The organism is Streptococcus parasanguinis (genome assembly GCF_001069785.1).
Classification (GTDB): Bacteria; Bacillota; Bacilli; order Lactobacillales; family Streptococcaceae; genus Streptococcus; species Streptococcus parasanguinis_T.
In genome coordinates this window covers 1-57,671 of sequence record NZ_JVSR01000028.1, presented here as the reverse complement: position 1 = coordinate 57,671, position 57,671 = coordinate 1, and the positions used below count along the sequence as shown (strand labels likewise).

Genomic DNA, 57,671 nt, shown 5'->3' with positions numbered 1-57,671 from the left:
GGGTAGAAGTCAATGTGAAGTGTGCAAATGGCACTTGGTAGCTACGGCTTGAACGAACGAGCCAGCTTTGGTCAGTCAACCATGCATTTGGAATCGTTTCTTGTTGGTTGTTTTTAAGGACTTGTTGGAACAAACCAAAGTGGTAGTTCAAACCAACCCCATCCCCTGTCAAACCAAGGCTTGAGATAGAGTCGATAAAGCAGGCTGCCAAACGTCCCAAACCACCGTTACCAAGTGATGGTTCCAATTCCACTTCTTCGACTTCGATCAAGTCTTTACCAGCATCTGACAATTCTTTTTTAACATCGTCGTAAAGACCCAAGTTGATCAAGTTGTTAGACAAGAGTTTACCGATCAAGAACTCAGCTGAGATGTAGTAAACTTTTTTCTTACCAGTATTTAATTTCTTTTGAGCGCTTGCTTGCTTCGTGTAATTTAGCAAGGCAATGTACAATTCTTCATTTGAACATTCAGCAATTGTTTTTTGATGATGATCAATCACATATTTTTGTAATGATTCCATGTTGGGAGTCTCCTTTGTTTCAACAATTTTAATAGGGGGGAAAGATTATTTTTTTGCTTTCTTAACTTCTTTTTTCAAGTCTTTGTTTTCACGACGATAGATCGTAGTGAAATCAAGCAATTCTTGCTCGACAGCTGGAGTCAATTGATCCGCTGTCATTCGCCATGACCAGTTACCACCGAGAGTAGATGGGAAGTTCATCCGAGCTGAGCCATCTAACTCAAGCAAGTCTTGCATCGTAGCAATCGCCATGAAGCTGACGGAAGCAAAGACGGTGCGAAGCATAGCATGCGGTACAGATTCGTACTCTTTCCGGTTGGTATAACGAGCAAGATACTCACGAGTTGGATCGTCGATTTCATTGCGGTACCATCCAAGAACTGTGTTGTTATCATGTGTTCCAGTGTACATCACAGAGTTGTTTGGCGCCAAGTGAGGGCTATCGATACTTTCATCGTCAGGATTGAAGGCGAATTGAAGAATCTTCATTCCTGGGAAGCCAGTACGTTCGCGAAGCTCAATAACTTCATCCGTCATAAAGCCAAGGTCCTCAGCGATGATGTTCAAATCACCGAGCTCTTCCTTCACGGCTGCAAAGAGTTTGTAGCCAGGACCTTTGACCCATTTACCTGGTGCTGCAGTTTCAGAACCAGCAGGGATTTCCCAGTATGATTCGAAACCACGGAAGTGGTCGATCCGAACGATGTCATAGATCTTGAAGCTTTCACGCAAGCGTTCAATCCACCATTGGTAGCCATCTTTGTCCATTGCTTCCCAGTCATAGATTGGGTTCCCCCAAAGTTGACCAGTTGCTGAGAACTCATCTGGCGGGCATCCTGCAATGCAAGTTGCTTTTCCGTTTTCATCTGTTTTGAAGAGATGAGGATTAGCCCACATGTCACTTGAATCTTCCGCTACATAGATTGGCATATCTCCCACAATTTCAATGTGGTGGTCGTTGGCATAAGCTTTCAAGGCCAACCATTGTTGGAAGAAGAAGAATTGAGTTACACGATGGTAAGTCAATTTATCAGCCAATTCTTCACGGTATTTAGCCAAAGCTTTTGGCTCACGCGCACGAATAGCTGCATCTGGCCACTCTGTCCAAGCTTTCAAATCAAAGTGTTCTTTAATAGCCATGTATTCTGCGAAGAGCTCCAACCAAGAAGCATCGGCTTCACAAAATTCTTGGAATTCTTTTTGATCACTTGATTTTAAGAAATTCGCAACTGCTTTTTCAAGCAAGGGACGACGTTGTTCAAAAACCTTTGCATAATCCACTTGAGTAGGATCTTGACCAAAGTCCACTCCTTTAAGGTCTGCTTCTGTTAACAAACCTTGCTCGATCAAAAGATCGAAATCAATAAAATGAGTGTTCCCAGCAAAAGCTGAGAAAGATTGGTATGGAGAATCTCCATAACTAGTTGTACCAAGCGGCAAGATTTGCCAGTAACGTTGCTTGGTCCGAACGAGGAAATCAACAAAATCATATGCTGATTGTCCGAATGATCCGATTCCGTATTGTCCAGGAAGGGAAGAAATGTGCATCAAAACACCACTTTGACGTTTTTTCATGGGTTACCACCTCTTTTTATTTCTTTGAAGCCTGCGATTCGGTGCACGGTATGGGTATCGTTGCAGAGTCGTATCCAGCTCTCAAGCGGCTCTACTCTTTGTTAAAATCGAACAGGCGCAACTCAGTTTACGCAATTTTTGCGAAAACGTTTGCGTACCATGTCATTATAAACTTTTTCCATATTTTCTGCAAGGGGTTTCTTAAAAAACTTTATATCTTTTTTAAAAAAGCCCCTTATCACTAGTTTAGTATTTATTATTAGCAATGTCAATGAATTAGCGGTTTTTATAGAAGAAAGTTTAGAATTAAAATATTTTTAAAAAATTTTCTCAAAATCACTTGCAAACGTTTTCGCCTTGTGATATACTTAAGTCGTTTTAGGAAAACGTTTGTCTAAAACGGTTTCTAATTATTATCTTTTTTTATTCTTTAGGAGGAATAAATCATGAAACGTACAATTTTACGTAGTGCTGCTGTACTTGGTACAGTTGGTTTTGCCGGCTTCTTACTTGCTGCTTGTAGCAATAACTCATCAGGTTCTTCTGAGGCAAGTAAAGAAATCAACGTCTATGTAGACAAAGGCTACAAATCTTATGTTGAAGAAGCTGCAAAAGCTTTTGAAAAAGAAAATGGCGTAAAAATTAACATCAAGACTGGTGATGCTCTTGGTGGATTGGATAACCTTTCTCTTGATAACCAATCTAAAAAAGCTCCAGACGTAATGATGGCTCCATACGACCGTGTAGGTGGTCTTGGTAGCGATGGTCAATTGGCTGAAGTGACATTAAACAAAGATAGCCATACAGATAAAACAACTGAAGCTCTTGTAACAAACGGTGGTAAAGTTTACGGTGCACCTGCTGTCATCGAAACATTGGTTCTCTACTATAACAAAGATCTTTTAAGCGAAGCTCCAAAAACATTTGGTGATCTTGAAAATCTTGCAAAAGATAGCAAGTACGACTTCGCTAGCGAACCTGGTAAAACAACTGCCTTCTTAGCTGACTGGACAAACTTCTACTACACTTACGGTTTACTTTCAGGTAACGGCGGTTATGTGTTTGGTAAAGACGGTACAGATCCTAAAGATATTGGATTGAACAACCAAGGTTCTGTCGATGGTATCGAATATGCAAAAACTTGGTATGCTAAATGGCCAAAAGGTTTGCAAGATACAAAAGCTGCTGCTAACTTCATCCAAACACAATTCCAAGAAGGTAAAACAGCTGCTATCATCGATGGTCCTTGGAAAGCTGCTTCATTGAAAGAAGCTAAAGTAAACTACGGTGTCGCAACGATTCCAACTCTTCCAAACGGAAAACAATATGCTGCCTTTGGTGGTGGTAAAGCTTGGGTTATCCCTGCAGGTGCGAAAAACCTTGATGGCGCTCAAAAATTCATTGACTTCTTGACAAGTACTGACCAACAAAAAGCTTTGTTTGACAAGACCAATGAAGTTCCTGCCAACACAGAAGCTCGTAAATATGCGGTTAGCAAAAACGATGAATTGACAACTGCCGTTGTTGATCAATTCAAGAACGCTCAACCAATGCCAAATATCTCAGAAATGAGTGCGGTTTGGGATCCAGCTGCTACTATGCTTTTCGATGCTGTAAGTGGTAAAAAATCTGCAAAAGCATCTGCTGACGATGCAGTGAAATTGATTAAAGAAACCATCGAACAAAAATTCGGTAGCAAATAAGACAGTTTTTAGGTGTGAGTAAGAGGTTGGAGACAAAGTCCCAACCTCTTATGTTCAATTTTCAAACACAACTTACTGTCTGACTTGTCTTCTTGCTCTCTAGCAAGGACATTATAAGGAGATTTGAATGACTACAGAACAAAACCCTAAAAAGGCTATGTGGCTCTCTTTGATCCCGGGTCTTGGGCAAATTTATAACAAACAAAAAACCAAAGGCTATATTTTTCTTGCCGTAACTGTTCTCTTTCTCGCCTATTTCCTAGGAATCGGAGTTGGAGAATTAGCGAAATTGGTTACACTTGGAACCGTCCGTGGACAAGATAATTCTCTCTTTATCTTGATTCGTGGCGCCTTCCACTTGATCATTACCATTGTTTACTTCCTATTTTATGCCTTAAATATTAAGGATGCTGGAACCGTTGCAAAACGTATCAACAATGGCATCGCTGTTCCAAAAACTGGAAAAGAAATGGTTCAAGCCATCTATGAAAATGGCTTCCCATATTTATTGATCATTCCTTCATACATTGCTATGACATTTGCGATTATCTTCCCAGTTTTAGTAACTTTGATGATCGCCTTTACCAACTACGACTTCAAACATACCGCTCCAACAACCTTGCTCGATTGGATCGGGTTCCAAAACTTCACTAATATGTGGACCTTGAGTACCTTCCGCTCAGCCTTTACATCTGTTCTTGGCTGGACCTTGATTTGGGCACTCGCAGCTTCTACTCTTCAAATCGTACTCGGTATCTTGACCGCTATTGTTGCAAACCAACCATTCGTAAAAGGAAAACGAATCTTTGGGGTTATCTTCTTGCTCCCATGGGCTGTTCCAGCCTTCATCACTATCTTAACTTTCTCAAATATGTTTAACGATAGTGTCGGTGCTATCAATGCACAAGTTATCCCATTGTTTGCGAAGATTTTCCCATTCTTAGATGGCATTTTGATTCCTTGGAAGACAGATCCTACTTGGACAAAAATTGCTTTGATTATGATGCAAGGTTGGCTCGGCTTCCCTTACATTTACGTCTTGACTTTAGGGATTCTTCAATCGATTCCAAACGATCTTTACGAAGCTGCTTATATTGATGGTGCCAACGGTTGGCAAAAATTCCGCAGCATCACTTTCCCAATGATTATGGCTGTTGCAGCTCCAACTTTGATCAGTCAATATACTTTCAACTTTAATAACTTCTCCATCATTTACTTGTTTAACGATGGAGGACCTGGTTCTGTCGGAGGAAACGCTGGATCTACAGATATCTTGATCTCATGGATCTACAAGTTGACAACCAATTCTTCTCCTCAATATTCAATGGCCGCAGCGGTAACCTTGATTATCTCTGTGATTGTGATCTCAATCTCTATGGTTGCCTTCAAGAAACTACATGCATTTGATATGGAGGATGTATAAAATGAAAAATTCAGTTCAATTTAAACGCCGCCTCAATCATTTCTTGACTTACCTGTACATGGTGGTTCTTTCAATCGTTATCATTTATCCATTGTTGATTACGGTTCTATCAGCCTTCAAATCAGGGAATGTCAGTGCCTTTACACTTGATTTTAGTGGCAATCTTAGTTTTGATAACTTCTCAAAACTTTTCTCTGAAACTCATTATGGCACTTGGTATATGAACACCTTGGTTATCGCCATTATCACCATGATTGTACAAACAAGTATCGTTACCTTTGCAGGTTACGCATACAGCCGTTACAATTTCTTGGCGCGTAAACAAAGTTTGGTCTTCTTCTTGATTATTCAAATGGTCCCAACCATGGCAGCCCTCACAGCCTTCTTCGTTATGGCTTTGATGCTGAATGCCTTGAACCAACCTTGGTTCTTGATCTTCCTTTATGTTGGTGGTGGTATTCCAATGAATGCCTGGTTGATGAAGGGATACTTCGATACTGTTCCAATTTCCCTCGATGAATCTGCGAAATTGGATGGAGCTGGACACTTCCGTCGCTTCTGGCAAATCGTCCTCCCTCTTGTTCGTCCAATGATTGCCGTTCAAGCGCTTTGGGCTTTCATGGGGCCTTTCGGAGACTATATCTTGTCTAAATTCTTGCTTCGTGACGAAGTGAACTATACGGTAGCCGTTGGTCTTCAAACCTTTATCAGTGACCAAAAAAATCAAAAAATCGCCTTCTTTGCAGCCGGTGCTATTTTGATCGCGGTTCCAATCTGTATCTTATTCTTCTTCCTACAAAAGAACTTTGTTTCAGGCTTGACAGCTGGTGGGGATAAAGGATAAAATAGAATCTTATTTCAAGCACATTTTATTTTTAAGTTAAGGGTAGTATGGTGGATGCTTTACTACCCTTCGTTAAGAATAAAATCAATCAAAGAGATTTCTCTTTGCATTTCTGATACTCTTATGTTTAGAAAGGTCATCTTATGCCCTATCCTTTTAATTATTTCGCAAGTATCTTCAATTTCCGCTCTTCTTTTGCAAACCGCAAAAAACTGAGCTGGTTCCAAATGATTTTTACTTCTTTCTTTCTAATCTCTATCACACTATTACCTGTGGCTCTGCAAAATGCTCAACTCAAAACCTATCCTTTGACAACCTTTGTCAGCGATGTGTTTGATCCTTTATCAACAGACGTTATGAAAGATATCCAAGAACACGTCGTGATCAAAGACCAAGAGCTCACCTATACAGGGACTAACCCTGTACACAAGACTTCAAAAGGACAGGTTATCTTAGGCCAAGAGGCAAAGGCTAGTGAAGGCAAGGAGTTAACACTCCATTTTGATCGCAAACAATTGATTATCTCAAAAGAGAATAAAGAACTCGCTACAGTCTCATACCAGGCTATTAATCAAGAGAGCCTTCGGGATAAAAAAAGCTTCACTCAAGCTATCTCTAGCGATTGGTTTCGCGACAATCGACTCCCTGTCAGTCTCTTTCTCGTGATTTTCTCTGGCTTCTTATCGACAGTCAATTATTTGATTCTCATCGTAGGGGCATCTTTCTTCCTCTACTTGACACGAAAATCTCGACTCTTTTCACTACAAACTTTCAAGGAATGTTTCAATTGTATTCTGAATTGCTTGGGACTCCCTATTTTACTGAGTGTCTTCATCAGTTTACTATTCCATCAAGTATTTACTACGACGATCATGATCCAAAATGTCTTATTTGTACTCTATCTTGCTATGGTATTTTATAAGACCCACTTCCGTGATCCAGACTATCACCGCTAGGAGGTTTTCTCATGCGTGTTACCATCAAAGATGTGGCGAAACTCGCTGGCGTCGCGCCTTCAACTGTCACGCGCGTCATCCAAAACAAATCCACGATTAGTGATGAAACAAAAAAACGTGTCCGTGAGGCCATGGTCGAATTGGACTACCATCCCAATCTTAATGCTCGCAGCCTTGTCAGCCAATCTAGTCAAGTCATTGCTTTGGTCCTACCAATCGACAGTGACGTCTTCTACCAGAATCCTTTCTTCCCAACTGTTTTAAGAGGGATCACCCAGATCGCATCAGACAATGATTATGCTATCCAAATCTGTACGGGGCAAAATGAAGAACGGCGGCTCGACAACCTCAAACAACTGATCTACGGTAACCGTGTAGATGGTTTGATTTTCCTTTATTCCAACCCGAATGATCCCCTCGTTGAATTTGCGATCAAAGACAAGTTCCCCTTCCTCATTCTCGGAAAGGCAGCTTCACCTTTTGTATCGCTAGTGGATAATGATAATATCAAGGCTGCATTTGATGCGACGGATTATTTCATTCAACAAAACTACCGAAAAATTGCTTTTATCGGGGGAAACAAAGAACTGTTCGTATCTCAAGACCGCTACGAAGGTTATAAAGAAGCCCTCCAAAAAGCAGGGATTCCTCTCGATGAAAAACTGGTTCATTTTTCATTTGGTTTTATGTTAGAAGACAATTCTTATCAAATGATGGAAAGCCTTCCCCTAGCAGAGTTAGATGCCATCATGACAACCGATATTCTCGTTGCTGAAGGGGTGCGCCAATACTTACTAGAACACCAGCTGACAATCCCGATTATTTCCTTTGATTCGATCAAGCCACGACTCGATATTGAAGCCTATATTGACATCAATGCGGTGGAACTAGGACGTGAGTCTGTTCGGACAATTCTTCAAATTATCAAGGATCACAAAGAAGGAAAAACTGTTTGCTACCGTCAATTGATTGACCATACCATTACGAAACTTTAGGAGTCTTTATGTCTACATTTACTGCTTATTTAGATGACCAAGACCTGATTCGTATCCAAAAAGGAGAGGAGCATATCCTTCCTTTTTATTTGGAAACAAACCAAGGTCGTCTTTCCTTAATCCCTGTCAAAACGTCAAGTGGAGCGACTGATACAGGAGACTATTTCTTAAGCCCTATTCCGCTTGAACTTGGTGAAGAATACACCATCTACGATGCCGCTGGAAATTCTTCTATTCTCCACTATCGTCAAATTGTTCGCAAACCCATTTTTGATCAAACCTTCACCTATAGTGGAGAGGATCTAGGAAGTTTCTACACACCAAGTCAGACACAATTTAAATTCTGGGCACCGATTTCGCAAGATGTGACCCTCCATATCGAAGATCAGGTCTATCCGATGAATCGTACAGAAAACGGTGTCTGGGAACTCGTGCTCAAAGGGGATTGGGAAGGAGCTACCTACCACTATAAGTTTCGTGTCAATGGCCTAGAACGTCGGATTCACGATCCCTATGCTCTATCCTCTTTAGCGAACTCTGGAGATAGCTTGGTCATCGACCGGAAGAAGATCACACGTCCTATCACGCGTGCCACTCGTCAATTAGACCCAACAGAGGCAATCATTTACGAGATGAGCGTTCGTGATTTCTCTGTCCAAAAAGAGGCTGGCTTTAAGCATCCTGGTAAGTTTAAAGGTTTAACAGAATCGCCCCAACTAAATGGCCAGATCCTTGGATTTGATTACCTTCAAAAACTGGGCATTACCCATGTACAGTTACTTCCTGTCTATGATTTCGGTAGTGTCGATGAAGAGGATCAATGGAAAGCCTACAACTGGGGCTATGATCCTGTTCAATACAATGTTCCAGAAGGCAGCTATGCGAGTGATCCTAACGATCCTTATGCACGAATCCTAGAGCTCCAAGACACCATTGACACCTATCACCGCGCCAATCTGAGTGTTATCATGGATGTAGTCTACAATCACGTCTACCAAGCAGACGAATACGCTTTTGAACAGATCGTTCCTGGTTATTTCTACCGTTATAATGCAGAGGGCGAGCGGACCAATGGAACCTTCTGTGGAAATGACGTAGCAAGTGAACGCTCCATGGTGAGACACTATATCAAGCAATCCCTCAAACAATGGGTTTCCCTCTACGGCTTTGATGGTTTCCGCTTTGACTTGATGGGAATCCTAGACATTCAAACCATGACAGAGATTGCAGAAGAACTCCGTGAAATCTATCCTAACATCTATCTCTATGGGGAAGGGTGGAAGATGGATACAGGCCTCTCTGAAGATCAGCTCGCTCACCAATATAACGCGAAACGATTACCAGCCTTTGGCTTTTTCAGTGATAACTTCCGGGATACGATCAAGAGAACACTTGTAGCTGGTCACCGTCGTGAGAGTCAACATTCCGCGAATGATTTTGCTAACATTCTAACGGCGAATGTCGGGAAGCTAGGGCCTGCTCATTTCACCCAACCTCAACAAGCCATTCAGTACGTCGAATGCCACGACAATGCAACTGTTTTTGATTATTTCCAATTTGAAAAGGAAGAGATTCGTCTAGAAGATCGAAAAGCTCTCTCACGATTAGCTCTTCATTTAGTGTTACTAGCTCAAGGAGTGCCGTTTATCCATGCTGGTCAAGAATTTTATCGCACAAAAGGGCTCGAAGACAACACCTATAACTTGCCAGATAGTCTCAACCAATTGGACTGGACATCCCTTCCAAAATGCCAAGAAGAAATTGCTTTTCTTGAAGAATTGATTGCTTATCGGAAATCACAGCCACTCCTTCGTTTGAAAAAAGGGCAAGAGATTCGCGACTACTGTGATGTCAAATGGTTGTCTGATCATCATTTGATCTACACGATTGAGAAAGATCGTGAAAAAATAACGATTCTTGTCAATATCGGTGATCAAGAACAGACCTATCAACATCCGAGCGATAGTCACCTGTTATTTGTCTATCCTCATACCAACCTAAAAACCCCTATTCCTAAAGGAAAGGAACTTTCTATTCCTGCCCATAGTTGGCTCCTTCTCCATGAAACTGAATCAGCAAAATAAAGGTCACCACAATGTGGTGACCTTTATTTTTATTCTTCTGTTTCCACAAAGCGTCCGATGATATGAACGTTTTCTGAAATGGTGATAAAAGCCTGAGGATCAGCTTTTTTCATAATATATTTGAATTCATTAAACTCTGCACGCGTAATAACTGTCAGCAGAACTGCTTTTTCCTGATGGTTATAGGTTCCTTCTGCATTGTGGATAATGGTTGCTCCACGATGCAATTTTTTATGGATCTTTTCAATAATGGCATCTGGCTGGCTCGTTACGATCATTGCCTGCATCCGTTTTTGCTTGGTAAAGACAGCATCCGTTACTCGACTCGATACGAAGATGGTAATCATAGAGTAAAGAGCATACTTCCAACCAAAGGTCAGACCAGCGATCAACATAATGGTCCCATTGACCAAAAAGGAGATGCTGCCGACATTCTTTCCTGTCCGTTTTCGAATCGTCAAACTGACAATATCCGTTCCTCCACTGGAAATGTTGTTCCGAAGAGCAAAACCAATCCCTGTTCCCATGACAACCCCACCAAATAGGGCATTCATGATCGGATCGTTGGTCAACGTAATCACTGGCACGAACTGAATAAAGAGGGAACTCATCGAAACCGTAATAAAGGTAAAGATGGTAAATTTATGGCCAATTTGATACCAAGCCACAATCATCAAAGGGATATTGATGGCATAAAAAGTCAAGGAAACGGGAATCGTAAAGCCAATAAAGCGTTGGCTCAGAACAGATAAAATCTGAGCTAGACCTGTTGCACCGCTGGAGTATACATGTCCTGGTTGAAAGAAGAAGTTGACGGCAATCGCTGATAGAAAACCATACAGCAAGGAAGCTGACACTTTTTCATCGTATTTCTCACGGGAGATGCTCTTCAGCACGCGCAATAATTTAATGTTATAAGCTAGTCGCCGCACATGATAGCGAAATAGCTTATAAAAGCGAGTTTTTTTCATTTTCAATCCATCGATTAGAAGAAAAGGAGAATCTTAAAGCAACTAATTCCTAGACTTTCCTTTTTCTCTCTTGTCCTATTCTTGCTCTGCCACTTCTACTTGAAGGTTTAACTCATCCAATTGTTTCTCAGAAACGACAGAAGGAGCTTGTGTCATTGGATCTGTCGCCTTGTTATTCTTAGGAAAGGCAATGACTTCCCGAATATTGTCTTCACCTGCAAGAAGCATTACGAAGCGGTCCAAGCCAATCGCCAATCCTCCATGTGGTGGGAAACCGTAATCCATTGCTTCCAACAAGAACCCAAATTGTTCATTAGCAGCTTCTTTTGTAAATCCAAGCGCCTTGAACATCCGTTCTTGTAAATCTTTATGATTAATCCGTAGGCTTCCTCCACCTAATTCATAGCCATTTAAGACGATATCATAGGCAATCGCTCGAACTTTTGAAAGATCGCCTTCCAATTCATGCTCTGTTTCAGCTTGTGGGAGTGTAAATGGATGGTGAGCAGACATATAACGGCCTTCTTCTTCAGACCACTCAAACATTGGCCAATCCACTACCCAAAGGAAGTTGTATTGATTGTTGTCAATCAAGTCAAGCTCTTTCGCAAGACGAACACGCAAAGCACCAAGCGTTGCATTGGCTACTTCAAGAGTATCTGCTACAAAGAGAACTAGATCCTTGTCTTCTAACTGTAAAGCAGCTGTCAAGTCACTTGTCAAGTCTGTCAAGAACTTCGCAACAGGACCGTTCAAAGCACCTTCAGCATATTTTACCCAAGCAAGACCTTTTGCACCGTATTGCTTCGCAACTTCTGTCAATTTATCGATGTCTTTACGAGAGTAATGATCTGCTGCCCCTTTTACGACAATCGCCTTAACTGCCGGAGCTTCTGAGAAGACTTTGAAGTCTACACCCTTGACAAGCTCTGTCAAGTCTTGGAGCAACATTTCAAAACGTGTATCTGGTTTATCTGAACCATACAAGGCCATAGCGTCATCATAATTCATCCGTGGGAATGGGAGTGTTACTTCAATTCCCTTGGTTTCTTTCATGACACGTGAAATCAAGCCTTCTGTGATATCCTGGATTTCTTGATCACTCAAGAAAGAAGTTTCCAAGTCGACTTGTGTAAACTCAGGTTGACGGTCTCCCCGTAAATCCTCATCACGGAAACACTTCACGATTTGATAATAGCGATCAAATCCAGCATTCATCAACAATTGTTTTGTAATTTGAGGACTTTGAGGAAGGGCATAGAAATGACCCTTATTGACACGGGAAGGAACCAAATAGTCACGTGCTCCTTCTGGAGTTGACTTAGAAAGAAACGGTGTTTCCACATCAATAAATTCTAATTCATCTAAGTAATTGCGAATCGAATGGGTTACTTTTGCACGGAGTTTGAGGTTTTCCAACATCTCAGGACGACGAAGGTCTAAGTAGCGGTAACGAAGACGAGTATCATCATTGGCTTCAATACCGTCCTTGATTTCAAATGGTGTTGTTTTGGCAGTATTGAGAACCGTAATAGCTTCTACCTTGAGTTCTACTGCTCCTGTAGGCAAGTTTGGATTAGCTTGTTCACGAGCTTCCACAAGACCTGTCACTTCTACAACATATTCACTACGGATGCTTTCAGCTGTAGCCATTACTTCTGCACTAACTGTTTCTGGATTGATCACCAATTGCATGATCCCTTCGCGGTCGCGTAGATCGATAAAGATCAAACCACCCAAGTCACGACGACGGCTAACCCATCCTTTCAAGGTAATACGAGTTCCAATGTGTTCTTCACGAACACGTCCAGCATACATTGAACGTTTCATTTCTAATTAATCTCCAAACTAATATTCTTCCTTCTATTTTACCATAAAGACCAGCAGAAAGTGGCCTTTAGCTCAACTTTTTCAGTCACCAACTTCTTTAATTATCGTGGCTCTCTTCTTTCTTTTTGGGATCATCGTAGAGAGTGGGTGCTAGCACCTTCATTAAAGTCGCCGTCCCAAATCGCAAGACAGCTGCTGCTAGTCCAAAAATAGGGGATAGGTAGCGGAAAAAGAAATCTCCCCTAAGTACATAGGTCATGCCACCCACAATAAAAAAGATCACAATTCCCTGAACGATTGCGTAAAACCAAATTTTTTTCACACTATTCTCCTTTTCACAAACCAGCTGACTTATCCACTGTTTTTTATCACTTATCCACAAAAATGTGGATAACTTTCACCTTTTGCCCCCTCAAAAGAGGAAGCGTCGTCAGCATCAGGACTTGCTTTCATCCATTTACAAGCAAGTTTCCCACAGCCTGTGGATAACTCTCTTGCTTATTTGTGACTTTCTCGTCACTTTCCTCACAAATCAAGGAGCCAGGATTTGATCCTGCCCCCTTTGATCAAGCATTATTTAAATTCGTCTGGTGTCCCTTTATATTGGGCCCAGTCTTTGCTGAAGAAGCGATCATTTAGATGGTAAGTTGGTGCTTTTTCAGCCTTTGTGACAAAGGGATTGACCGCTTTATCAAAGGCTAGCCAACCATTCCATCCCATATGAATCGTATCTTCCATAAAGTAGGGCTGATCACCATCTTTAGAAAAGTCTGCAATATTGGTGAATCCTTGACTTTCCAATTGGTAACGAATCTTTTGAACAGCCTGTTCATACTTTTCTTGGCTCAAGCCTGTGTATTTCATCCATTTGGCATTAACTGGAGGAATGACAAAGATAACATTGGTCCGAGATTTAGCAAACTGGTCTAGAACCAACTGCAAGTCATTGTACTCAGGAGATTGAACATAGGATTCGTTTTTTTGGAAACCTTTTAGTTTCTTCAACTTCATTTTTAAACGAGTATTGTAAAAATGATTGCTGATTCCAAGGTCGTTGTTATTGGTTTTGACTTTTGCTTCAGCCGTTGCAATTTCTTCCAATTTCTCATATGAGAATTGATCTGGTAAATCTTGTAGACGTTTTTTGACCTTCTTATCGTAATTCCCGTTTGTACGCGTTGCAAGATTACTAAACAAAGCATCTTCGCGCTGGACAAGGTGGGAAACAAACTGGTTCAAAGACTGATCAAATCTGGAAATTTTCTTTCCTTGAGAAATTTTTGTTACAACACTTTGAAAGGCGACATTTGGATACTGTTGTAACAGACGCTTTGCAGCATACTGGGATGCAGCATCCTGTTGGTGATTGGCAATAAAGCTATTCAACTGATCGCTATTAAAGAATTGTTGAAAGGCAGAGGAATCGTATCCCTTTTTGGTAAACCATTGCGGAGAAACCACATAAACAGCTGTATTGTCCTTGAGTTCTGGCAAAATCTGTTGCATTCCAAAATACTGGTTCAAAGAAGCCGCACCACGTTCTCCTAAAAAGTAGGGTCTGTAATTGCGGTCATATTTTTCAGCCAAAACTGCTGGATGCACCACATCAAAACGCAACCATTCACTTGAGCCGAAATAAGGAACAAAGCGATGCTGTGGATCCGAAAGTGCTTCTTGCTTCTTTGTACGACTCTTGAAGCCTTCTGCATTCAGACTAACCGCAGCTTTTTTCTCTTCAGTATAGTTGTGCTTATGATTGATTGGATAAAAGAATAATAAAGCTGCTACCATGAGGAGCGCGCAAAATACGGGCCCTAAAATCAGCCATAAACGCTTAAGCATTCTGAAGCTCCGTTACACCTTCTACGATCTTGTTGGCAGTGTTCCAATCATCGCGTCCAAATTCTGATACAGGAACACGGATGCCAAAGCGACTTTCCAATTCCACAATCAATTCGACTGTTCCCATACTATCAAGAACACCCGCATCAAAGAGATCCTCATCCATCATGTCTGAGACATCTTCCATAAACAATTCGTCAATAATTTCAATTACTTGTGATTTTACATCCATTTTTTATTCTCCTTTTATTTCACTTTTGGGAACCATTGCTGATCCAAGAATCCTGAGAAGATCAGGAAGGACAGCATCACTGTATTAAAGGTGATAAAGATCCCCAAAGCCTTGGTCCAACGATTGTCCGGTATCGGATCCAATCCTTTTGCTTTTCTTTCTTTATTGATGGTCTTTTTCTTGCGAATCCAAGCATCATTGATAACCATTCCAAGCCCATGGAAGAGCCCATAAGCGATATAGTACCAGGTCACTCCATGCCAGAAGCCCATGACCAACATATTAATAATGTAGGCAACATTTGAGGTGGTAATCCGGCTCTTGAACACTTTATTGCGCATCAGCACCATTACGAGACGCATAAAGACAAAATCACGGAACCAGAAAGATAAACTCATATGCCAGCGATTCCAGAATTCCTTTAAATCACGTGATTTAAAAGGACGGTCAAAGTTGATGGGACTTTTAATCCCCATCAAATTGGAAGCTGCTAAAGCAAACATGGAATACCCTGCAAAGTCAAAGAAAAGGTCAAAGCCATAAACATACATGACTCCCAGCGTTCCGATGTTGAAGAATCCACCTTGAGACAAAGCATAGGTCTGCACATGACCTAACAATAAGTGGCCAAAAATATGAGCTAGGATAAATTTATAAAGGAAGCCATACATAATGTACTTAACAGCTTGCTCCAACATATCCAATAATTCTTCGCGCTCAGGAATGGCTTTATAATCCTCATTAAAACGCTTGAAACGATCAATCGGCCCACTTGAGAAGGTCGGCATAAAGAGCATAAAACGTAAGAATTCCCAAAGTGTGAATTCTTTCAAGACACCATCTCGCATTTCGATGATCATTCCGACAGCCCGGAAGGTCAAATAAGAAATCCCTAAAAATCCAAACAAGGATTGGTGTCCATTCTTGATCGCTGGCTCTACCTTAACAAAGATCAAGGGCAAGACAGACAAGAAGGAATGAAGATAGAAAATCCACTTATTGTCCGCTTTCTGACGATAAAATTTGTAGGAATACACAATCAAGATTTGCCAGACTACGTAAAAGAGTAAGGCATAAATTTGCTTGAGATTCGAACCTGTCAGCATCAAAATGATAAAGATCAGACTCACAAGTCCTTCATATACCGGAAACCGCTTTTTGAAAAAGAGACCCACAAAGATCGGCAAAAAAGCTAGAATGAGGTAGATAAAATAGATCGGTGTTCCATAGTGTTCTAAATGAGGGAGCTGTTTCAAAAACTCGATCATCGGTTGTTAACCTCGCTAATCAACCCTTTGATGTCGATTTTCCCGTTTGGTGTTAATGGCAGGCTGTCACGGTAAAGGAATTTTGAAGGCATCATATAAGACATCATGATGTTTTCTAAATCTTCCTTAATGGCTTTCGTGATATCAATTTCGCGCTCAAATTGTTCTTTGACGCCCTCTTTTAAGATGACATAGGCCAAGAGATTTTGCACCTTGTGATCTTTATTATAACGCGGTACTGCGACTGCTGAGTCAATATACTTCGATTTATTCAAGTTTTGAGAGACATCCTCTAGCTCGATACGATAACCGTTAAACTTGATTTGGAAGTCCATTCGACCACCATAGAGAAGGAGTCCTTCATCCGTCATGGTTCCGACATCTCCCGTATGGTAGGCTGGCAGACCTTCAAATTCGAAGAAGGCTTCTGCTGTTTTCTCTGGATTATTCATATAACCTTTTGAAACGGCTGGTCCAGACACGATGATTTCCCCTTGCTCACCATTTGGCAATTTGTTGCCTGCCTCATCAATGATGAAGGTTGGAGAATCTTCTTTGGTATAACCAATTGGCAGACGTTTCAAAGTAGCTAACATCTCATCTGTTACGGCTACAGCCGAAAGAGCTACAGTTGCTTCTGTTGGGCCGTAGGCATTGATGATGCGTGCATTTGGGAAACGCTCGCGCAATTTCTGAGCAGTCTTGACTGTCAACTCTTCCCCATCAAAGTAGAAATGGGTGATCCCTGGCATTTTTTCAGCATTGAAATCTTCAGACAACATGGCCATATCTGCAAAAGATGGTGTTGAAGTCCAGATAGCAATCGGAAGAGAAAAGATGGTCGCAAAGAGTTGTTTGAAGTCTTGAGTAATGGCTGATGGAAGAGCAAAAAGCGTTCCTCCAAGAGCCAAGGTCGGTGCCCAGTACATGACAGACAAGTCAAAGGAATAGGGCGGTTGCGCCAACATTTGCGGACGCTCTGGCGTTGCAAATTCCTTGTCCGTAATCATCCAGTTGGTAAAGCTGAGCAAGTTATCGTGCGAAATTTGCACCCCTTTTGGTTTCCCAGTTGTCCCTGAGGTAAAGATGATGTAGTAGTTATCATCCCCTTTGACCGGATGTTTCAAGTCATAGGCATGCTGAGCCGCATAAGCTTCACGCACTTGCTCCAAGGACATGATTGGAGCAGCTGGGTTTTCCAATGGAAATTCATTGATGGCAATAATCAAGCTTGGCTCTGCTACTTCAACAATGGCAGACACGCGCTCCAAGGCAGAGTGGCTATCAATTGGGATATAGGCATGGCCAGATTTTGTCAAGGCCACAAAGGTTGCTAACATTTCATATTCTTGTCCACCAAAGACAACAACAGGTGACTTTTCAGGAAGTCCCATTTGATCAATGTGGGCAGCCAAGCTATCTGAATCAGCCTTCAATTGGCCATAGGTATGCTCCTCACCAAGGACATTGTAGACCGGATAGTCTGGTTGTAGTTGCGCATAACGTTCAATTGTCTCGATCATATCGTGAATAGGTTGGTTTGACACGGGTAGGAGTCTCCTTTTCTAAAATTCGTTGTAGATAAAGCCACCCTGACCTTGACCAAGGTAACTAAAGAAATAAAGTAGGGCTAGGAAAATGGCGAAATACAAGACCGTCTGCCCGATAAATTTATAAAGTGTTTTATGTTTCATAAGTTTCACTCTTCATTTTGATTGTTACTCACTATTTTACCATTTTTTATACCAAGTAAGCAATTTTAAACATAGTGAGAATGTCGTAGAAAACGTTATCATTTCAGACATTTATCCCTTCTAACCAAAGGATTTTTTTCTTTAATCAGTTTTTCTGATTGAAATCCTGTTTTATTTAACATTCCCCTGACGAATCAACTCCAGACACTTGTCCAGATCCACATCTCTCTCGAAATGGCTAGGTGTCCAAGGAATCTCTATATCGGGTAGAACACCCTGATCCGTCATCCCTTTCCCTTTATCCACGCTTAAACAGCGAGAGGTGGGAAACATTAAACAAAAATTGCCATAATCAACCGTACAACAATTAGAGTAGTCTAGAATCCCGAGAGTTGGTCGACCCACCACCGTTACCTTCTTAAACTGTTTCATCATCTGAACAAAGTTATCCCCAGATGAAGCGCAGTAGATATCCGACAATATAAAGATCCGTTCAGGATAGTGGCCACCTTTAACCTCTGGGAAGAATTCCTCGCTTTCTTGCTGATACAGTACATAACCTTTGCCTCGATGGCGGAGCAAATCCTTTTTCATATCTTCAAGCAGCTTAACTGTTTCAGGACTAATTTCTTCCTGTTGCATCCAGTCCTCAAAATCTTTCAAGCGCAGATCAACATTGCGTTCCGTATAGAGAATTTCCATACCATCATCGTCCCCGTCAAGCGAATCATAGCCCTGATCCTTTTCTAAACCTAGATGTAATAGAGGGATATATAAAGAATCTGTCCCTCCGCCGTTCTGTCGAACATCAATGAGAAGAAACTTGACTTCCGTCATCATCGGTAAACACTCTTGATATACCCGACTAATGGCTCCTTCATCCATAAAGTTATCCAGACGAAGATAAAGAATCTCATCGTCTAATCTTTTCCAAAAAATCTGATCTTGGATCGGTTCTCGACTAGGGACTACTTCAATGGTCTTTTCTATCCCTTCTCGAAGCAGGGTGACACTCGTTGACTGAGAGACCAAATCCGCCCATTCTCGGTAGTGTCTTTCAGGGGTCTTACTGATAAAATAGTCTTTATGAAGAGAAGCTATCTGATCCAAGTCACTTCCATCCAAACCTAGGATCTGATCTCCTACTTGAAGACCCGTATCTTCATTAGCTTCCTCAACATACAGTTTCTGTCCGTTTATTCTCAAAAGAAACCCTTTTGGACTGGCCTTTTTATCTCGAAAGGAAACATGCCCGATCACCCCAAAACTAGCTAGGTAAGTCTTAACTTGATAGAGAAAGGCATCATCTGTCATATCATCTGTAATGTTTTCTCGAAAAGGCTCTAGATCGCATCCTTTTCGATCCTTGATGGTAGATGAATCATGGGTCATAATAGAGACGACATCTTCAAAAATAGCAGTCTTTTTCATAAAGGATTCCTTCCATTTTTTAGAAACAGTATACCACTTTTTCTTAAAAAGTTCTTAAAACCCTAAAAAACTATCCTAAAGTAGGATAGCAGTTATAAATTCTTTCTTTTCTTCGCTTTCTTTGTCAGAGCGACATCACAATTTTCAATCTTGCTAATCAATAGATTGGCAAGGCCAAAATCATCAATGTTTGATTTCATATTTACCTCATAGTTCAAGGTCAGTTGTTCTCCAGCTTGGGCCGTTGTGACAGAAATAAAGTCAATCTCTGAACACCTTTGGTCCAACAACTGGCTGATTTGTTCTGCAACAGAATCTTGTTTTGAGACGGTAATGGTCAAATGACGGCGCCGTTGATGGTCTGCCTTGCTCTGTTTGTTCTCTAATACCAGCCATACCCCTAGTAAAGAAAGGGTTGATAATATGGCCAATAAAAGATAGCCTGAACCTGCCGCTAGTCCTATAATCATAGCTAAGAAAATGGCAATCAACTCTCTCGAACCACTCGTAGCCGAACGAAAACGGATCAAACTAAAGGTCCCTGCCACTGCAATCGAGGTTCCCAAACTTCCATTGACCAAAAAGATCACTAAGGTCATCATACAAGGAAGCAAGGTCAAACTAATGACAAACTCTCGAGTGTAAAGTGTCCGGTATTTATAGGTCCAAGATAGGGCCAGCCCTAGAAAGAGGCTGACCAAAAGGGCCAGCAGCAAGCGCAAGGGATCCACCGTTGCTGTAGCATTATTAAAAATAGAATCAAATAGATTAGACATAGGCAGCACCTACCGTTTCTTGAACTGGTCTTGGGGCATAATCCAAGCCTTGTGATTTATGATAAGCACAGCTATATTTTGAAAATTTCTGTTTGACCAGTCCGTACTTATCTAAAATATCCTTTAGCCATTTAGGTTCTTGCCCAGGAGCCTTAATTTCCATGATCACGAAGTCATCCTCTAGTAGAGGTTCTCCTTTCTTCCCATCAAAAAGGCTAACAGCCTGATCTCGAAAGACTAAGTTTTGATCGATTGTCACGCGAATCTTCTGATAAGGATAACCCTGAATGGATTTCTTTTCTTTGAGAGACAAGCGATCATAGTAAATGAACATCCGTGGTTCCAATCGATGACCATAACGTTTGCGTAATCTCTGAATCTCTTGCACTAAGTCTGGATCTTGTATCTGATGATCTACTTTCCCATCTGTCATCAAGTTGATAATGGCTTGTGAAGTGGCAACTAGACGGAATTTATGGCCAATTCCTTCTTCATCTTTTGACTTCACCTCTAGAAACACTGGACTGTCTGCTTGAGGTTTTTCTATATAAGTCCGCATCCGAATTTTTTCACGGCGGTGTTGTTTGGCAAGAGCATCTTGAATGACATCAAAATTTTCCGTATCAAAATAAATGTTTGAAATGGTTGAGGTTGGGTAATCATCTTCTACGACGTATTCTTTTAAGTCTTTAATCAAGTCCTTCACGTCATCTTTTGCGACGATATATTTTGTTTCGATTCGTTTGAAACTTGTCTCAATTGTTTTTTTCATGTTTCTTCTCCTTTAAGGGGGGGATCTATTATTTCTAACCTTCAGTCAGTATGAATACGACTTACGTGCTTTCTAGTTTAATGGGACTTTCTTAACTGGTCATTAAGCCAAACTTAAAGAAAACTAAAGTTAAGGTTCCTTTCAGAAAAACTTTAGGAAACTTTCAGCTAGCAACTTTAGACTAGGAGCATATCAATTGAACGAGAGGAAAAGCTCATGAAATCAAACAAATGGAAATTTTTATTAACGGGGGCCGCAACCCTCACCTTACTGACAGCTTGCACCCAGGCGTCATCACAATCAGCTACAAAAAGCAATACTGCACAAACAACCGCTACTTCTACTTCAAAAAATAAAACAAACAATTCCAACTATTTTACAGATAAGGACAAGGACAGCTCTTATGATGAAAGCAAAGCCTCTACTGTAAAACTGTCTGGTTCGTCTGCAAGTGTATCAGGTGACGGCGTTACTGTATCTGGATCCACCGTGACCATCTCAAAGGCTGGAACCTATGTCATCTCTGGTGAATCCGATGGAGTTCAAATCAAGGTCGAAGCAGGTGACTCAGATGATGTTCACATCGTCTTGAAAGGCGTTACCATGACCAACACCAACGCGCCAATTTCTGCTACGAAAGCAGGTCATGTCTACCTCACTCTAGCAGACGGCACGACCAATACCTTGTCTGATTCAAGTTCAAACAATGATGAAGATGCCGATGCGGTCATCTTCTCTAAAGGCGACCTCACCATCAATGGTTCAGGTACACTCAACATTGACGCCAAGAAGAACAACGGTATCAAGGCCAATGACACTCTCCATATCACAGGTGGAACCTATAAGATCACGGCTGTAGGAGATGCCTTCAACGTCAATGACGAACTCAATATCACTGGTACGACCATGACCATCGATGCAGATGAAGATGCAGTCAAGGTGGATAATGATGAAGATACTTCGGTCGGAACCATGTATCTTTCAGATAACAAAATGACCATCACCGCAGGAGACGACGGAATCCATGCTTCTGGAGATCTGATCATCGATAGCGGAACCTATGAGGTAACAGAGTCTGTCGAAGGTCTCGAAGGAAAATCGATCACCATCAACGGTGGTGATATCACCATCTACGCAACTGATGATGGTGTCAATGCAGCCAATGCTAATGCTAACCAAGATGAAATTTTCTTCACCATGAATGGTGGAACCCTCAACGTTGAAGTTGGCCAAGGCGATACCGATCCAATTGATTCGAATGGAAATATCACTGTTACCGGAGGAACCATTAAATTAACGGGACAATCTGGATTCGACTTTGATGGTACTGCTACCTACACTGGCGGAGACATCTATATCAACGGTGAAAAACAAACGGAAATTGTCAACTCCATGCCTGGAGGCGGTGGGGCTCCAGGCGGTGGCGGACCTCAAGGCGGTGGACCTGGAGGCGGGCATCAATAATAACAAACAAAGGCAGGATTTCTTCCTGACCTTTTTTTGTTGCCTTTTTTATGATAGAATAGAAATTCAATCAGCTTATCGAAAGGAACATGATGAAAAAACAGACACTACCTCTTTTGTTCACACTCTTGCTGTCTCTTCTTTTTCTATCAGCCTGTGTGCCGGACCTTAAGATCAACTTTAAAAAAGTACCCACTGCTACCAGCTCAAAAAAGAAAACCTTTAAAAAAAGTAGCTCGAGTCGTTCTAGCCTCCCGAGTCGCTCAACCAGTTCAAATAGCTCAAGCAACTCCTCTAGCTCTCCCTCAACTACTACGGAAACCTCTTCTGACATCGTCACGACCGAAGGACTCCCTAAAAATGCTCAAGAAGCTCCAAAAGATAAGATTTATGCGACAGGGAACCTAAAAGTAGCCTACTCTAGAAATGACGATAAAATTTTTGCACAGACGCCGGATTATGAAGGATATACCACCGCTCTTGTCCAAACAATTCTTGGGAATCCAGAGAAACAAATAACAGACCCTGCTTATATTGCCGAATCTTTTGAAAATACCGAATTAGAAAATATTAAAGGGCTCTACCACGAGGGAAAAATCACAGGGGAACAAGCTCACGCCTTTTTGATGGGAGCTGTTGATCTCAAACAAGCTTCTAAATTCGGAGTAAACTACACCATTTACACCTATAAAAACAACACTATCCAACTGGTCTTTGAAAACGACCAACTTCTCTATATTACTCCAAATCCTGATATCGTCTTCTTTAAATAATTTACATTCTCGCTTAGACAAGCGAGAATTTTTGTTTCACATGAAACAAAAAACTCCCAACACATTCTGTTGGGAGTTCCCGAAGATTAGTCCTCTTCATATTGTTTTGGATTATAGAACCACATTCCTAGCCCTGCAAAAAGAGCAATAGTCATCAGAAGGAAGGCCACTTGATTTCCAATTTCTCCTGTCATCGAAATCGTTTGACGAAGACCAGAAACGGTATAACTCATTGGCAAGAATGGATGAATGGCTTGGAAAAAGCCATTTGTCAAAGCAAGAGGATAGGTTCCTGCACTAGAAGCCAATTGCAAGAGCAAGAGGATCAAGGAAAGGAAAGCACCGATCTTTCTTTGCCATGTTGTCAAAGCAGTCACGATAGACATGAAGGCCACACTACCAATCACACAAAGGAAGAGAGTAGCCATCTCATGATTAGCTGATAACCCAATCAAGTGAACGGCACCATAGACCAAGACTCCTGCAATCACCGCAATCGTTCCGTTGACCTCAAAGCGAGATTTAAACCATGCCCAGCGACTTTCAGGATGACGACCGGATGGCAATTTTGCAAAGATCATATTGGTTGACAAGGCACAAACAAAGAGTGCTACAGAGATCATATAAGGAGCCATTCCGACACCATTCACCGGGACATTGTCACGGTCTGTTTTAGACAAAGTGACAGGATCTGCTAAGGTTTTAGCGTTTTCTTTTTCAGTTGTAGCCACATTCAATTGTCCCTTAGCATCGTTTAATCCTTGACTCAAGGTTTGGCTTCCTGTTGCTAATTCACCTAAACCATTTGTCAATGTTTGGCCACCTGCTGCTAATTTGCTGGACCCATCTGAGATTTGATTTGCACCGTCGGCTAGTTTATCAGCTCCGGTAACTAGTTGACCTGATTTTTCTGTCAACTGATTGACACCAGTGACAAGTTTATTGACACCACCTGCCAACTCTGGAGTCTTGCTGTTCAATTGTCCTACACCGTCAGCTAATTTTCCAGCACCAGCAACCAATTCACCCGACTTACCTGTTAATTGGGTCGCTCCTGAAGCCAGTTGATTCATGCCTGATGTCAAGGCAGGCATCTTCCCATTTAACTCACCTAGACCAGAAGCCAATTGATTGCTTCCTGCAAGTAATTCTGATGATTTACTATCTAGTTGACCAACACCTGCTGCTAACTGACTAGCCCCATTTGTTAAAGTACTGCTATTCGTCTGAAGTTGGGTTGCTCCATTAGCGATTTTATCGACACCAGCTGTATAAGCGCTGATCCCTTGACTGATGGTTTGACTAGCTGGCAACAATTGTCCACTAACTGCGGATTGGATCTTAGACAAGCCACTTGACAAGTCTGTCAAGGTAGAAGAAGCTGTCGGTAAAACTTGATTGGCTGCCGTTTGCAGTTGTGTCAAGCTATTTCCTGTATTCAAACTACCTTGGATCGTTTGAATCGTTGTCAAGATCCCTTGAGCCGCCGTTTCACTCGAGCTTGGGCTCGATGAGATTGCCGCATTGATTTCCGCTTGTTGGTCAGCTGTCATTGCTTGATAGGCTGCTGTCCCTTGCACACTTGCAAGGGCATTTGCACGATCCGCTTGGGCTGAAGCAAGGATTGATTGAGCTGAATTCGCAATACTCGTCAATCCAGACGAAAGTTGACTGGTATCTACCGTAGCATTTTGAATCGCTGCATTTAATTGGTTTAAACCTGCTGCCAATTGATCAATCTGAGCGGATTGACTTGTAGAAGCTTGTAGCTGGCTTGATAATGTTTGAATACCTGATTCTAATTGTGAAACCCCATTTCGAAGGGTAGCAGATTGACTACTTAATTGACCCGCTCCCTCTGATAAAGTAGCGACTCCATTTGTATAGGTTGCTAAACCATTTGAAAAGTTAGATAGGCCTGAATTCAATTGACGCACGCCATTGGTATAATTCCCAAGACCATCATTGAGGGTCCCCATACCGCTGGTTAATTGACCAACTCCTGAAGCCAACTGAGGGGTTTGACTCGCCATTTGATTGAGACCATTTCCTAATCGATCCACTCCGGTAGCATAAGCCATCAAGCCTGTATTAAAAGTACCAAACCCATTATTTAATTGATTGACGCCAGATACCAAGTTTGGAAGTTGACCAGCCATTTGATTGAGACCATTTCCTAATTGACCAACACCATCTGTATAAGCCGCTAGACCTGTACGAAGAGTAGTTGCACCATCTGAAAATGCTAAGCTTGAACGAGCCAATGTATTCAAATTAGTAGATAGTGTTTGACCACCATCTTCCAATTTACTTGCACCATCTGCTAATTTAGCACTTCCATCTGCCGCTGTCCCCATACCAGTTTTAAGCGATCCCATTTTGGAAAATAAAGCTGTTGTATACGTATTGGTCACTTTTTCAGCCACTGACTGCTTCATTTTTGTCATCGCAGTGTCGCTCATTTTCCCTGCGATAAAACTATGACCACTGGACGTTTGGTAATCAATGGTCATCTGTTCCGGATGATTGGTTAAGATGGAGCTAGCTTTTTTTGAAAGATCCTCAGGCAGGGTTACAATCATATAATAATCGCCATTTTTGAGACCATCTTTCGCAGCTTTCTCATCTACAAAATGAAAATCAAGTGAGTCATTGTCCTTCAAATTGGACACCATGTCTTTTCCGATTTCCATTTTTTGTCCATTATATGTAGCAGATTGATCCTTATTGACAACCGCTACAGGAAGATCCGAAACTTGGCCATATGGATCCCACATGGAAGATAGAAAAATAATATTATAAAGAGCTGGAATCAAAGCAACTCCAATCATGACAATGATAAATGTTGGCTTTTTAAGAATAGCCTTCCATTCTTTCATCATATTTTTTGTCTCCTTTTTATACACATTGTCTAAATTTCTGATATAATAGATTATACAGTTTCTAGAAATTTTCACAAGTAGGAAATCTTTATTTTTAGACACTGTGTATAATTTTGTGCAAAAAGGATTAACAGATGACTGAGAGCAATAAACGATTAAAAACAAAACGAAATATCGAGGAGGCGATGGTTCGACTACTAGAAAAGGAATCATTCGACCAAATCACAACGGTTGAGTTAGCACAAGAATCCGGCATTAGTCGCTCTAGCTTTTATACCCACTATCGAGACAAGTATGATATGATCGAGCGCTACCAACAAGCACTCTTTCACAAGCTTGAATATATCTTTGATAAACACCAAGATGACAAGCGCCAAGCGATTACAGAAGTGTTCGAATTTCTAACCAAGGAGCCACTCTTTGCGGTTCTTCTGACAGAGAATGGAACCAAAGAGATCCAAACCTTCTTACGACATAAATTACAGATTCTTCTGGTTGATAGTTTGCAAGAGCGCTATAGTCATAAATCATTAACAGATATTGAAAGAGTCTACAGTTCTGTCTATCTGACCAATGCCTTCTTCGGAGTCTGTCAGATGTGGGTTTCGCGCGGAAAAAAAGAAAGCCCTCAACAAATGGCTGAATTTTTAATGAAAATGTTACGGTAACAGTCTCTCCTGATCGATCTAGATCAGGAGTTTTTTTATTATCAGGTTTAGGTTTTAAGAAAACAAAAAGGAGAGCAAACCCAGAAATCAACCCTTTAAGACAAAACAAAAAGCCCACTGTAGTAGGCTTTCTGCAAAGTATATCTTAAAATTAAAGCATTTTGTTGTAGAATTCAACGACAAGTGCTTCGTTGATTTCTGGGTTGATTTCATCGCGTTCTGGAAGGCGAGTCAATGAACCTTCAAGTTTGTCAGCATCGAATGATACGAATGCTGGACGTCCAACTGTAGCTTCAACAGCTTCAAGGATAGCTGGAACTTTAGCTGATTTTTCGCGAACTGAGATCACTTGACCTGGAGTTACGCGGTATGAAGGGATATCAACGCGTTTTCCGTCAACAAGGATGTGACCGTGGTTAACGAATTGACGAGCTTGACGACGAGTAGTCGCAAGTCCAAGACGGTAAACAACGTTATCCAAACGACGTTCCAAAAGAAGCATGAAGTTGAAACCGACAGTTCCTTCTTTAACTTTAGTAGCTTGTACGAACAAGTTACGGAATTGTTTTTCACCAAGTCCGTAAGAGAAACGAAGTTTTTGCTTTTCAGCTAATTGCAAACCGTATTCTGATAATTTTGAACGGTTGTTTGGTCCGTGTTGACCTGGTACGTAGTTACGACGTGCCAATTCTTTACCTGTACCTGTAAGTGACAAGCCAAGACGGCGAGATTGTTTCCAAGATGGTCCTGTATAACGTGACATTTAAAATGTCCTCCTATAAAAATAATTTTTGTAGGAAATAACGTTTTAGACAAACCTGATTCGTTCAGAAAGCCTTCGCCCAAACAGCAAAGGTTACTTTTCTAGCTGACTTCCTGTTGACGAGCTTCATTTTGTCCTGCTGTCATTTCGCACAAATTCTATTCTATCACGGAATAGAAACTTTGTAAAGTCCTTCAAAACAATTTCAATGAAATTCAGACAATAATTCTATGATTCGTTTTTTATATTGCAATTGTTGCCAGTCTCTATCCGTTGCTGGATCCCATTTTAAAGGAAGATCTGCAATAATTTCACCGGGATTATGATTTAAGATATAGATCCGGTCACTCAATGTCAAAGCTTCTTCGATACTATGAGTGATCACTAGAGTGGTGAGACCAAGACGTTCCTTACTGTCTAGATACCAGTGATAAAGATCCTGCCTTGTCAATTCATCTAAGGCACTAAAAGCTTCATCTAATAGGAAGACAGAATGACCCAGAAGATAGGTTCTCAATAGCGCCACCCGTTGCCGCATCCCCCCACTCAGGGCATTGGGATAAAGGTTGGCGATACTTCCCAATTTAAATTCATCTAACAATTTTAGAGCTGTAGATGTCGCCTCTTCCTTAGGAATCTTTTTCAATTGAAGGGGAAGAATAATATTTCCCAATACTGTCTTATGTTCCAACAAAAGATCCTTTTGTAGCATATAGCTGACTTTCCCAAAGGAGATCGGAGCATTATCTACTTCTATGGTACCCTTTTGTAAGGGAAGGATCCCAGCAATTAAATTAAACAAGGTTGATTTCCCTACCCCACTCGGACCTAGAATAGAGACGATTTCTCCTTTTTGCACTTCTAGTGATACATTATTTAAAACTGCTTTATCTCCAAAAGAGAAACTTACATCTTTTACGGTTAAAATATCAGTCACCTACCAATTCGTTTGTGAAACCTTTGTCTTCTAAGTCATTTGAAACCAATCCTTGCTCTTTTGCCCAAGCATAAAAAGCATTCCACCGCTTAGGATCAAACTGCCCCCACTTGTCCTTGTCTGAAGCATATTGATTAGAAAGATATTTTTGGGAAGCGAGTACAAAATCACGCTGGTTAGCTAAGGCAGGGGCCTGTTTGATCAAGATATCCGCAGCTTCTTCTGGATGCTCTATAGCATATTGGTAGCCTTTTTTCACCGCTTGAATGAATTTTTTTGCTTCCTCTTTATGAGACTTCAAATAGTCATTGTTAGCAATAATAACAGGCGAATAGTAGTCAAATGCAGGAACAAAATCTTTCATATAGAAGAAATTGGTCTTCATTCCCTTTTGCTCAGCTAAAATTCCATCCCAACCGTGATAAATCCAAGCAGCATCAAAGACCTTATTTTCAATCGGAGTAATGGAATTTGAATCACTATTTGGAACCAATTTTACTTGATTAAAATCAGCCCCCTCTTTTTTCATCATCGATTTGATCATTTCCAACTCAATCGGATCATTCCAGGTACCATACTTCTTACCAACCAAATCTTTTGGACTTGTGATCGCTGCATCTTTTCTTGAAATAATCCCTGACGTATTGTGTTCGACGATAGCTGCAACAGCGGTAATCCCCGCACCTTTATCCAATTTCTTGGCCATAGAATCTTGGAAATAAATACCAAATGGAGCTTTCCCATTAATAATCAAATCAGAACTACTGTCTTCCGGCGGAAGTTTTATATCTACATCCAGTCCTGCATCTTTAAAATACCCTTTTTCCTTTGCTACATAGAGACCCGTATGATTGGTATTCGGGGTCCAATCTAGAATAAAATCAATCTTTTTCAAACTACTTGACGATTGCTTGACAGAATTTTGACAAGCACTCAAGAAAACAAATCCCAATATTATTGATAAAAATAAACCTATTGACTTTTTCATTAGCTATACCTCTTTTACATTTTTGTCAATTTAATTTTTACACCATTTACAAGTTTGTCAATCCTTTTTCCATTTCAGAATGGTTCGTTCTAATTGGTCAACGAGAAACATACCGAGTAAACTAATAGCAGAAATCAATACAATGATCGCAAACATCGTATCATACTGAAATAACTTCTTCGACTGGATCATATAGACCCCCAATCCATCAAAACCTCCTAACCATTCTGAAACTACCGTACTGATAAAAGCATAGGAAACGCTCACACGTAAACCTGCAAAAAAATAAGGAAGCGCTGCAGGAATTTTATAATGGACTAAAGTCTGAAAGCGATTGGCTTGCATAATCTGAAACAATCTCAGAATATCTTGATCGCAATGCCGAAAACCATCTAACAGACTGACTACGATGGGAAATACCACCGTAATAATGATCAAAACCAGTTTTGGAAGCATACCATAACCAAACCAAAGAACCAGGATAGGGGCCAAGGCAATCGTCGGAATGGTTTGAATAACAACCATAAAAGGATATACCAGATCATTCACCCATTGAAAACTATCCATGAGAATCGCAAAGCCAGCAGCAAGAAGAACCCCTATAACAAGTCCAATCAAGGCCACTTGAAGGGTAGACAAACTGTGATGAATCAGGAGAACTCGATCTCGTACAAAGGCATTCCCAATTTCAAGTGGCGTTGGTAATACAAATTTGGGGAGGATATTTAAAAATCCTGCTAACTGCCATAAGACAAGAAGACTGCTAAAACCTGCAAATCCTATCAATTGTTTTGAATATCTTTTTACAAGAGACATCGTAACCTCCTTTCTCACAAATAAAAAACGCCTCCAAAATAGGAGACGGATTGCACAAGGTCACTCATAACGAAAAATACATTTCATTTGTTTCCTACGCTGGCATTACCCAGATCAGGTGCGGTCGAAGCTTACACTTCCTCTCAGACTGTACACAGACTCCCATATGTATTTATTATAATAACTGATTTAGACGATAAAAGCAAGGAATTAATCCAAATAACGAATTAAATTCTTCTCTGTCAAAATATCTGAATAGGTGTAAGACTCCACGTAGGTATTAGCTGGTTCACCTGGTAAACTATTGTCGTTCGTATACTCGATAATAAATAAAGAAGGATAGACCTCAATCAAGCGTCCAAATTTATTTTTTTGACGTTTCCGTCCATTTTCAAGTGTCATTTCAACCACTTGTCCTTCATGAGCCTTGATCTCTTCCTTAATTTTTTTCATTTTTGCAACATCTGTAAATGCATCACTCATCTTATTGATCCTCTCTCTTTGAAATACTTGAGAATTTATTGTATTCCTTTTGGAATATTAATTCGACTGTCCCACGCGCACCTGAACGGTTTTTCTCAATAATCACTTCAACCGTATTATTGGGCATTACATCTTCTTCCTCTTCACCAGCTCGATCATAATAATCATCACGGTACAAGAAAGCAACAATATCCGCATCCTGCTCAATCGATCCAGATTCACGAATATCAGAAAGAACAGGACGTTTGTCTTGGCGCTGTTCCACACCACGTGATAGCTGACTCAAAGCAATAACGGGAACTTTTAGTTCCTTCGCCAAAATCTTTAACTGACGAGAAATTTCTGAAACTTCCTGTTGACGGTTTTCTCTTCCAGTTCCTGTAATCAGCTGCAGGTAGTCAATCAGAATAAGACCGAGATTGCCTGTTTCCTGCGCTAATTTTCTTGCTCTCGAACGAATCTCAGTGATCCGAATTCCTGGGGTATCATCGATGTAAATACTCGCATTGGCCAAATTTCCTTGAGCAATGGCATATTTCCGCCACTCTTCATCCGTCAATTGACCTGTACGAATCGAATGGGATTCAATCAAGCCTTCAGCTGCTAACATCCGGTCAACCAAACTTTCAGCACCCATTTCTAATGAGAAAATAGCCACTGTCTTATCCAACTTTGTCCCGATATTTTGAGCAATATTTAGAGCAAAGGCTGTTTTCCCTACTGCAGGACGAGCCGCTAAAATAATCAATTCTTCCTCATGTAGCCCTGTCGTCATATGGTCCAAATCGCGATAGCCTGTCGCAATACCCGTAACATCAGAGGTTTGAAGCGAGCGGGCTTCCAAGCTACCAAAATTTATATTCAAGATGTCTCGAATATTTTTAAATCCACTACGATTTGCGTTTTCACTAACATCAATCAGAGCTTTTTCAGCACCCGCAATGATTTCATCTGAAGGACTTGCACCATCATAAGCTTGATTAATACTTTCCGTTAATCGAGAGATCAATCGACGTAAAACAGCTTTTTCGGCAACAATTTTCGCGTAATACTCTGCGTTAGCTGAAGTTGGTACCGAATTAATGACTTCTACCAAATAGGAGAGACCGCCAATATTTTGGAGATCCCCCTGACTATCTAAAATATTTCGAACAGTCGTCGCATCAATCGCATCCCCGCGGTCAGCTAGATCGATCATGGCTTTAAAAATCAAACGGTGCGAGTACTTAAAGAAATCGCCAGGCTCGATATATTCACGAACAAAGACCAATTTCCCCTCATCAATAAAAATGGCTCCCAACACTGATTGTTCAGCTTGGATATCTTGAGGTTGTGTTCGTAATTCCTCTATCTCAGCCATAAAAAAACCTTTCTATCGATCGTGTTTACCCTTCGTTTACACGAATATTAATCACACCTGTAACATCTTGATAAATTTTTACAGGGACGTCAATCAAACCTGTTGAACGAATTGGAGTGGAAACTTGGATATGACGTTTATCAATCTTAATGCCAAATTGTTTCTCAAGTTCTTCTGCAATCTTTTTATTGGTAATAGAGCCGAAAGTACGGCCATCTGGCCCAATTTTTTCAGTGAATTGAACAACAGTTGCTTCTTCTTCTAATTTTGCTTTAATCTTTTGCGCTTCCGCTAACAATTCAGCATGCGCTTTTTCTTCTGACTTTTGCTTTCCACGAAGTTCACCGATTGCTTGGGCATTGGCTTCTTTCGCAAGATTTTTCTTGATCAAAAAGTTTTGTGCATAACCAGTAGGTACTTCTTTAATTTCGCCTTTTTTACCTTTACCTTTTACATCCGCTAAGAAAATAACTTTCATTCTACATTCTCCTTTTCAATAGTTACTTCGTTTTCAATAGTCTCAATCAGTTGTTGACGAATACTCATCAAATCTTGACCCTCAATTTGAGAGGCTGCCGAGTTGAAATGACCTCCTCCGCCAAGCTGTTCCATGATACGCTGTACATTGACTTTGCTTCGACTTCGTGCAGAAATCGAGACAGTCCCACTTTGATTACAAGCAATGACAAAGGTTGCTTCCACCTCAGACATGGCTAGCATACTATCAGCTGCTTTACTAATAGTTACTGAATCATAGGCTTTAGTCGTATTGGCACAAGCTACGATGATATGTGGCAAAATCTTTTCACCAGTCAAGATCAGTTCGTTCACTTCGCGGTACTCATCAAACTGAATCGCAGAGATCTCCTGGATGGTTACACTATCACTACCTCTTGAACGAAGGTAACTCGCCACATCAAAGGTCCGACTCGTAACACGTGCGGAGAAGTTCTTAGTATCCAGCATAATCCCAGCCATCAAGACACTAGCTTGAATCTTCGTTAACCGATTTTTCTTCGACTTCTGGAACTGAATCAGTTCACTAACCAATTCGCTCGCACTACTTGCTCCACTTTCAATATAGGTGATCAGAACATTTTCAGGGAAATCATCATCCCGACGGTGATGGTCAATGACAATAATCTGTTTAAATTCCTGATAAAACTCTTTTGAAAGAGTCAAGGCTGTCTTAGAATGGTCCACCATAATTAACAAAGAGCGATCCGTCACCATTTGCATGGCTTCCTCTAGGGGAAGGATTTTCGTCACCTGCTCTTCTTCTAGTTTCGCAATTGCTCTTGAAATATCACTAGCCATTGCATGCGGGTCATAGACCACATAAGAGGAAGCCAAAATATTGCTAGAGAAAAACTGCATCCCCACAGACGCTCCTAAAGCGTCCATATCCAAGTTTCTATGCCCAACAATGAAAACTTGATCAACAGATTTAATCTTATCCGAAATAGCTGTCATCATAGCGCGTGTGCGAGTCCGAGTCCGCTTCACAGCCGAAGCTGTTCCACCACCAAAGAAAATAGGGTTTTTCTGTTCATCATTTTCTTTGACTACTGCTTGATCCCCACCACGAACTTCCGCAAGGTTTAGGTTCAAGAGAGCCACTTTACCAATCTCATCATGCTCCCCGTCACCATACGAGAATCCCATACTTAAGGTAATAGGTAGCTCACGATTTTTAGCTTCTTCACGGAATTGATCGATGACAGAAAATTTTGATTCCATCAACTGTTCTAAGACCGTGTAGTCTGTAAACAAATAGAAACGATCCATCCCCACACGTCTGTAAAACATATGGTAATGAGCTGTAAACTCTTCTACAAAGTTGGCAATAAAACTATTGATATTGCTAATATCAGAGTCTGAAATGACATCTTCTAGATCATCATAGTTATCAACAGAAATAATACCGATAACGGGACGAGTTGTCACCAATCCCACAGTTGCTTCATACTCACTTGAAACATCAAAAAAGTAAACAACACTAGACGTCTGATCAAAGTAAACAGAATATTTCTTATCGGCTACCGTGACATAATGACCTTTATCCTCAAACAAAGTATTGAGTAACTTTTTCAAGGATTCAACATCAAAGTCCCCATCATCTGTTGAAAAAATCAATTCAGCATAAGGGTTGAACCACTCTACTTCATTTGTCTCTTCATTAATTTTGATAACTCCAACAGGCATTTTATCAAGGAGAGATGCTAATCCGCTTTCTGCCTGATGGTTAACATATTGTATTTGTTCTAATTCATCTAACTCTGAAATTTGTAACTGGTATTCAAATAAAGCAATCAATCCAGCTAAGACTAAAAAAATTGCAATGAGAGTTACATAGCCTTTGCCAAAGATTCTTAAAAAAATTGCTAAAATTGCAAATGAAATAAAACCAATTAACACATAATGGATGAACGATAAACGAAATTTTTTCATCATAAACCTCTTCTCGGAATTATACCATAAATAGAGGTAAAAAGCGAGGTTTCTCTCTATATTACAGAGAAGAAAGACCCGTAAAAAGCTCTTCCTCCGCTTCACTACTTTGTAAACAAGGGTTTACAACTGTGTAAACAGCAACAACAGATTTCAATCCATAAAATTGAGGCTGAAACATCATCTCAGCCCCATTTGATTAGTGGTTTGCTTTGTTTTTGGAGATACTACGAGATTTACCTTCCAAGTAAACCATTAAAATAGAGATATCCGCTGGATTGACACCTGAGATACGACTTGCTTGACCAATCGTTTCTGGATTAATTAATTTAAATTTTTGACGCGCTTCGGTTGCAATAGAGTCAATATCATCCCAGTCAATATTCGCAGGAATTCGTTTTTCTTCCATACGCTTCATTTTTTCGACTTGGTCCATTGCTTTTGAGATATAGCCTTCGTATTTAATTTCAGTTTCAATCAATTCAATGATTTTATCATCCAGTTCTTCAGCTGCAGGACCGATAAATTCTACCACATCTTGGTAAGAGACTTCTGGTCGTCGCAAGAATTCTTTAGCAGTGACAGCATCTGTCAATGGTTTAAAGCCCATTGCAGCAACCTTTTCATTGGTTTCCTTTACAGGCTTTAACTTAATGCTATCCAAACGCTTCATCTCGTTTTCAAACTGATACTTCTTGGTTTCGAAACGTTGCCAACGTTCATCATCTACCAATCCAATTGCTCGTCCCATTTCTGTCAAGCGCATATCGGCATTATCATGACGCAAAATCAGACGGTATTCTGCACGGCTTGTTAACAAACGATACGGTTCGATCGTTCCCTTTGTTACCAAGTCATCGATCATGACCCCAATATAACCATCACTGCGTTTCAAAATGAGTTCTGGTTTTCCTTGGATTTTTAGCGCCGCATTGATCCCTGCAATAATTCCTTGACCAGCGGCCTCCTCATAGCCAGACGTTCCATTGGTTTGCCCAGCTGTAAAGAGACCTGAAATTTTCTTGGTTTCCAAAGTTGCGCGCAATTGATGAGGCAAAACCATATCATACTCAATCGCATAACCCGTTCGCATCATTTCTGCCTTCTCAAGTCCCTTAATAGAATGGACGAGATCCCGCTGAACATCCTCTGGTAAACTCGTTGACAGTCCTTGAACATAGACTTCTTCTGTATTTCGTCCCTCAGGTTCTAAAAATAGTTGATGACGCTCTTTGTCAGCAAAACGGACAATTTTATCCTCAATGGACGGACAATAGCGAGGACCCACTCCCTTTACAACCCCTGTAAACATAGGGGCCCGGTGTAAATTATTCTGGATAATTTCATGGCTATGCCCATTCGTATAAGTCAACCAACAAGGGACTTGATCCTTTACATAATCTTCATCACGCGATGTATAAGAAAAATGATTTGGAGCTTCATCTCCAGGTTGAATTTCCGTTTCGTCATAGTTAATTGACGATGCCTTTACACGAGGTGGCGTCCCTGTTTTGAAACGTCCAATTTCTAATCCTAGCTGTTTGAGATTATCGGCCAAATTGATAGAAGCTAGACTATGATTAGGCCCTGACGAATACTTGAGATCTCCAATGATAATTTCTCCGCGTAAAGCTGTCCCAGTAGTGACAATAACAGCCTTTGCTCCATACTCTTGTTGAGTCGCAGTCCTTACACCAACAACCTTACCATTCTCCACCAAAATCTCATCAATCATAGTTTGGCGAAGAGTTAAATTTTCTTGGTTTTCAACTGTTTTCCGCATTTCTTTTGAGTAAAGTTCTTTGTCTGCTTGAGCCCGAAGTGCACGAACCGCAGGACCTTTACCAGTATTGAGCATTTTCATTTGGATGTAGGTCTTGTCGATATTCTTCGCCATTTCTCCACCGAGGGCATCGACTTCACGCACGACAATCCCCTTAGCAGAACCACCAATAGAGGGATTACAAGGCATAAAAGCCAGCATTTCAATGTTAATAGTCGCAAGTAAGACCTTACAACCCATACGGCTAGCAGCTAGGGAGGCTTCTACTCCCGCATGCCCCGCACCGATTACAATGATATCGTATTCTTCAATAAAATTATAAGTCATTTTTTCTCCTATTTCTCAAGATGGATGTGTCGTAATTTTCCGTCCCATTCTGGTAGGGCTGATTTTAAAAAGGCTGGTTTCAGGTCAACAGTGTGTAAATCATCTAAAGCAATCCAACGGCAAGGTAATCGCTTTGTATCTTCCTGCATGACCAAAGGTGCATCTTCTAGCAAGTCCACCAAATAATGAAATTCAATGTTATGATAGTGGATTCCAGCTTGTTCAAAGTGATTTTCAACCACGAAAGCTAACGGACCTACTGTAGATGTAACACCAAGTTCCTCTTTGACTTCACGAACTACCGCATCCTCTGTAGTTTCATTGACTTGAATAGCACCTCCGATTGTATAACAGCCGTCCTCATCTTCTATGACGAACAAGCGATTATCTTTTACAATCAAAGCAGTCGCTCTCACGCCAAAAACAGTAGAACCTATTTTCGTCCGAAAATCCTGTTGCCTCATTTTACTTCCTTTCGAAATCACACAAAAATAGTCAAAACTCTGAGAAGTGCAGGACAAAAAAGCCTGCAACATCCATGAGCTTTGACCATCATTTCTATTGCTTTTATTATTGTAGCAAATTGAGAAAATTTGTCAATTTAAATATACTAAGATTGACGGATTGCTTCAAAAACTCCTTTGTCAATCTCAACTGGATCAGAGAATGCATCTAGAACAATCCCTCTCACTGGAAACTTTCCTATCCTTTCTGCAGTAAATAAACAGTCCGTAAAAGGTATTTGCAGCCAAGAAAAACGATCGTAATAATCTTTAGGAATATCCTGTTCCGTCAAGAAACAAGGATAAAAGTAGTCGTCTCCCTTTCGTAGAATATCCGGTTTTAGACGAACACCTTCTTGTTCGTCACTCCCATCCATTAAAGAGGCATTAAAGGGAACCCAAACTTTAGATTGCTTCAATTCCTTGAACAAAGCTTCAATTGACTCCGTCGTTTTCTCCCTCAAATACTGTTTCTTATAGTCAGAGATAGTCTTTGTGTTCTCTATTTTTTTCTTAAAGAACTGAAACACTTTCGTTCCTCCTAGAAAATCTAAATATACTGACAAACTTTTCCATCCCGATAAGCATTGTCAATCAAGCCACCGCCTAGACACTCTTCACCGTCGTAAAAGACAACAGCTTGTCCTGGTGTAATAGCTCGTTGAGGTTCTGCAAAAATCACTTCTGCCTTATCACCTTTAACGTGTACAGTTACCTTAGAATCTGGTTGACGATAGCGGAACTTAGCTGTACACTCTAATGTAAACTCTTCTGGCATATCTCGTGTAAAGTGAACTTGACTAGCCTGTAAACTTGTTGACATCAATGCTTCATGATAGAAGCCTTGACCTACATAAAGAATATTTTGACTAAGGTCTTTACCAACTACAAACCATGGCGCATTGTCTCCACCTTGTTGGCCTCCAATTCCAAGCCCACCCCGTTGACCGATTGTGTAATACATCAAACCTGCATGTTCACCCATATCTCGTCCATCAATGGTCATCATTCGACCTGGTTGGGCAGGAAGGTAATTCCCTAGAAACTCTTTGAAATTTTTTTCTCCAATAAAGCAAATTCCAGTTGAGTCTTTCTTTTTAGCTGTTGCTAATCCAGCTTCTTCAGCTAGACGGCGAACTTCAGGCTTTTCCAAATGTCCCAATGGGAACATGGTTTTTTGAAGTTGTTCTTGTGACAGCTGGCTTAAGAAATAAGTTTGGTCCTTCCCGTTGTCAACACCACGTAACATATGAACAATGCCATCCTCATCACGCGCCACGCGCGCATAGTGCCCTGTCGCTACATAATCTGCACCGAGTGTCATAGCATAATCTAAAAAGGCCTTAAATTTGATTTCCTTATTACACATGACATCCGGATTTGGTGTTCGACCAGCTCGGTATTCAGCAAGGAAATATTCAAAGACACGATCCCAGTATTCTTTCTCAAAGTTGACAGAATAGTAAGGAATGCCAATTTGGTCTGCAACCGCTGCTACATCTTTGTAATCTTCTGTAGCTGTACAGACGCCATTTTCGTCTGTGTCGTCCCAGTTTTTCATGAAGATGCCGATGACATCGTAACCCTGTTGCTTTAATAATAAAGCTGTTACAGATGAATCCACACCACCACTCATACCAACAACAACACGTGTTTTCGAGTTATCACTCATAGATTTCTCCCATCTTTTCGTTTCTCACGATTGAAGGTCGTGGTTTGCTTCAACGATTGAAGGTCGTTTTGAGCAGTTACCATTTTAACACGCTTTATATTAGAAAACAAGCATCTTACTATTCTTTTTGTTGATCAGGATCGATGGGTTTACAAGTCTGTAAATTTAAAAAGAGTCCTATTCAAGAACTCTTTTTAAACGAATTTAATACCAGCCATTTGCCAACCAGAAATTTTTAGCTGCTGACCATGATCCATAACGGTTGACAACATATTGATTGGCTACTTTTTCTTGGTTTGCAGGTGATAAATCACCATTCAAATAAGTGATAGTTAATTGGTAACGGCCATAATATTGGCCATTTTGTGCTGTATAGCTACCACTTGACTCTTTCTGAGCAATCCATTCCTTAGCAGCCGCGTCTTCCGCACTCAAGCCATCTGAAGCAGAGACAGTAGTTGTTGCTTGTGTAGTATCAGTTTTACTAGCAGGAGCTTGCTCCGTAGTTTTCTGCGTTGTATTTGCATCTTCAATCTCAAGAACTTGACCAACTGAGATGAGATTCACGTTACTAATCTTATTTTTCTTAGCAATCGCATCAACCGTTGTGTTCCTCTCTTTAGCAACAGCAGATAAAGTATCACCTGATTTTACAGTATAAGAATCTGCATTCGCTACAATTGGAAGGAAAAGTCCTGCAAGTAAACTAAGTCCAATAATTCGTTTCATCATTTGTTTTTTATTCATTATTATATACTCCTTTATTGGTATACCTCTATACTACACAAGAAATATTTCATATTTATTGAAATAATGTGTCAAATATTTCAGTCAGATGTTAGAAATACTAAAAATCCAGGATAATATAAATGCTTTAAGCCCCCTTTAAGATTTCTCAGATATTTCGGGAAAAATAGAAGAAATCATCAGCCATATCTGATATAATGAAGTAAAGTGATCACAAAGGAGCAGAGCATGAACTCTTTAAAATTCCAATCAGTTTTTGATATTATTGGACCTGTAATGATCGGCCCATCCAGTAGTCACACTGCAGGTGCTGTTCGAATTGGTAAAATTGTTTCTTCTATCTTTGGAGAGGAGCCAAAAGAAGTTGAGTTCCAATTATTTAATTCCTTCGCCAAAACCTATCGTGGTCATGGAACAGATTTAGCCTTAGTAGCGGGCATCTTAGGAATGGACACAGATGATCCTAGAATCCCAGATAGTCTAAAAATTGCACATGAACGAGGCATTCGGATTGTTTGGTCTATTCAAAAAGAAAGCAATGCTCCTCACCCAAACACAACGACTATTACTGTTAAAAATGATCATAAAACGATTTCTGTCACCGGAATCTCAATTGGTGGTGGGAACATACAAGTTACTGAGTTAAATGGCTTTGCTATCTCGCTAAATATGAATACTCCAACCATTATCATTGTTCACCAGGACGTCCCTGGAATGATCGCCCATGTGACAGAAGCTCTTTCTCGCTATGATATTAACATTGCACAAATGAATGTGACGCGGGAAAAAGCTGGAGAAAAAGCGATTATGATTATAGAAGTTGACTCAAGGAGTTGTGAAGCAGCTATCGATGATATCCGTAAAATTCCTCATCTTCATAATGTCAACTTTTTCAAATAAGGAGTTCATATGTTTTATTCAATTGTAGACCTCGTAGAACAAGCAAGCACGCAATACGAAGGAAACGTCGCAGAGTTAATGATTGCAACTGAATTTGAACTAACTGGTCGTGAACGAGAAGAAGTCCTACGATTAATGACCCGTAATTTAGAAGTGATGATTGATTCTGTAAAGTTAGGGTTAAATGAAAACCACTCTCGTAGTGGGTTAACCGGTGGGGATGCCGCAAAATTAGATCGCTATATCAAATCAGGAAAAACGTTATCTGACTTGACCGTCCTAACCGCAGCGAAGAATGCTATTGCTGTCAACGAACACAATGCTAAGATGGGACTGGTCTGTGCAACACCCACTGCAGGATCTGCCGGCTGTCTTCCCGCAGTTCTCACTGCAGCTACCCAAAAATTAGGGTTAAACCGTCAGCAACAATTAGATTTTCTACTGACAGCTGGAGCTTTTGGTTTAGTGATCGCAAATAATGCTTCTATTTCAGGTGCAGAAGGTGGTTGTCAAGCAGAAGTTGGTTCTGCTTCAGCTATGAGTGCGGCAGCATTGACACTAGCTGCTGGGGGAACTCCTTATCAAGCGAGTCAGGCAGTCTGTTTTGTCATCAAAAACATGCTTGGTCTCATTTGTGATCCAGTAGCAGGACTCGTGGAAGTTCCATGTGTCAAACGAAACGCAATGGGAGCCAGCTATGCCTTCATTGCTGCTGATATGGCCTTAGCAGGTATTGAATCAAAAATACCTGTTGATGAAGTGATTGACGCCATGTACCAAGTTGGATCTAGTCTTCCGACTGCCTTTAGAGAAACAGCTGAAGGAGGATTGGCAGCAACACCAACCGGACGTAGATTACAAAAAGAGATATTTGGAGAATAGCATGCGAGCCTTATTTTTTGACTTAGACGGAACATTAGTTGACAGTTCCAAGGGAATTACAGAGAGTTTTCAACATACATTCGATACTTTGAAGGTTCCTCAACCCGATCTCAAAACCATCCGTAGTTTTATGGGACCACCTTTGATTTCTAGTTTTGAAGCTACCCTTCCTGAAACTTTGGTAGATCAAGCCGTAACTATCTATCGCCAGTATTATCATGAAAAAGGTCAATACAAATCAACTCTGTTTCCTCAGATAGTAGAAGCTTTGAAAGCATTACATGACGAAAACATTCCTCTTTATGTAACCACTTCAAAACATGAACCAGTTGCTTTACAGATGTGTCAAGATTTAGGTATCGCTAAATACTTTAAAGGAATTTATGGATCAAATTCAGATCGTATCCACAAAGCCGATGTCATTCGATACGCCTTGTCAATCAATGACCTTCCAAAAGAGGAGACAGTGATTATTGGAGACACAAAATTTGACCTCATTGGAGGTCAAGCAGTTGGCATAAAAACCATGGCCGTCACTTGGGGATTTGGAGATCTTGATGAGCTACTTCTTTACTCACCAGATTTTATTTGTCACTCTCCACTTGACATTCTTGAGACATTAAAAAAATAGGTTTACAAATTGTAAACCTATTTTTTTAATAACCCCAAGCTGACAAACCTTGTGAGCTATATGCATTGTATGCGGCCTGGATTTGATCATCAACTGTTGCAGTTGAACCCCAACCTGGCATTGTTTGGAACAAGCCACTGGCACCAGAAGCATTTGCTGCATTTACTTGACCATTTGATTCACGGGCAATAATTGCTTCCCAAGTAGAAGCAGGTACACCAGTCATTTCAGCCATACGAGCAGCTGCATAAGATCCTTGTTCTCCAGCAGTATTCCCATTTGATAGAACAATTCCACCATTTGTTGATTGTGCAGAAGTCACTGCAGCATTTGCTGCATAAGTTGTTTGTTTTTGAGCAGTTTGTGCTGTTGCAGTTGCTGTAGGTGCACTTTCAGCAGGTTTTGCTTGCTCTTGTGGAGCAACTTTATCAATCATAGATTTTGAACGCTCACCTAACTCAATAATTTGTCCTGCATAGATCAAATCTTCATTGGTCAGATTGTTAGATGCAATAATATTTTCTACTGAAGTGTTATTTTCTAGTGCAATTTTTGATAGAGTATCTCCAGACTTCACTTCGTAAGTTTCAGCATTCACTGTAGCAATACCTGAAATGAAAAGTGATGCTGCTGAAAGTAGGGAAGTGACTGTCCATTGGAACTTTTTACTGTTCATGAATTCTATTCTCCTTTCGAACATAATTCTATCATACACACAAAATGTTACAGTTTATTGTAGAATATATTACAAATGTTACAAGAATATGTGAATTTAATGTAAAAAGCGCTTTGTATAGCGCTTTTTCCTTATTTTTGAACCAATACAACTAGCTCTATCCATTTTTTAGATAAAAAACTATCAACATGAGGCACAGAATAACGAGCAATGCCAGGGTATCTTTTACTCCCCACTGCAGAGTCCGATAGCGTGTTCGTCCCTCACCGCCTTTGTACCCTCTCGCTTCCATCGCAATTGCTAATGCATCTGCGCGTTTAAAACTAGAAGCAAATAGAGGAATGAGGATCGGAATAAAGGAACGGATCCTTTTTAATAGATTTCCCTCACCAAAATCAACACCACGTGCCCTTTGCGCATTCATGATTCGATTCGTATCATCTACTAAGGTTGGAACAAAGCGCAAACTCATAGATAGCATTAACCCAATCTCATGAGCCGGAACCTTAATAATTTTTAGTGGGGTAAGGATCTTTTCAACAGCATCTGCTAAACTCAATGGTGTCGTCGTCACGGTTAAAATCGTCGAATAAAAAATGATTAAAATAAATCTACAAAATATGATGGCGGCTTGCATCAATCCTTGGTCGGTTAATTTAAAAAACCACCATTGGTACAAAATAGTTCCTTGAGAGGTCGCAAATAATTGAAAAATGGTTGTAAAAGCAATGATAAAAATCATTGATTTTAAACCTTTAATATAAAAACTAACCGAAATCCTCGTTAGATACATTAAAACAAAAATAAAACCAAAGAGAAGAACATTTGTCTGGATATTATTTGCCCAAAACAGAAGAAATATGAATAAAAACATTGAGAGCAACTTCCCACGAGGATCTAGTTGGTGGATAATGGAGTTTCCAGGAATATACCTTCCTAAAATCATATTATTCATGAAGTAACAGCTCCTTTAGTTCCTCAATTTTGATTGGTAGTCTGTCCAGAGGAAGTCCTCTTCGTTTCAATTGAAGAGCAAAATTCGTAATTTGTGGGACTCCTAATTGAAGTTTTTGTAAATACTCAACCTGTTGAAACACTTCCCCTGGGGATCCGTTTAGGACAAGTTTTCCCGCTTCTAAAGCAAATACGGTATCAGCAAAATTTGCTACATCATCCATCGTATGAGTTACCAGAACTAGAGTCATCCCATTTTTATGTAATGTTTCAAACAGCGCCATCAATTCCTTTCTTCCAGCAGGATCTAGCCCTGCTGTTGGCTCGTCCAATACTAAAATCTCTGGTTCAATAGCTAAAATACCCGCGATCGCAACCCGTCTCATTTGTCCACCAGATAGTTCAAATGGACTTTTATCATAGATAGACTCTTCTAAACCAACGATCGCTAATTTTTCTTTGGCTATTTCCTCCGCTTTGTCCTTAGGTACCCCAAAATTTTGTGGTCCAAAGGCTACATCAGCTAGAACAGTTTCCGCAAATAGCTGACTTTCTGGAAATTGAAAAACCAAACCGACTTTTTTTCTCAGGTACTTCATTTCTTTTGGCTCAGAATGATTATCTAAAACAAAATCTTCAAATTGAATCGTTCCTTTAGTCGGACGCAGTAAACCATTTAGTAATTGCAACAAAGTAGACTTGCCACTACCAGTATGCCCGATGATGGCTGTATAAGATCCATCTTTTATTTCCAAACTAATATCAGAAAGCGCCTGCCCTTCAAAAGGACTTCCCTCTTGATAAGTATAATAGACATTCTTTAAAGAGATTCCCATAGTTGGTCTAATAACTCACTTTCTGTTAGATAATCCTGTTTTAGCGGAAAATGCGAGCTGAGAGATTCTTGAACCTGCTTACTAAAAGGCTTATCTAGTCCAATCTCATTAAGGTCATTTCTTGAAAACAATTCCCGCGGCGTCATAGAAGACTCTAGTTTTCCTTTTTGAAACACCAGTGTTCGATCACTTAAGGCAATTTCGGTTAAATCATGGGTAATGGAGATAATTGTTAATTGAAATTTTTTCTGAAGTTCTCTCATTACCGCCATTAGATCCTCTCTGCCTTCTGGATCTAACATACTAGTTGCTTCATCAAGGATAATAATAGTTGGTCTCAAGGCGATAATACCTGCTATGGCCACCCGTTGCTTTTGACCACCTGACAAACGAGATGGTTCGCGATCTTTAAACTCCAGCATACCAACTTGCTCAATAGCCTTCTCCACTCGTTGAAGCATTTCTTCCCGTGGAATTCCTTGATTTTCTAAACCAAAGGCAACATCATCTTCTACTGTCGCACCAACAAATTGGTTATCAGGATTCTGAAATACAATCCCAATTTTACTACGGATTTCCCATATAGTTTCACGAGTCAGTTTTTTTCCATCAATGTAAATCTCACCAGACTCAGCTTCCAAAAGACCATCAATCAGGCGTACAACTGTAGATTTCCCACTACCATTGTGTCCAACAATCGAAAGCCACTCTCCTTGTTTCACGTGAAACGAAACCGTGTCAATTTGATACTCTTCTACTGTTTTATCGTATCGAAAGGATACATTTTTTAGCTCAATCATCTGTTTCATTTATTTAAATGTGTCTTTAAAGAGATAGCTACTTCCCTTAAAGTAGTCGTAACCAGAATAAATTGTGAAAATCAATGCAATATAAAGCAACACTTGCCCTGGAAGTGTCCAATGGCAAAGCAAAAAGATAATGGCAAACATTTGGCTAAAGGTTTTAATTTTTCCTGGCATGGCTGCAGCAAGAACTGTACCACCTGTCTCAACAAGTAGAAGACGCAAACCAGTAACAGCTAACTCACGACAAATGATAACGGCTGCAATCCAAGCAGGAACCATTTTTAATTCAATCATCATGATAAAGGCTGACATGACCAATAATTTATCTGCCATTGGATCGGCAAATTTACCAAAATTACTCACTACATTCCATTTACGTGCAAGAAAGCCATCTAAATAATCTGTAATACTAGCAATTGCAAAAATAACTGCCGCTACAATATGTCCTAAGTAAGAGTGACTTAAACTTAAAATAGCAATAAAAATAGGAATCATTACAACCCGAATTAATGTCAATGCATTAGGAATATTTTCTTTTTTCATACTTCCTCCAAAAAATAAACTATCTTTACATCTATTTTACAGATGCTGTAAACTCATAAAAATATACGATATAAATCACAAAGCCAAGGATGGCAAAACTCACTAGTAGATAATACAGGATTGGTAACCAGCTCGCTTTCTGTCTTAATTTTCTTGAATGAAGCTCTTCGTCATCTACAAGTATTTCTTCATCAAATAACAATTCTTTTCCTTCACGAAAAGCTGTCAATAGGATGGACTCATCTAATCCCAAAGCCCATGCTAACTTTTTAAGATAGATCTGAGCGTAAAAGGGACTCGGTAATAGATCAAACTCATCGTTTTCCAACGCTTCTATATAAGGAATTCCAATGGCTGTTTTATTTGACACATCCTGTAAACTTAAGTGTAAATTTACTCTTGACAGTCTTAACACTTGACCAATCGTTCTCTTCTTCATGTTTTCCCTTCTTGATACATTGTTTACTACTTTTGAAAAATCATATAGTCAACCATCTCAGCCTGGTCGATGAACTGACGCCCTAATTTGATGATATCTTGTAAACTAATACCTTGTAAAATCTTTGGAAGATCATAAGAAGTGCTACCGTCTGAAAAATATTCAAACTGAGTGGCACTATACTCAAGCGAATTTAAACCTTGTAAGAAATCACCAAACATTTCGCTTTTAATCGTATCCAAATGTTCCTGATTGACATCTGGATCCTTCTCAAATTGTTTGATTGCTGACCTAAATTGATGAGATAGGGACACCGGTTCTTGAGTATCCATTGTCAAAATAACGAAATGAAATAATTCCTCAACCTCGACCTCAAGTGTCAATGAGTTGTCAATCTTCCCGGCTTCATATAAACTTTGAAACCGTTGCGAGGTCCAACCAAACATCATCGAAAATAGTAATTTCAACATCAATTTATAACGAAATTTTTCCTCTTCCTTAATGATATCATTTCCTCGAATTCCAATTGCCAACTTCGGAGTAGCAACTTCCATTCTACAAGATTGATTCAATCTTACTTCATTTTTTTCTACAGGAAAACGTTCTAACTCCACAGAAGGACGAGGAGAAGTCAGATCATATTTCTTTACTACTTGCAATACTTCATCAACATCAAAGTTTCCGATCACTAATAAATGCATTTGAGAGGGATGATAGAATAGATCAAAGTTTTCACGGAGATTATCTATTGTAATGTCAGAAATAGACTCCCTAGTTCCAGCAATATCATCTGCTAACGGTGTTCCAGGATATAAATTTTCTAAAGCACCAAAAAATAATCGATAGTCTGGACTATCTTGGTACATTCCAATTTCTTGTTGAATGATTTCTCTTTCCTTAGATACAGATTTTTCTGTAAAGGAAACCTTTGAAACCATCTCCAATAACAATTGAATATTTTCAGGGACTTTTGAAGTTGTTGAGAAAAGATAACTTGTCTTTGTAAAGCTTGTAAAGGCATTACTTTCCGATCCTAAATGAACGAATTTTTTTAAATAATCTTGACCATTTTCATCTTCAAACACTTTGTGTTCTAGAAAATGTGCAATTCCTGCAGGATATTGCCTTTCATCACCATTCACTAGAATTCGTGTATCCACTGAGCCAAACTTAGTTGTGATTATTCCATAGGTTTCATAATAATCTTCTTTGGGAATTAAATGAATAGTCAACCCATTTGACAAGCGTGTAAAGTAAACTTGCTCACCAACCGATTCATAATATTTTTCTTTAATTTTCAATCTTTACACTACTTTCCTTCCATAAAATAAACAGACTGTAAATTAATTGTTTTTGCTACTTCAATAATTTCTTCTCTACTAACCTTATCGATAGATTCTAACCACTCTTCTAGAGAAAGAACTTTCGTTCCTAGGATCGTTTTCAAATATTCCCTTTCAATCAAGGTATTTTGCCGATCCTGTGCTAATAAGGTCGTATTCACCAACATTTCTTTTGTCAATTGAAGCTCTGACTCTGTAAACTTGCCTCTTTTTAAATCATTCAACTGTCTCATAATCAAGGTCATTACTTTGGTACGAGATTCCTTATCAATGCCTGCAAAAACTCTCATGAAGCCTGTAAAAATATCAAAATGGCTTGAGATAGTATAAGCAAGGCCTTCTTTCTCACGTATTATTTGAAAAAGTCTCGAATGCGAGAAAGCTCCCAGCATCCCATTTAATACAACTAGAGGGATATGGAGAGATTCTCCATACTGGGTAGAAAAATGATAACCTAATTCTAAAATAGATTGTTGGTTTTGTTTTTGCTCTAACTTTTCTCTTACAACATTTGTAAAAGGTTGTTGATAGGTGACAGACAAATTGTTATCACGTGGCTTGAATTCAAACTGGTTCACTCGATCCACAATAGCGACCTCATTAAAGTCACCTATGAAAAAGAAGTCAATGTTATCTAATTGGAGCATCTGATGAAACTGTTCAAGAGAACTTTGAGCTGTTTCTTGTCTCACTAAATCAACTTTCCCCAATCTTGACATCCCGATTGTTTCGTCTTCAAAAAATAGTTGATTCAATTGCCCATGTGCATAATAATAAGGCTCTTCAATTTCTGACTCCAAATCGGAAATCGTATTTTTCTTTTCAACGTCAAATGTATCACTGTCAAAGTGATCTTCTACTACCAAAGGTGAAAAGAAGATAGTTTCTATAATGTCCAAAACTTCATCAGTAAGAACATTTTTCTTGCTCAAAAAGTCATCGCGCACAAAGGAAATATTCAAATCAACATAATGAACACGCCCCCTCTTAGAGACTGAGGTTGACAATTCTACCCCGTATAGACTCGCTAATTTTTCACGGAATAATTGTGAAGTTGGATATTTTTGATTTGCAGTTTCCATCATACAGGCTACTAAAACACGCGCAGCCACGGTATTTTCATCTAATGGCGATGAAAAACGGACCTTAATTTTATTGGTTTTAAATTTTTTTGATTGAAGAAAGTGAAGATTAACGCCCTTTACTAATTCCATTTTCATCCTCGTTCTACTCAATAGTAACTTTCATTATAACACGAAATCACACTAAAATCCTAATTCAAACTGTGAAAAATCTCCTCAAATCACTCAACATTCTCTACCCTAGAAAAACTAAAAATATGGTATAATAACACGCAAAGAGGTGAACTATGAATTACAAATTATTTGATGACTTTATTACATTACAAGCAATCTTAAAAGAACTCGGTATTATACAGAGTGGTGGTGCAATCAAAGCCTTTCTTCAAGAAAAAGAAGTCTTTGTTAATGGTGAATTAGAACAACGGAGAGGCCGTAAACTTCGTGTCAATGATCAAATTGACATTCCTGAACTGAACATGACTATCACCATTCTTGAACCTTCTCAAGAAGAAATAGAAGAGCATCTTAAAGAAAAGGAAGAAAAGGAACGTGTTGCTAAACTTGTCAAGCAACTCAATCAACAACAAAAGAAACTACCGACAAAGACTAACAAAAAAGAAAAAGCAATTCGCTTTCCTGGTATCTCGTAATGTGGTTAAAACAGTTATCCATTCAACATTTTCGTAATTATCAAGAACTTGAAGTCGAGTTTCATCCTGGATTAAATATTTTCCTAGGTCAAAATGCTCAGGGAAAGACCAATATTCTCGAATCAATTTATTTTCTAGCTTTAACTAGAAGTCATCGAACACGAAATGATAGAGATCTCATCTATTTTGAATCCACCGATTTTAAAGTTTCTGGTCAATTGCAAAGAGAAACTGGTCCCCTTCCATTAGAAATTTCCTTGACACCAAAAGGTCGGATAACTAAGGTAAATCATTTGAAACAAGCCAAATTATCGAACTATATTGGCCATATGAATGTTGTCCTTTTCGCACCCGAAGATTTGCAACTGATCAAAGGATCACCTGCAGGGCGTCGAAAGTTTATTGACATTGAATTAGGTCAGATGAAACCTCTCTACTTATCTGACTTATCTCAATACAACCATGTACTGAAACAAAGAAATAGTTATCTAAAAAATTCGGAAAAAATTGATGCTACATTTTTGGAGGTCTTAGATTCACAACTAGCTAGTTTTGGAAGTCGCGTCATCCATCATCGGCTTGAGTTTATTAAAAAATTAGAAGCTAAAGCAAAAGAAAAACATACTCGACTTTCTGACAACAAAGAAGACCTATCAATTCAATATCAGTCAACTGTTTTTTCTGAAGAAGGAAATGATATAGAAGAGCAGTTTCTCTCTATGTTGGAAAAAAACCGTCAGAAGGATATTTTTAGGAAAACAACAAGCATTGGGCCTCACAGGGATGATTTGGCATTTTTTATCAATAATATGAATGCTACCTTTGGTAGTCAAGGCCAGCATCGAAGTGTTGTTCTCTCTCTAAAATTAGCAGAAATTGAATTAATGGAAGAAATCACAAGAGAAAAGCCGATTTTACTACTTGACGATGTCATGAGCGAACTTGACAATTATCGTCAACTTCAACTACTTGAAACCATCTCTAATAATATTCAAACATTTATTACAACGACCACTCTCGATCATTTAAAAGAACTACCTGAAGAGTTGAAAATTTTCACTGTTCAAGCCGGTCATATCAAAACAGCATCTTGACAATACTGTCAAGATGCTGTTATTTTTGTTTACAAATGTGTAAATTTATTGTGCCGAGTAGTTAGGAGCCTCGTTTGTAATTTGCACATCATGAGGATGGCTTTCTTTCAATCCGGCACCGCTCATTTCGACAAATTGTGCATGATCATGTAAATCTTGAATGGTTGCTGCACCAACATAACCCATACCTGAACGAATACCACCGATCATTTGGAAGACCATATCTGCTACAGAACCTTTATAAGCAACGCGTCCTTCAATTCCTTCAGGGACCAATTTATTGGCTTCATTAACAGATCCTTGGAAGTAACGGTCGCTAGAACCTTTCTTCATTGCTGCAATAGATCCCATACCACGGTATGTTTTAAATTTACGACCTTGGAAGATTTCTGTTTCACCTGGTGCTTCATCTGTACCTGCAAGCATTGAGCCAAGCATAACTGCATTTCCACCAGCTGCGAGTGCTTTGACAATATCTCCTGAATACTTGATACCACCATCAGCAATGATCGTTTTTCCATATTCACGAGCTACAGCGGCTGCGTCATAAATAGCAGTCACTTGAGGAACACCAACCCCTGCAACAACACGAGTTGTACAGATTGATCCTGGACCAATTCCGACCTTAACTACGTCTACCCCTGCATCAAATAATGCACGAGCACCTTCAGCAGTTGCAATATTTCCTGCAATCAAGGTACGATCTGGGAAGTGGGCACGAATTTCTGCAATCTTACGAAGAACACCCGCAGAATGTCCATGAGCAGTATCGATGACAATAGCATCTGCACCAGCTTCAAAAAGAGCTTCTGCACGTTCAAAAGTATCTGAAGTAACCCCTACGGCACCAGCCACAAGCAAACGACCAAATTCATCCTTAGCCGCATTTGGAAACTCAATAACTTTTTCAATATCTTTAATTGTAATCAAGCCAGAAAGACGACCATTTTCATCTACCAATGGTAATTTTTCAATACGGTGCTCTTGTAGAATGCGTTCAGCTGTTTCCAAATCGGTTCCAACCGGTGCAGTTACCAAGTTTTCACTTGTCATATGATTTGAAATGGGTTGATTGTAATCAGAAATAAAACGCAAATCCCGGTTTGTAAGGATACCAACTAATTTACGATTTTCAAGTGTTTCAACAACAGGAACACCACTGATTCGGTATCGTCCCATCAACTCATCTGCTTCTGCAATTGTATGAGACGGAGTCAAATAGAACGGATCAATGATAACCCCATTTTCAGAACGTTTTACTTTGCGTACTTCATCTGCCTGTTGCTCAATTGACATGTTTTTATGGATCACACCAAGTCCACCAGCACGTGCCATAGCAATTGCCATTTGACTTTCAGTCACCGTATCCATAGCAGCAGTAATGATTGGGATATTCAAGCGTAAATTACTTGCTAATTGTGTACTTAAATCTGCATCATTAGGCAATACGTGACTTTCTGCTGGAATCAAAAGCACGTCATCGAATGTAAACCCTTTTTTCAAAAACTTTGTGTCCCAATTAGACATTAGCTGGATCCTCTTTTCTTTTTATTTGAGCAAGGCTCGAATTTTTATTGTTAATATCATACCATTCTATGGCAATTTGTCAATCATTTATTGGTAAATTATCAATGAACAGTAAAGAAATGTTCCCTATTAATGAAGTCGTTTTATTTTTTAAAATAGGTAATTCCCATCGCAGATTTTACTTCATCCAGTGTTTGAGCTGCTACATTTCGAGCGCGCTCGCTTCCTTTTTCAAGAATAGAGTAGACCTCACCCATATCCTTTGCAAACTCAAGACGTCTTTCACGAATCGGTCTTAATTCACGATCTAAAATTTCTAAAAGATATCGTTTGGTCTTTACATCACCAAGTCCACCACGTTGATAATGTTCTTTCATTTCTGCAATTTCAGCTGCATCTTCTGGACGGCCAAATACATCCAGGTAATGAAAGACCATATTGCCTTCAATTTTTCCTGGATCCTCTACTTTAATATGATCAGGATCAGTATACATACTCATCACTTTTTTCTTTAAAGTATCTGCATCATCAGCTAGGTAAATGCCATTATTCAACGATTTAGACATCTTAGCATTTCCGTCTAAACCAGGTAAGCGTCCTGCTGCTTCATTTTCAGGATAAATCCCTTCCGGTTCCACCAAAGTATCTGTGTTGTAAGCATGATTAAAGGAACGGACAATCTCACGAGTTTGCTCAATCATTGGCTTTTGATCATTTCCTACTGGAACAAAATTTGCTTTAAATGCTGTGATATCGGCTGCTTGTGAAATAGGGTATACCAAAAATCCTGTTGGAATACTCTCACCAAAACCTTTTTGAGAAATCTCGGTTTTTACAGTTGGGTTTCTTTCAAGTCGCGCCAAAGATACAAGATTCATGTAATACATGGTCAATTCCGCTAATTCAGGAATCTGACTTTGAATGAAAATCGTAACTTTTTCAGGATCTAGTCCAGCAGCTAGATAATCTAAAGCAACATTGCCAATAGACTCTACTATGGTTTTTGGATCTTTGGCATGATCTGTCAAAGCCTGCTGGTCTGCTAGAAAAACAAACATATTATATTCATCTTTATTTTGTAGCAAAACGCGATTTTTTAAAGAACCAACATAGTGGCCAATATGAAGTTTTCCTGTTGGTCTATCACCTGTCAAAATGATGGGTTTTGTCATACTCTTCTCCTTAATCGTTATCCTTATCATTATAGCACTTTCTAGTTGAAAATGTTAGTCTCTTCTCTATGTTTGTGACGAAATGAATCTTTACAAAATTGTCAACTTAATTTACAAGTTTGTAAAAACAAATTGACAGTAAAAAAGTTGAATTTTCCTCTATTTTCTAGTAAAATGAAGACATTATAGAAAGAGGAGAAAATCATTGCTTACAGTATCAGACGTCTCACTACGTTTTAGTGATCGAAAATTGTTTGACGATGTCAATATCAACTTTACAGAGGGAAACACATACGGTCTCATTGGGGCCAATGGTGCCGGAAAATCAACCTTTTTAAAAATTTTAGCTGGAGATATCGAACCAACCACTGGTCATATTTCTCTTGGTCCAGATGAACGTTTGTCCGTTCTTCGTCAAAATCACTTTGACTATGAAGACGAGCGTGTCATCGATGTTGTGATCATGGGGAATGAAAAACTCTACAACATCATGAAAGAGAAAGATGCTATCTACATGAAAGAAGATTTTTCTGACGAAGATGGTGTCCGTGCAGCTGAACTTGAAGGGGAATTCGCAGAACTTGGTGGATGGGAAGCGGAAAGCGAAGCTTCTCAATTGCTACAAAATCTAAATATTTCTGAAGATCTTCACTATCAAACTATGAGCGAGTTAGCAAATGGAGAAAAAGTGAAAGTTCTCTTAGCTAAAGCCCTCTTTGGTAAACCAGATGTCCTTCTTTTGGACGAGCCGACCAACGGTCTGGATATTCAGTCTATTACATGGTTAGAAGATTTTCTGATTGATTTTGAAAATACTGTTATCGTTGTTTCCCATGACCGTCACTTTTTGAATAAAGTCTGTACCCATATGGCGGATCTAGACTTTGGAAAAATTAAACTATACGTCGGAAACTATGATTTCTGGAAGGAATCTTCTGAACTGGCTGCTAAATTACAAGCAGATAGAAATGCAAAAGCTGAAGAAAAAATTAAACAATTGCAAGAGTTTGTCGCACGATTCTCGGCCAACGCTTCAAAATCAAAACAAGCAACATCTCGTAAAAAAATGCTTGACAAGATCGAACTAGAAGAGATTGTACCATCTAGTCGGAAATACCCATTTATTAACTTTAAAGCGGAACGAGAAATCGGGAATGATCTCTTGACAGTTGAAAATCTCTCTGTCAAGATCGATGGAGAAACCATCCTTGACAATATCAGCTTTATCTTACGGCCTGGTGACAAAACCGCCCTTATCGGACAGAACGATATTCAAACAACCGCTTTGATCCGTGCATTGATGGATGATATTGAATATGAAGGAACTATCAAGTGGGGAGTTACAACTAGTCGATCATATCTACCAAAAGACAACAGTCGTGATTTTGCAGGTGGTGAAAGTATTCTTGATTGGCTTCGTCAATTTGCAAGTAAAGAAGAAGATGACAACACGTTCCTTCGTGGTTTCTTAGGACGTATGCTCTTTTCGGGTGACGAAGTTAACAAGTCTGTCAACGTCTTGTCAGGGGGAGAAAAGGTCCGTGTCATGTTGTCTAAATTGATGCTCCTCAAGTCAAATGTTCTTGTACTAGATGATCCAACCAATCACTTGGATTTGGAGTCTATTTCAAGTTTAAATGATGGATTGAAGAATTTTAAAGAATCGATTATCTTTGCTAGCCATGACCACGAATTCATTCAAACACTCGCCAACCATATTATCGTTCTTTCAAAAAACGGCGTAATCGATCGTATTGATGAAACCTATGATGAGTTTCTTGAAAATGAAGAAGTTCAAGCAAAAGTGAAAGAACTTTGGAGTCAATCATAAAAATAAAGAGCCCTGAAATAATAATTTCAGGCTCTTTCAGTAGAAATATATGAATAAAACAAAGCTAAAAACATCCCTTTTTATAGTATCTTCTTTCCTGATTCCAGCTATCATGATGTTCTTTATTTACCTCTCGCAAGGAATCTACTGGAACAGTGATACATCCCCCTTATTAGGAGATGGTTATCATCAGTATGTCATTTTTGATACCACACTTCGAAATATTTTACATGGGACAGATAGCCTATTTTACAGTTTTCAAAGTGGATTAGGTATTAATTTCTATGCACTCAGTAGCTATTATCTAGGAAGTTTCTTTTCTCCCCTTGTCTACTTCTTTAATGCACAATCCATGCCAGATGCTGTTTATCTCATCACTCTTCTTAAATTTGGAGCTATTGGGTTAAGCACTTATATTAGTTTACATGGAATGTTTTCTAAAATTCCTAGATCCCTGGTTCTTACCCTTTCAACCTCATTTGCTCTTATGAGCTTTGCTATCAGCCAAATTGAAATCAAAACTTGGCTAGATGTTTTTATCCTAGCACCATTAATTCTTTATGGATTCAAAAAACTCATTTACAATGAAGGAGAGATTCTCTACTTTATCAGCTTAACCAGCTTGTTTATCCAAAATTATTATTTTGGGTTTATGATGTCTATTTTTCTCATTTTATGGTACTTGACACAACTGTCATGGGACATCAAAGGAATTGGAAAACGCTTCTTTCATTTTGTAATTGTATCTATTTTATCAGTTATAACAAGCCTTGTGATGTTATATCCAACCTTCTTAGATTTACGCACTCATGGAGAAAGCTTTTCAAAGATTGACAGTATCTTTACAGAAAAAAGTTGGTATCTTGACATATTTGCAAAAAATTTCATTGGAAGTTTTGACACTACTAAATATGGATCAATTCCAATGATCTACGTGGGATTATTTCCACTTCTTTTAGCGATTACCTTTTTCTTTGTAAAGTCGATCAAGTTTCACGTGAAACTTTCTTACTTTATACTCTTGACCATTCTTATTTTGAGTTTTCGTTTTCAATTATTAGATCTCCTTTGGCAAGGTATGCACGCGCCAAATATGTTTCTTCATCGATACTCTTGGATCTTTTCTTTGACGATTATTCTGATGGCAGGAGAAGTACTAAATCGAATAGAGGAGATCACTTGGATTCGTTTTAGTCTTGCTAATTTCCTCCTTATTCTAGGATTTGGAGCAACTGTCCTTTACAGCAGTCACTATAAATTTTTAGATGCTGTCAATTTTATTGTTACTTTTGAATTTTTAATTGCTTTCTATTTGGTCTGTTTAGGATTTATCCTAAAAAAGATACCGCCTAGACTTTTCTATCTTTCGATCCTTTTTTTCTCCATTTTTGAATTATCGGTAAATAGTTATTATCAAATGGAAGGAATTGCGAATGAATGGGTCTTTGCTTCTCGATCATCCTACGAACGCGACTTAAAAGCCATCCAATCCTTAGTAAGAGAGAAGACAGACTCAAATTATCGGACTGAGATTCTACATCCACAAACGGGCAATGATAGCATGAAGTATGGTTATAATGGAATTTCTCAATTTTCATCTGTACGAAATACGGATGCTAGCTCGACATTGGACAAACTAGGATTTAAATCTGAAGGAACTAACCTCAATCTTCGATACCAAAACAATTCTATTTTAATGGATAGTCTATTTGGTGTTCGCTATAATTTAAGCCAACAACCTGTTCAAAAATTTGGATTTAAAGAGATTGCAACCAAAAATGGAGTCTCACTTTCAGAAAACGAATACGCCTTACCAATCGCCTTTCTGTCAGCAAAACCTTATAAAAATACTTCCTTTACGAATTTGACACTGGATAATCAGACACGATTCATCCATCAAATCACAGATGAAAAATATAAATTTTATAAGAAATTAAATATTCTCTCGCCTACTTCACAAAATACTACATCTTCGTTGCAAACTGCAAAAATTGAAGAAGATAGTCATCTATCCTACGCAAGTATTCAATATGAAGTAACGGTTCCTGCCCATAGCCAACTATATGTCAATGTTCCAAATTTACAATTTTCAAACGATGATCGGAAAGATATTGAAATCAGCTACAATGGACAGACCCAACGCTATACCATTGATAATGCCTTTCCATTCTTTTCAATTGGCCATTTTGACACAGAAGAAACAGTTACTATTCGTATGAGTTTTCCAGAAAATTCGACAGTCTCCTTTGATACACCAGAATTTTTTGCTCTGGATCTTGACCAATACACACAAGCTATCGCTAGTATTCGTCAGCAAGAAGTTGCTATTCACAAAAAGAAAAACAAATTGGTAGCAGCCTATAACGCAAATAGAGACACTACCCTTATTTTTACACTCCCTTATGATAAAGGCTGGTCAGCTAAACAAAATGGAAAGCCTATCCAAATTCATCGCATCCAGAAAGGATTGATGGGAGTTCGTGTTTCAAAAGGATCCGGAACAGTCACCTTAACATTTGTTCCCCAAGGCTTCATTGAAGGACTTATTGCCTTTTTCATTGGAATCATTCTCTTCTTCCTCTACGAATGGAGACAAATAAAAAGACGAAAAAGTTAAGGAATCTAACCATCGTTCACTTATAAATAAAAGGCTAGGATAGTCATTATCCTAGCCTTTTTCAAAACAAAAAAAAAAACACCCAAATGGGTGCTATACTAGCTCCGCCAGTAGGACTCGAACCTACGACATCATGATTAACAGTCATGCGC

Annotated in this window: 53 protein-coding genes (1 of these 53 running past the window's edge); 16 read left to right on the top strand and 37 right to left on the bottom strand. The window is 39.6% G+C overall.

The features are described from left to right. Positions 1-523: the start of a glycogen/starch/alpha-glucan family phosphorylase gene (gene glgP, locus ADG03_RS02105; protein WP_049471794.1), read on the bottom strand. Its footprint begins 1,736 nt before the window's first position; only the first 523 of its 2,259 coding nucleotides appear in the window; its start codon is at positions 521-523; its stop codon lies off the left edge, out of view. Positions 524-568: 45 nt separating this feature from the next. Beyond that, the gene (gene malQ / locus ADG03_RS02100; protein WP_031574710.1) at positions 569-2,098 is read right to left on the bottom strand and encodes a 4-alpha-glucanotransferase; all 1,530 of its coding nucleotides are present in this window, start codon (positions 2,096-2,098) and stop codon (positions 569-571) included. 446 nt (positions 2,099-2,544) lie between these two features. On the opposite strand from malQ, the gene ADG03_RS02095 reads away from it, so the two are divergent. The 6 genes from ADG03_RS02095 to pulA all read left to right on the top strand — a co-directional run bounded on the left by ADG03_RS02095 (position 2,545) and on the right by pulA (position 10,103). Beyond that, positions 2,545-3,801: an extracellular solute-binding protein gene (locus ADG03_RS02095; RefSeq protein WP_049471793.1), complete on the top strand. Its 1,257-nt coding sequence runs from the start codon at positions 2,545-2,547 to the stop codon at positions 3,799-3,801. Between the two features lie 127 nt (positions 3,802-3,928). Continuing rightward, complete coding sequence (locus ADG03_RS02090) at positions 3,929-5,224, top strand: carbohydrate ABC transporter permease (protein WP_031574712.1); 1,296 nt, start codon at positions 3,929-3,931, stop codon at positions 5,222-5,224. A 1-nt stretch (position 5,225) separates the two neighbouring features. Beyond that, positions 5,226-6,068, top strand: coding sequence for a sugar ABC transporter permease (locus tag ADG03_RS02085; protein ID WP_021154117.1), 843 nt, complete (start codon positions 5,226-5,228; stop codon positions 6,066-6,068). Between the two features lie 143 nt (positions 6,069-6,211). Then, a complete protein-coding gene (locus tag ADG03_RS02080; protein WP_021154118.1) occupies positions 6,212-7,024 on the top strand; it encodes a DUF1189 family protein in 813 nt (270 codons plus the stop codon). Positions 7,025-7,035: 11 nt separating this feature from the next. After that, positions 7,036-8,019 (top strand): LacI family DNA-binding transcriptional regulator, encoded by a 984-nt coding sequence (locus ADG03_RS02075; protein WP_013904333.1) that lies wholly within the window; start codon positions 7,036-7,038, stop codon positions 8,017-8,019. An 8-nt stretch (positions 8,020-8,027) separates the two neighbouring features. Then, positions 8,028-10,103, top strand: a complete 2,076-nt coding sequence (gene pulA / locus ADG03_RS02070) for a type I pullulanase (protein WP_049471792.1) — start codon at positions 8,028-8,030, stop codon at positions 10,101-10,103. Positions 10,104-10,132: 29 nt separating this feature from the next. On the opposite strand, the gene ADG03_RS02065 is transcribed toward pulA, so the two are convergent. The 11 genes from ADG03_RS02065 to ADG03_RS02015 form a co-directional block, all read right to left on the bottom strand. After that, positions 10,133-11,074: a YitT family protein gene (locus tag ADG03_RS02065; RefSeq protein ID WP_049471791.1), complete on the bottom strand. Its 942-nt coding sequence runs from the start codon at positions 11,072-11,074 to the stop codon at positions 10,133-10,135. Between the two features lie 75 nt (positions 11,075-11,149). After that, the gene (gene aspS / locus ADG03_RS02060) at positions 11,150-12,904 is read right to left on the bottom strand and encodes an aspartate--tRNA ligase (RefSeq protein WP_049471790.1); all 1,755 of its coding nucleotides are present in this window, start codon (positions 12,902-12,904) and stop codon (positions 11,150-11,152) included. A gap of 97 nt (positions 12,905-13,001) precedes the next feature. After that, on the bottom strand, positions 13,002-13,226 hold the full coding sequence (locus tag ADG03_RS02055; RefSeq protein ID WP_021154124.1) for a hypothetical protein: 225 nt from the start codon (positions 13,224-13,226) through the stop codon (positions 13,002-13,004). Positions 13,227-13,477: 251 nt separating this feature from the next. Next, on the bottom strand, positions 13,478-14,746 hold the full coding sequence (dltD, locus tag ADG03_RS02050; RefSeq protein WP_049471789.1) for a D-alanyl-lipoteichoic acid biosynthesis protein DltD: 1,269 nt from the start codon (positions 14,744-14,746) through the stop codon (positions 13,478-13,480). Continuing rightward, complete coding sequence (dltC, locus tag ADG03_RS02045) at positions 14,739-14,978, bottom strand: D-alanine--poly(phosphoribitol) ligase subunit DltC (RefSeq protein WP_024055455.1); 240 nt, start codon at positions 14,976-14,978, stop codon at positions 14,739-14,741. The genes dltD and dltC overlap by 8 nt, the downstream gene beginning before the upstream one ends. Positions 14,979-14,992: 14 nt before the next feature. Then, positions 14,993-16,246: a D-alanyl-lipoteichoic acid biosynthesis protein DltB gene (dltB, locus tag ADG03_RS02040; protein ID WP_049471788.1), complete on the bottom strand. Its 1,254-nt coding sequence runs from the start codon at positions 16,244-16,246 to the stop codon at positions 14,993-14,995. Continuing rightward, entirely contained in the window at positions 16,243-17,793 is a 1,551-nt protein-coding gene (dltA, locus tag ADG03_RS02035) for a D-alanine--poly(phosphoribitol) ligase subunit DltA (protein WP_049471787.1), read from the bottom strand. The genes dltB and dltA overlap by 4 nt, the downstream gene beginning before the upstream one ends. A gap of 18 nt (positions 17,794-17,811) precedes the next feature. Continuing rightward, positions 17,812-17,940, bottom strand: a complete 129-nt coding sequence (locus ADG03_RS02030; protein WP_003002102.1) for a teichoic acid D-Ala incorporation-associated protein DltX — start codon at positions 17,938-17,940, stop codon at positions 17,812-17,814. A gap of 171 nt (positions 17,941-18,111) precedes the next feature. Next, positions 18,112-19,371: a S41 family peptidase gene (locus tag ADG03_RS02025; protein WP_049471786.1), complete on the bottom strand. Its 1,260-nt coding sequence runs from the start codon at positions 19,369-19,371 to the stop codon at positions 18,112-18,114. A 92-nt stretch (positions 19,372-19,463) separates the two neighbouring features. Beyond that, entirely contained in the window at positions 19,464-20,147 is a 684-nt protein-coding gene (locus tag ADG03_RS02020) for a DUF4956 domain-containing protein (protein ID WP_049471785.1), read from the bottom strand. Further along, positions 20,140-20,919: a polyphosphate polymerase domain-containing protein gene (locus tag ADG03_RS02015; protein WP_021154130.1), complete on the bottom strand. Its 780-nt coding sequence runs from the start codon at positions 20,917-20,919 to the stop codon at positions 20,140-20,142. Before ADG03_RS02015 ends, ADG03_RS02020 begins: the two co-directional genes overlap by 8 nt. A gap of 216 nt (positions 20,920-21,135) precedes the next feature. Here ADG03_RS02015 and ADG03_RS02010 point away from each other — a divergent pair, with 216 nt between their 5' ends. Both ADG03_RS02010 and ADG03_RS02005 read left to right on the top strand, forming a co-directional pair. Then, on the top strand, positions 21,136-22,383 hold the full coding sequence (locus tag ADG03_RS02010) for a carbohydrate-binding domain-containing protein (RefSeq protein WP_049471784.1): 1,248 nt from the start codon (positions 21,136-21,138) through the stop codon (positions 22,381-22,383). Positions 22,384-22,472: 89 nt separating this feature from the next. After that, positions 22,473-23,156 carry a DUF4947 domain-containing protein gene (locus ADG03_RS02005; RefSeq protein WP_049471783.1) on the top strand — a complete coding sequence of 228 codons (684 nt, stop codon included), beginning with the start codon at positions 22,473-22,475 and terminating at the stop codon, positions 23,154-23,156. A gap of 86 nt (positions 23,157-23,242) precedes the next feature. On the opposite strand, the gene ADG03_RS02000 is transcribed toward ADG03_RS02005, so the two are convergent. Further along, the gene (locus tag ADG03_RS02000; RefSeq protein ID WP_049471782.1) at positions 23,243-26,038 is read right to left on the bottom strand and encodes a YhgE/Pip domain-containing protein; all 2,796 of its coding nucleotides are present in this window, start codon (positions 26,036-26,038) and stop codon (positions 23,243-23,245) included. A 134-nt stretch (positions 26,039-26,172) separates the two neighbouring features. Here ADG03_RS02000 and ADG03_RS01995 point away from each other — a divergent pair, with 134 nt between their 5' ends. Beyond that, positions 26,173-26,706: a TetR/AcrR family transcriptional regulator gene (locus ADG03_RS01995; protein ID WP_003001962.1), complete on the top strand. Its 534-nt coding sequence runs from the start codon at positions 26,173-26,175 to the stop codon at positions 26,704-26,706. Between the two features lie 151 nt (positions 26,707-26,857). Here ADG03_RS01995 and rpsD read toward each other — a convergent pair whose 3' ends face one another. The 13 genes from rpsD to apf all read right to left on the bottom strand — a co-directional run bounded on the left by rpsD (position 26,858) and on the right by apf (position 39,536). Beyond that, positions 26,858-27,469, bottom strand: a complete 612-nt coding sequence (gene rpsD / locus ADG03_RS01990; protein WP_003002210.1) for a 30S ribosomal protein S4 — start codon at positions 27,467-27,469, stop codon at positions 26,858-26,860. Positions 27,470-27,674: 205 nt separating this feature from the next. Further along, on the bottom strand, positions 27,675-28,406 hold the full coding sequence (locus ADG03_RS01985; protein WP_049471781.1) for an ABC transporter ATP-binding protein: 732 nt from the start codon (positions 28,404-28,406) through the stop codon (positions 27,675-27,677). Further along, positions 28,399-29,394, bottom strand: coding sequence for an ABC transporter substrate-binding protein (locus ADG03_RS01980; RefSeq protein ID WP_049471780.1), 996 nt, complete (start codon positions 29,392-29,394; stop codon positions 28,399-28,401). The genes ADG03_RS01985 and ADG03_RS01980 overlap by 8 nt, the downstream gene beginning before the upstream one ends. Positions 29,395-29,451: 57 nt before the next feature. Next, positions 29,452-30,210: an ABC transporter permease gene (locus ADG03_RS01975; protein ID WP_049471779.1), complete on the bottom strand. Its 759-nt coding sequence runs from the start codon at positions 30,208-30,210 to the stop codon at positions 29,452-29,454. Between the two features lie 210 nt (positions 30,211-30,420). Beyond that, complete coding sequence (locus ADG03_RS01970; protein ID WP_003009183.1) at positions 30,421-30,693, bottom strand: Veg family protein; 273 nt, start codon at positions 30,691-30,693, stop codon at positions 30,421-30,423. Between the two features lies 1 nt (position 30,694). Then, positions 30,695-32,053, bottom strand: coding sequence for a replicative DNA helicase (gene dnaB / locus ADG03_RS01965; RefSeq protein ID WP_049471778.1), 1,359 nt, complete (start codon positions 32,051-32,053; stop codon positions 30,695-30,697). 25 nt (positions 32,054-32,078) lie between these two features. Continuing rightward, on the bottom strand, positions 32,079-32,531 hold the full coding sequence (gene rplI, locus ADG03_RS01960) for a 50S ribosomal protein L9 (RefSeq protein ID WP_023919974.1): 453 nt from the start codon (positions 32,529-32,531) through the stop codon (positions 32,079-32,081). Beyond that, entirely contained in the window at positions 32,528-34,504 is a 1,977-nt protein-coding gene (locus ADG03_RS01955) for a DHH family phosphoesterase (RefSeq protein WP_049471777.1), read from the bottom strand. Before ADG03_RS01955 ends, rplI begins: the two co-directional genes overlap by 4 nt. A gap of 199 nt (positions 34,505-34,703) precedes the next feature. After that, positions 34,704-36,614: a tRNA uridine-5-carboxymethylaminomethyl(34) synthesis enzyme MnmG gene (mnmG, locus tag ADG03_RS01950; protein WP_049471776.1), complete on the bottom strand. Its 1,911-nt coding sequence runs from the start codon at positions 36,612-36,614 to the stop codon at positions 34,704-34,706. 8 nt (positions 36,615-36,622) lie between these two features. Further along, on the bottom strand, positions 36,623-37,078 hold the full coding sequence (locus ADG03_RS01945) for an NUDIX hydrolase (protein ID WP_049471775.1): 456 nt from the start codon (positions 37,076-37,078) through the stop codon (positions 36,623-36,625). Positions 37,079-37,224: 146 nt separating this feature from the next. Next, the gene (locus ADG03_RS01940; protein ID WP_049471774.1) at positions 37,225-37,647 is read right to left on the bottom strand and encodes an SseB family protein; all 423 of its coding nucleotides are present in this window, start codon (positions 37,645-37,647) and stop codon (positions 37,225-37,227) included. Positions 37,648-37,667: 20 nt separating this feature from the next. Continuing rightward, the gene (gene mnmA, locus ADG03_RS01935) at positions 37,668-38,789 is read right to left on the bottom strand and encodes a tRNA 2-thiouridine(34) synthase MnmA (protein WP_023919979.1); all 1,122 of its coding nucleotides are present in this window, start codon (positions 38,787-38,789) and stop codon (positions 37,668-37,670) included. Positions 38,790-38,993: 204 nt separating this feature from the next. Beyond that, a complete protein-coding gene (apf, locus tag ADG03_RS01930) occupies positions 38,994-39,536 on the bottom strand; it encodes an aggregation-promoting factor (protein ID WP_049471773.1) in 543 nt (180 codons plus the stop codon). Between the two features lie 228 nt (positions 39,537-39,764). Here apf and sdaAB point away from each other — a divergent pair, with 228 nt between their 5' ends. Genes sdaAB through ADG03_RS01915 form a run of 3 tightly spaced genes read left to right on the top strand, consistent with a single transcriptional unit; the run spans position 39,765 to position 41,949 of the window. Further along, positions 39,765-40,436 carry an L-serine ammonia-lyase, iron-sulfur-dependent subunit beta gene (gene sdaAB, locus ADG03_RS01925; protein WP_023919982.1) on the top strand — a complete coding sequence of 224 codons (672 nt, stop codon included), beginning with the start codon at positions 39,765-39,767 and terminating at the stop codon, positions 40,434-40,436. A gap of 9 nt (positions 40,437-40,445) precedes the next feature. After that, positions 40,446-41,318 carry an L-serine ammonia-lyase, iron-sulfur-dependent, subunit alpha gene (gene sdaAA, locus ADG03_RS01920; protein ID WP_003002222.1) on the top strand — a complete coding sequence of 291 codons (873 nt, stop codon included), beginning with the start codon at positions 40,446-40,448 and terminating at the stop codon, positions 41,316-41,318. A 1-nt stretch (position 41,319) separates the two neighbouring features. Further along, complete coding sequence (locus ADG03_RS01915; protein ID WP_049471772.1) at positions 41,320-41,949, top strand: HAD hydrolase-like protein; 630 nt, start codon at positions 41,320-41,322, stop codon at positions 41,947-41,949. 25 nt (positions 41,950-41,974) lie between these two features. Here the strand turns inward: ADG03_RS01915 and ADG03_RS01910 are convergent, their stop codons facing one another. From ADG03_RS01910 to yfmF, 8 genes are all read right to left on the bottom strand, one after another. Next, positions 41,975-42,625 carry a LysM peptidoglycan-binding domain-containing protein gene (locus ADG03_RS01910; RefSeq protein ID WP_003002250.1) on the bottom strand — a complete coding sequence of 217 codons (651 nt, stop codon included), beginning with the start codon at positions 42,623-42,625 and terminating at the stop codon, positions 41,975-41,977. Positions 42,626-42,782: 157 nt separating this feature from the next. Next, a complete protein-coding gene (locus ADG03_RS01905) occupies positions 42,783-43,580 on the bottom strand; it encodes an energy-coupling factor transporter transmembrane component T family protein (protein WP_024054768.1) in 798 nt (265 codons plus the stop codon). Then, a complete protein-coding gene (locus ADG03_RS01900) occupies positions 43,573-44,415 on the bottom strand; it encodes an energy-coupling factor transporter ATPase (protein ID WP_049471771.1) in 843 nt (280 codons plus the stop codon). Before ADG03_RS01900 ends, ADG03_RS01905 begins: the two co-directional genes overlap by 8 nt. After that, positions 44,400-45,224, bottom strand: coding sequence for an energy-coupling factor ABC transporter ATP-binding protein (locus tag ADG03_RS01895; RefSeq protein WP_049471770.1), 825 nt, complete (start codon positions 45,222-45,224; stop codon positions 44,400-44,402). Before ADG03_RS01895 ends, ADG03_RS01900 begins: the two co-directional genes overlap by 16 nt. Further along, positions 45,225-45,764 (bottom strand): CDP-diacylglycerol--glycerol-3-phosphate 3-phosphatidyltransferase, encoded by a 540-nt coding sequence (gene pgsA / locus ADG03_RS01890; RefSeq protein WP_003009208.1) that lies wholly within the window; start codon positions 45,762-45,764, stop codon positions 45,225-45,227. It abuts the gene before it with no gap. 31 nt (positions 45,765-45,795) lie between these two features. After that, positions 45,796-46,203, bottom strand: a complete 408-nt coding sequence (locus tag ADG03_RS01885) for a helix-turn-helix domain-containing protein (protein ID WP_003002050.1) — start codon at positions 46,201-46,203, stop codon at positions 45,796-45,798. Between the two features lie 26 nt (positions 46,204-46,229). Further along, on the bottom strand, positions 46,230-47,504 hold the full coding sequence (yfmH, locus tag ADG03_RS01880) for an EF-P 5-aminopentanol modification-associated protein YfmH (RefSeq protein WP_049471769.1): 1,275 nt from the start codon (positions 47,502-47,504) through the stop codon (positions 46,230-46,232). Between the two features lie 8 nt (positions 47,505-47,512). Next, the gene (gene yfmF / locus ADG03_RS01875; RefSeq protein ID WP_049471798.1) at positions 47,513-48,760 is read right to left on the bottom strand and encodes an EF-P 5-aminopentanol modification-associated protein YfmF; all 1,248 of its coding nucleotides are present in this window, start codon (positions 48,758-48,760) and stop codon (positions 47,513-47,515) included. Positions 48,761-48,915: 155 nt separating this feature from the next. Between yfmF and yaaA the strand changes: the two genes are divergently transcribed. Both yaaA and recF read left to right on the top strand, forming a co-directional pair. Beyond that, positions 48,916-49,278: a S4 domain-containing protein YaaA gene (gene yaaA, locus ADG03_RS01870; protein WP_049471768.1), complete on the top strand. Its 363-nt coding sequence runs from the start codon at positions 48,916-48,918 to the stop codon at positions 49,276-49,278. Beyond that, the gene (recF, locus tag ADG03_RS01865) at positions 49,278-50,372 is read left to right on the top strand and encodes a DNA replication/repair protein RecF (RefSeq protein ID WP_049471767.1); all 1,095 of its coding nucleotides are present in this window, start codon (positions 49,278-49,280) and stop codon (positions 50,370-50,372) included. Before yaaA ends, recF begins: the two co-directional genes overlap by 1 nt. A gap of 45 nt (positions 50,373-50,417) precedes the next feature. Here the strand turns inward: recF and guaB are convergent, their stop codons facing one another. Further along, positions 50,418-51,899 carry an IMP dehydrogenase gene (gene guaB / locus ADG03_RS01860; RefSeq protein ID WP_003009220.1) on the bottom strand — a complete coding sequence of 494 codons (1,482 nt, stop codon included), beginning with the start codon at positions 51,897-51,899 and terminating at the stop codon, positions 50,418-50,420. Between the two features lie 143 nt (positions 51,900-52,042). After that, the gene (trpS, locus tag ADG03_RS01855) at positions 52,043-53,071 is read right to left on the bottom strand and encodes a tryptophan--tRNA ligase (RefSeq protein WP_003002236.1); all 1,029 of its coding nucleotides are present in this window, start codon (positions 53,069-53,071) and stop codon (positions 52,043-52,045) included. 205 nt (positions 53,072-53,276) lie between these two features. Here trpS and ADG03_RS01850 point away from each other — a divergent pair, with 205 nt between their 5' ends. Beyond that, complete coding sequence (locus ADG03_RS01850; RefSeq protein ID WP_049471766.1) at positions 53,277-54,902, top strand: ABC-F family ATP-binding cassette domain-containing protein; 1,626 nt, start codon at positions 53,277-53,279, stop codon at positions 54,900-54,902. Between the two features lie 49 nt (positions 54,903-54,951). Next, entirely contained in the window at positions 54,952-57,519 is a 2,568-nt protein-coding gene (locus ADG03_RS01845; protein WP_049471765.1) for a YfhO family protein, read from the top strand. Positions 57,520-57,671: the final 152 nt, after the last annotated feature.

Excerpts from the sequence above, each read along its gene's own strand:
- malQ (WP_031574710.1), bottom strand. The coding sequence starts at position 2,098 with ATGAAAAAACGTCAAAGTGGTGTTTTGATGCACATTTCTTCCCTTCCT.
- ADG03_RS02095 (WP_049471793.1), top strand. The coding sequence starts at position 2,545 with ATGAAACGTACAATTTTACGTAGTGCTGCTGTACTTGGTACAGTTGGT.
- ADG03_RS02090 (WP_031574712.1), top strand. The coding sequence starts at position 3,929 with ATGACTACAGAACAAAACCCTAAAAAGGCTATGTGGCTCTCTTTGATC.
- ADG03_RS02085 (WP_021154117.1), top strand. The coding sequence starts at position 5,226 with ATGAAAAATTCAGTTCAATTTAAACGCCGCCTCAATCATTTCTTGACT.
- ADG03_RS02080 (WP_021154118.1), top strand. The coding sequence starts at position 6,212 with ATGCCCTATCCTTTTAATTATTTCGCAAGTATCTTCAATTTCCGCTCT.
- ADG03_RS02075 (WP_013904333.1), top strand. The coding sequence starts at position 7,036 with ATGCGTGTTACCATCAAAGATGTGGCGAAACTCGCTGGCGTCGCGCCT.
- pulA (WP_049471792.1), top strand. The coding sequence starts at position 8,028 with ATGTCTACATTTACTGCTTATTTAGATGACCAAGACCTGATTCGTATC.
- ADG03_RS02065 (WP_049471791.1), bottom strand. The coding sequence starts at position 11,074 with ATGAAAAAAACTCGCTTTTATAAGCTATTTCGCTATCATGTGCGGCGA.
- aspS (WP_049471790.1), bottom strand. The coding sequence starts at position 12,904 with ATGAAACGTTCAATGTATGCTGGACGTGTTCGTGAAGAACACATTGGA.
- dltD (WP_049471789.1), bottom strand. The coding sequence starts at position 14,746 with ATGCTTAAGCGTTTATGGCTGATTTTAGGGCCCGTATTTTGCGCGCTC.
- dltC (WP_024055455.1), bottom strand. The coding sequence starts at position 14,978 with ATGGATGTAAAATCACAAGTAATTGAAATTATTGACGAATTGTTTATG.
- dltB (WP_049471788.1), bottom strand. The coding sequence starts at position 16,246 with ATGATCGAGTTTTTGAAACAGCTCCCTCATTTAGAACACTATGGAACA.
- ADG03_RS02030 (WP_003002102.1), bottom strand. The coding sequence starts at position 17,940 with ATGAAACATAAAACACTTTATAAATTTATCGGGCAGACGGTCTTGTAT.
- ADG03_RS02025 (WP_049471786.1), bottom strand. The coding sequence starts at position 19,371 with ATGAAAAAGACTGCTATTTTTGAAGATGTCGTCTCTATTATGACCCAT.
- ADG03_RS02020 (WP_049471785.1), bottom strand. The coding sequence starts at position 20,147 with ATGTCTAATCTATTTGATTCTATTTTTAATAATGCTACAGCAACGGTG.
- ADG03_RS02015 (WP_021154130.1), bottom strand. The coding sequence starts at position 20,919 with ATGAAAAAAACAATTGAGACAAGTTTCAAACGAATCGAAACAAAATAT.
- ADG03_RS02010 (WP_049471784.1), top strand. The coding sequence starts at position 21,136 with ATGAAATCAAACAAATGGAAATTTTTATTAACGGGGGCCGCAACCCTC.
- ADG03_RS02005 (WP_049471783.1), top strand. The coding sequence starts at position 22,473 with ATGATGAAAAAACAGACACTACCTCTTTTGTTCACACTCTTGCTGTCT.
- ADG03_RS02000 (WP_049471782.1), bottom strand. The coding sequence starts at position 26,038 with ATGATGAAAGAATGGAAGGCTATTCTTAAAAAGCCAACATTTATCATT.
- ADG03_RS01995 (WP_003001962.1), top strand. The coding sequence starts at position 26,173 with ATGACTGAGAGCAATAAACGATTAAAAACAAAACGAAATATCGAGGAG.
- rpsD (WP_003002210.1), bottom strand. The coding sequence starts at position 27,469 with ATGTCACGTTATACAGGACCATCTTGGAAACAATCTCGCCGTCTTGGC.
- ADG03_RS01980 (WP_049471780.1), bottom strand. The coding sequence starts at position 29,394 with ATGAAAAAGTCAATAGGTTTATTTTTATCAATAATATTGGGATTTGTT.
- ADG03_RS01975 (WP_049471779.1), bottom strand. The coding sequence starts at position 30,210 with ATGTCTCTTGTAAAAAGATATTCAAAACAATTGATAGGATTTGCAGGT.
- ADG03_RS01970 (WP_003009183.1), bottom strand. The coding sequence starts at position 30,693 with ATGAGTGATGCATTTACAGATGTTGCAAAAATGAAAAAAATTAAGGAA.
- dnaB (WP_049471778.1), bottom strand. The coding sequence starts at position 32,053 with ATGGCTGAGATAGAGGAATTACGAACACAACCTCAAGATATCCAAGCT.
- rplI (WP_023919974.1), bottom strand. The coding sequence starts at position 32,531 with ATGAAAGTTATTTTCTTAGCGGATGTAAAAGGTAAAGGTAAAAAAGGC.
- ADG03_RS01955 (WP_049471777.1), bottom strand. The coding sequence starts at position 34,504 with ATGAAAAAATTTCGTTTATCGTTCATCCATTATGTGTTAATTGGTTTT.
- mnmG (WP_049471776.1), bottom strand. The coding sequence starts at position 36,614 with ATGACTTATAATTTTATTGAAGAATACGATATCATTGTAATCGGTGCG.
- ADG03_RS01945 (WP_049471775.1), bottom strand. The coding sequence starts at position 37,078 with ATGAGGCAACAGGATTTTCGGACGAAAATAGGTTCTACTGTTTTTGGC.
- mnmA (WP_023919979.1), bottom strand. The coding sequence starts at position 38,789 with ATGAGTGATAACTCGAAAACACGTGTTGTTGTTGGTATGAGTGGTGGT.
- apf (WP_049471773.1), bottom strand. The coding sequence starts at position 39,536 with ATGAATAAAAAACAAATGATGAAACGAATTATTGGACTTAGTTTACTT.
- sdaAB (WP_023919982.1), top strand. The coding sequence starts at position 39,765 with ATGAACTCTTTAAAATTCCAATCAGTTTTTGATATTATTGGACCTGTA.
- sdaAA (WP_003002222.1), top strand. The coding sequence starts at position 40,446 with ATGTTTTATTCAATTGTAGACCTCGTAGAACAAGCAAGCACGCAATAC.
- ADG03_RS01915 (WP_049471772.1), top strand. The coding sequence starts at position 41,320 with ATGCGAGCCTTATTTTTTGACTTAGACGGAACATTAGTTGACAGTTCC.
- ADG03_RS01910 (WP_003002250.1), bottom strand. The coding sequence starts at position 42,625 with ATGAACAGTAAAAAGTTCCAATGGACAGTCACTTCCCTACTTTCAGCA.
- ADG03_RS01905 (WP_024054768.1), bottom strand. The coding sequence starts at position 43,580 with ATGAATAATATGATTTTAGGAAGGTATATTCCTGGAAACTCCATTATC.
- ADG03_RS01900 (WP_049471771.1), bottom strand. The coding sequence starts at position 44,415 with ATGGGAATCTCTTTAAAGAATGTCTATTATACTTATCAAGAGGGAAGT.
- ADG03_RS01895 (WP_049471770.1), bottom strand. The coding sequence starts at position 45,224 with ATGAAACAGATGATTGAGCTAAAAAATGTATCCTTTCGATACGATAAA.
- pgsA (WP_003009208.1), bottom strand. The coding sequence starts at position 45,764 with ATGAAAAAAGAAAATATTCCTAATGCATTGACATTAATTCGGGTTGTA.
- ADG03_RS01885 (WP_003002050.1), bottom strand. The coding sequence starts at position 46,203 with ATGAAGAAGAGAACGATTGGTCAAGTGTTAAGACTGTCAAGAGTAAAT.
- yfmF (WP_049471798.1), bottom strand. The coding sequence starts at position 48,760 with ATGGAATTAGTAAAGGGCGTTAATCTTCACTTTCTTCAATCAAAAAAA.
- yaaA (WP_049471768.1), top strand. The coding sequence starts at position 48,916 with ATGAATTACAAATTATTTGATGACTTTATTACATTACAAGCAATCTTA.
- recF (WP_049471767.1), top strand. The coding sequence starts at position 49,278 with ATGTGGTTAAAACAGTTATCCATTCAACATTTTCGTAATTATCAAGAA.
- guaB (WP_003009220.1), bottom strand. The coding sequence starts at position 51,899 with ATGTCTAATTGGGACACAAAGTTTTTGAAAAAAGGGTTTACATTCGAT.
- trpS (WP_003002236.1), bottom strand. The coding sequence starts at position 53,071 with ATGACAAAACCCATCATTTTGACAGGTGATAGACCAACAGGAAAACTT.
- ADG03_RS01845 (WP_049471765.1), top strand. The coding sequence starts at position 54,952 with ATGAATAAAACAAAGCTAAAAACATCCCTTTTTATAGTATCTTCTTTC.